Annotated in this window: 44 protein-coding genes and 2 pseudogenes (1 of these 46 running past the window's edge); 27 read left to right on the forward strand and 19 right to left on the reverse strand. The window is 67.5% G+C overall.

Features of this window, described 5'->3' with window-relative positions; genetic code table 11:
* Nucleotides 1-135, forward strand: partial view of a HupE/UreJ family protein gene (locus KUG43_RS08360; protein WP_216908004.1) — the 3' portion only. 501 nt of this gene lie to the left of the window's left edge; only the last 135 of its 636 coding nucleotides appear in the window; its start codon lies off the left edge, out of view; its stop codon occupies nucleotides 133-135.
* Between the two features lie 3 nt (nucleotides 136-138).
* On the opposite strand, the gene KUG43_RS08365 is transcribed toward KUG43_RS08360, so the two are convergent.
* Nucleotides 139-1,437: an MSMEG_0569 family flavin-dependent oxidoreductase gene (locus tag KUG43_RS08365; RefSeq protein WP_353617975.1), complete on the reverse strand. Its 1,299-nt coding sequence runs from the start codon at nucleotides 1,435-1,437 to the stop codon at nucleotides 139-141.
* Nucleotides 1,438-1,607: 170 nt separating this feature from the next.
* Here KUG43_RS08365 and KUG43_RS08370 point away from each other — a divergent pair, with 170 nt between their 5' ends.
* The 6 genes from KUG43_RS08370 to KUG43_RS08395 all read left to right on the forward strand — a co-directional run bounded on the left by KUG43_RS08370 (nucleotide 1,608) and on the right by KUG43_RS08395 (nucleotide 6,212).
* Nucleotides 1,608-2,090: an MSMEG_0572/Sll0783 family nitrogen starvation response protein gene (locus tag KUG43_RS08370; protein WP_216902352.1), complete on the forward strand. Its 483-nt coding sequence runs from the start codon at nucleotides 1,608-1,610 to the stop codon at nucleotides 2,088-2,090.
* Complete coding sequence (locus KUG43_RS08375) at nucleotides 2,091-3,110, forward strand: Nit6803 family nitrilase (protein WP_216908008.1); 1,020 nt, start codon at nucleotides 2,091-2,093, stop codon at nucleotides 3,108-3,110. It begins immediately after the preceding gene.
* Nucleotides 3,103-4,230, forward strand: a complete 1,128-nt coding sequence (locus KUG43_RS08380; protein WP_216908010.1) for an MSMEG_0568 family radical SAM protein — start codon at nucleotides 3,103-3,105, stop codon at nucleotides 4,228-4,230. The genes KUG43_RS08375 and KUG43_RS08380 overlap by 8 nt, the downstream gene beginning before the upstream one ends.
* Before the next feature lie 8 nt (nucleotides 4,231-4,238).
* On the forward strand, nucleotides 4,239-4,880 hold the full coding sequence (locus tag KUG43_RS08385; protein WP_216908012.1) for an MSMEG_0567/Sll0786 family nitrogen starvation N-acetyltransferase: 642 nt from the start codon (nucleotides 4,239-4,241) through the stop codon (nucleotides 4,878-4,880).
* Nucleotides 4,877-5,875 carry a sll0787 family AIR synthase-like protein gene (locus KUG43_RS08390; protein WP_216908014.1) on the forward strand — a complete coding sequence of 333 codons (999 nt, stop codon included), beginning with the start codon at nucleotides 4,877-4,879 and terminating at the stop codon, nucleotides 5,873-5,875. Before KUG43_RS08385 ends, KUG43_RS08390 begins: the two co-directional genes overlap by 4 nt.
* 61 nt (nucleotides 5,876-5,936) lie before the next feature.
* Entirely contained in the window at nucleotides 5,937-6,212 is a 276-nt protein-coding gene (locus KUG43_RS08395; RefSeq protein ID WP_216908016.1) for an MSMEG_0570 family nitrogen starvation response protein, read from the forward strand.
* Here KUG43_RS08395 and KUG43_RS08400 read toward each other — a convergent pair.
* Nucleotides 6,209-6,784 carry a TMEM175 family protein gene (locus KUG43_RS08400; RefSeq protein ID WP_216908018.1) on the reverse strand — a complete coding sequence of 192 codons (576 nt, stop codon included), beginning with the start codon at nucleotides 6,782-6,784 and terminating at the stop codon, nucleotides 6,209-6,211. The two genes, KUG43_RS08395 and KUG43_RS08400, sit on opposite strands and share 4 nt — an antisense overlap.
* A gap of 251 nt (nucleotides 6,785-7,035) precedes the next feature.
* Between KUG43_RS08400 and KUG43_RS08405 the strand changes: the two genes are divergently transcribed.
* The gene (locus KUG43_RS08405; RefSeq protein ID WP_286194549.1) at nucleotides 7,036-7,347 is read left to right on the forward strand and encodes a CsbD family protein; all 312 of its coding nucleotides are present in this window, start codon (nucleotides 7,036-7,038) and stop codon (nucleotides 7,345-7,347) included.
* 41 nt (nucleotides 7,348-7,388) lie between these two features.
* The gene (locus tag KUG43_RS08410; RefSeq protein WP_216908020.1) at nucleotides 7,389-7,538 is read left to right on the forward strand and encodes a lmo0937 family membrane protein; all 150 of its coding nucleotides are present in this window, start codon (nucleotides 7,389-7,391) and stop codon (nucleotides 7,536-7,538) included.
* Nucleotides 7,539-7,558: 20 nt separating this feature from the next.
* Here KUG43_RS08410 and KUG43_RS08415 read toward each other — a convergent pair whose 3' ends face one another.
* Nucleotides 7,559-8,389: a sigma-70 family RNA polymerase sigma factor gene (locus KUG43_RS08415; RefSeq protein WP_216908022.1), complete on the reverse strand. Its 831-nt coding sequence runs from the start codon at nucleotides 8,387-8,389 to the stop codon at nucleotides 7,559-7,561.
* A 168-nt stretch (nucleotides 8,390-8,557) separates the two neighbouring features.
* Here KUG43_RS08415 and KUG43_RS08420 point away from each other — a divergent pair, with 168 nt between their 5' ends.
* Together KUG43_RS08420 and KUG43_RS17325 are read left to right on the forward strand one after the other, a co-directional pair.
* Nucleotides 8,558-8,749, forward strand: coding sequence for a Thivi_2564 family membrane protein (locus KUG43_RS08420; RefSeq protein WP_216908024.1), 192 nt, complete (start codon nucleotides 8,558-8,560; stop codon nucleotides 8,747-8,749).
* 240 nt (nucleotides 8,750-8,989) lie between these two features.
* Nucleotides 8,990-9,238 (forward strand): YetF domain-containing protein, encoded by a 249-nt coding sequence (locus KUG43_RS17325; protein ID WP_216908026.1) that lies wholly within the window; start codon nucleotides 8,990-8,992, stop codon nucleotides 9,236-9,238.
* Here the strand turns inward: KUG43_RS17325 and KUG43_RS08430 are convergent.
* Entirely contained in the window at nucleotides 9,226-9,699 is a 474-nt protein-coding gene (locus KUG43_RS08430; RefSeq protein ID WP_353617976.1) for a DUF3122 domain-containing protein, read from the reverse strand. The genes KUG43_RS17325 and KUG43_RS08430 overlap by 13 nt on opposite strands.
* A gap of 191 nt (nucleotides 9,700-9,890) precedes the next feature.
* Between KUG43_RS08430 and psbA the strand changes: the two are divergent.
* From psbA to KUG43_RS08460, 6 genes and pseudogenes are all read left to right on the forward strand, one after another.
* Nucleotides 9,891-10,993 (forward strand): annotated as a pseudogene (gene psbA, locus KUG43_RS08435) (photosystem II q(b) protein).
* Nucleotides 10,994-11,102: 109 nt separating this feature from the next.
* The gene (locus tag KUG43_RS08440) at nucleotides 11,103-11,636 is read left to right on the forward strand and encodes a cytochrome b/b6 domain-containing protein (protein ID WP_216908029.1); all 534 of its coding nucleotides are present in this window, start codon (nucleotides 11,103-11,105) and stop codon (nucleotides 11,634-11,636) included.
* A gap of 230 nt (nucleotides 11,637-11,866) precedes the next feature.
* Complete coding sequence (locus KUG43_RS08445; RefSeq protein ID WP_216908031.1) at nucleotides 11,867-12,097, forward strand: AbrB/MazE/SpoVT family DNA-binding domain-containing protein; 231 nt, start codon at nucleotides 11,867-11,869, stop codon at nucleotides 12,095-12,097.
* The gene (locus tag KUG43_RS08450; RefSeq protein WP_216908033.1) at nucleotides 12,097-12,498 is read left to right on the forward strand and encodes a PIN domain-containing protein; all 402 of its coding nucleotides are present in this window, start codon (nucleotides 12,097-12,099) and stop codon (nucleotides 12,496-12,498) included. Before KUG43_RS08445 ends, KUG43_RS08450 begins: the two co-directional genes overlap by 1 nt.
* Nucleotides 12,499-12,783: 285 nt before the next feature.
* A complete protein-coding gene (locus KUG43_RS08455) occupies nucleotides 12,784-13,032 on the forward strand; it encodes a FitA-like ribbon-helix-helix domain-containing protein (protein WP_216908035.1) in 249 nt (82 codons plus the stop codon).
* Nucleotides 13,029-13,430, forward strand: coding sequence for a type II toxin-antitoxin system VapC family toxin (locus KUG43_RS08460; RefSeq protein WP_216908037.1), 402 nt, complete (start codon nucleotides 13,029-13,031; stop codon nucleotides 13,428-13,430). Before KUG43_RS08455 ends, KUG43_RS08460 begins: the two co-directional genes overlap by 4 nt.
* Nucleotides 13,431-13,448: 18 nt before the next feature.
* Here the strand turns inward: KUG43_RS08460 and KUG43_RS08465 are convergent, their stop codons facing one another.
* The 4 genes from KUG43_RS08465 to ppk2 all read right to left on the reverse strand — a co-directional run bounded on the left by KUG43_RS08465 (nucleotide 13,449) and on the right by ppk2 (nucleotide 16,156).
* Nucleotides 13,449-13,817 carry a hypothetical protein gene (locus KUG43_RS08465; RefSeq protein WP_216908039.1) on the reverse strand — a complete coding sequence of 123 codons (369 nt, stop codon included), beginning with the start codon at nucleotides 13,815-13,817 and terminating at the stop codon, nucleotides 13,449-13,451.
* Between the two features lie 39 nt (nucleotides 13,818-13,856).
* A complete protein-coding gene (locus KUG43_RS17470) occupies nucleotides 13,857-14,432 on the reverse strand; it encodes a type I restriction-modification system subunit M N-terminal domain-containing protein (protein ID WP_502988594.1) in 576 nt (191 codons plus the stop codon).
* 72 nt (nucleotides 14,433-14,504) lie between these two features.
* Nucleotides 14,505-15,263 carry a M23 family metallopeptidase gene (locus KUG43_RS08480; RefSeq protein WP_216908041.1) on the reverse strand — a complete coding sequence of 253 codons (759 nt, stop codon included), beginning with the start codon at nucleotides 15,261-15,263 and terminating at the stop codon, nucleotides 14,505-14,507.
* Nucleotides 15,264-15,334: 71 nt separating this feature from the next.
* Nucleotides 15,335-16,156 (reverse strand): polyphosphate kinase 2, encoded by an 822-nt coding sequence (gene ppk2 / locus KUG43_RS08485; protein WP_216908043.1) that lies wholly within the window; start codon nucleotides 16,154-16,156, stop codon nucleotides 15,335-15,337.
* A gap of 88 nt (nucleotides 16,157-16,244) precedes the next feature.
* On the opposite strand from ppk2, the gene KUG43_RS08490 reads away from it, so the two are divergent.
* The 6 genes and pseudogenes from KUG43_RS08490 to KUG43_RS17035 form a co-directional block, all read left to right on the forward strand.
* The gene (locus KUG43_RS08490; RefSeq protein ID WP_216908045.1) at nucleotides 16,245-16,937 is read left to right on the forward strand and encodes a DUF6629 family protein; all 693 of its coding nucleotides are present in this window, start codon (nucleotides 16,245-16,247) and stop codon (nucleotides 16,935-16,937) included.
* Between the two features lie 21 nt (nucleotides 16,938-16,958).
* Nucleotides 16,959-17,204 carry a ribbon-helix-helix domain-containing protein gene (locus KUG43_RS08495; RefSeq protein WP_216908047.1) on the forward strand — a complete coding sequence of 82 codons (246 nt, stop codon included), beginning with the start codon at nucleotides 16,959-16,961 and terminating at the stop codon, nucleotides 17,202-17,204.
* Nucleotides 17,201-17,653: a TA system VapC family ribonuclease toxin gene (locus KUG43_RS08500; protein ID WP_216908049.1), complete on the forward strand. Its 453-nt coding sequence runs from the start codon at nucleotides 17,201-17,203 to the stop codon at nucleotides 17,651-17,653. Before KUG43_RS08495 ends, KUG43_RS08500 begins: the two co-directional genes overlap by 4 nt.
* Nucleotides 17,653-18,300 (forward strand): pyridoxamine 5'-phosphate oxidase, encoded by a 648-nt coding sequence (gene pdxH / locus KUG43_RS08505; RefSeq protein ID WP_216908051.1) that lies wholly within the window; start codon nucleotides 17,653-17,655, stop codon nucleotides 18,298-18,300. The genes KUG43_RS08500 and pdxH overlap by 1 nt, the downstream gene beginning before the upstream one ends.
* An 82-nt stretch (nucleotides 18,301-18,382) precedes the next feature.
* Entirely contained in the window at nucleotides 18,383-19,504 is a 1,122-nt protein-coding gene (locus KUG43_RS08510) for a rhodanese-like domain-containing protein (protein WP_216908053.1), read from the forward strand.
* A 56-nt stretch (nucleotides 19,505-19,560) separates the two neighbouring features.
* Nucleotides 19,561-20,004 (forward strand): annotated as a pseudogene (locus tag KUG43_RS17035) (rhodanese-like domain-containing protein); the annotation flags it as partial.
* On the opposite strand, the gene KUG43_RS08515 reads toward KUG43_RS17035, so the two are convergent.
* Complete coding sequence (locus KUG43_RS08515) at nucleotides 19,945-20,724, reverse strand: methyltransferase domain-containing protein (protein ID WP_216908055.1); 780 nt, start codon at nucleotides 20,722-20,724, stop codon at nucleotides 19,945-19,947. The pseudogene KUG43_RS17035 and the gene KUG43_RS08515 overlap by 60 nt on opposite strands.
* A 31-nt stretch (nucleotides 20,725-20,755) precedes the next feature.
* Between KUG43_RS08515 and KUG43_RS08520 the strand changes: the two genes are divergently transcribed.
* Together KUG43_RS08520 and KUG43_RS17335 are read left to right on the forward strand one after the other, a co-directional pair.
* Nucleotides 20,756-21,919: an exonuclease SbcCD subunit D gene (locus KUG43_RS08520; protein WP_216908057.1), complete on the forward strand. Its 1,164-nt coding sequence runs from the start codon at nucleotides 20,756-20,758 to the stop codon at nucleotides 21,917-21,919.
* Nucleotides 21,916-24,936 (forward strand): AAA family ATPase, encoded by a 3,021-nt coding sequence (locus KUG43_RS17335; RefSeq protein ID WP_216908059.1) that lies wholly within the window; start codon nucleotides 21,916-21,918, stop codon nucleotides 24,934-24,936. Before KUG43_RS08520 ends, KUG43_RS17335 begins: the two co-directional genes overlap by 4 nt.
* 10 nt (nucleotides 24,937-24,946) lie before the next feature.
* Here KUG43_RS17335 and KUG43_RS08530 read toward each other — a convergent pair whose 3' ends face one another.
* The 10 genes from KUG43_RS08530 to KUG43_RS08575 all read right to left on the reverse strand — a co-directional run bounded on the left by KUG43_RS08530 (nucleotide 24,947) and on the right by KUG43_RS08575 (nucleotide 33,254).
* On the reverse strand, nucleotides 24,947-25,606 hold the full coding sequence (locus KUG43_RS08530; RefSeq protein ID WP_216908061.1) for a Na(+)/H(+) antiporter subunit B: 660 nt from the start codon (nucleotides 25,604-25,606) through the stop codon (nucleotides 24,947-24,949).
* A complete protein-coding gene (locus KUG43_RS08535) occupies nucleotides 25,603-26,127 on the reverse strand; it encodes a hydrogenase subunit MbhD domain-containing protein (RefSeq protein WP_216908063.1) in 525 nt (174 codons plus the stop codon). The genes KUG43_RS08530 and KUG43_RS08535 overlap by 4 nt, the downstream gene beginning before the upstream one ends.
* Nucleotides 26,124-26,423 carry a monovalent cation/H(+) antiporter subunit G gene (locus KUG43_RS08540; protein WP_216908065.1) on the reverse strand — a complete coding sequence of 100 codons (300 nt, stop codon included), beginning with the start codon at nucleotides 26,421-26,423 and terminating at the stop codon, nucleotides 26,124-26,126. The genes KUG43_RS08535 and KUG43_RS08540 overlap by 4 nt, the downstream gene beginning before the upstream one ends.
* The gene (locus KUG43_RS08545) at nucleotides 26,420-26,668 is read right to left on the reverse strand and encodes a hypothetical protein (protein WP_216908067.1); all 249 of its coding nucleotides are present in this window, start codon (nucleotides 26,666-26,668) and stop codon (nucleotides 26,420-26,422) included. Before KUG43_RS08545 ends, KUG43_RS08540 begins: the two co-directional genes overlap by 4 nt.
* Entirely contained in the window at nucleotides 26,665-27,084 is a 420-nt protein-coding gene (locus KUG43_RS08550; protein WP_216908069.1) for a Na+/H+ antiporter subunit E, read from the reverse strand. The genes KUG43_RS08545 and KUG43_RS08550 overlap by 4 nt, the downstream gene beginning before the upstream one ends.
* Nucleotides 27,081-28,559 carry a proton-conducting transporter transmembrane domain-containing protein gene (locus tag KUG43_RS08555; protein ID WP_216908071.1) on the reverse strand — a complete coding sequence of 493 codons (1,479 nt, stop codon included), beginning with the start codon at nucleotides 28,557-28,559 and terminating at the stop codon, nucleotides 27,081-27,083. Before KUG43_RS08555 ends, KUG43_RS08550 begins: the two co-directional genes overlap by 4 nt.
* On the reverse strand, nucleotides 28,559-28,945 hold the full coding sequence (locus tag KUG43_RS08560; protein WP_216908111.1) for a cation:proton antiporter subunit C: 387 nt from the start codon (nucleotides 28,943-28,945) through the stop codon (nucleotides 28,559-28,561). The genes KUG43_RS08555 and KUG43_RS08560 overlap by 1 nt, the downstream gene beginning before the upstream one ends.
* A gap of 90 nt (nucleotides 28,946-29,035) precedes the next feature.
* On the reverse strand, nucleotides 29,036-29,623 hold the full coding sequence (locus KUG43_RS08565) for a hypothetical protein (RefSeq protein WP_216908073.1): 588 nt from the start codon (nucleotides 29,621-29,623) through the stop codon (nucleotides 29,036-29,038).
* A gap of 310 nt (nucleotides 29,624-29,933) precedes the next feature.
* Nucleotides 29,934-31,112 (reverse strand): glycosyltransferase family protein, encoded by a 1,179-nt coding sequence (locus tag KUG43_RS08570; RefSeq protein ID WP_216908075.1) that lies wholly within the window; start codon nucleotides 31,110-31,112, stop codon nucleotides 29,934-29,936.
* Between the two features lie 144 nt (nucleotides 31,113-31,256).
* Nucleotides 31,257-33,254: a monovalent cation:proton antiporter family protein gene (locus tag KUG43_RS08575; RefSeq protein ID WP_216908077.1), complete on the reverse strand. Its 1,998-nt coding sequence runs from the start codon at nucleotides 33,252-33,254 to the stop codon at nucleotides 31,257-31,259.
* Nucleotides 33,255-33,341: 87 nt separating this feature from the next.
* On the opposite strand from KUG43_RS08575, the gene KUG43_RS08580 reads away from it, so the two are divergent.
* The gene (locus KUG43_RS08580) at nucleotides 33,342-35,018 is read left to right on the forward strand and encodes a mechanosensitive ion channel family protein (RefSeq protein WP_216908079.1); all 1,677 of its coding nucleotides are present in this window, start codon (nucleotides 33,342-33,344) and stop codon (nucleotides 35,016-35,018) included.
* A gap of 206 nt (nucleotides 35,019-35,224) precedes the next feature.
* A partial coding sequence (locus KUG43_RS08585; protein WP_216908089.1) for a Calx-beta domain-containing protein occupies nucleotides 35,225-45,733 on the forward strand: 10,509 nt, incomplete at its 3' end.

Below are 45,733 nucleotides of genomic sequence, written 5' to 3' on the forward strand. Positions count from 1 at the left end.
TCCCTGCTGCTGCTGGTGGCCCTCACTGCCGTGCGCCGCTGGCGCCAGAACGCTTCCAGCGGTGCGCTGAGCCTCACCGCCGGCCTGCTGATGGGCATCGGCCTGGCCTTCACCTGGTCGGCCCTGGTGGCCTGAGGCTCATGTGCCGAGCAGGGCGGTGCACTCCAGCCGCTCCTGGCTGGCGGTCCGTCGCGAGGCGCGCAGCCGGATCGCCTCCGCCAGGTACTCGGCGTCCTCGGCCACACCGCAGAAGCGGGCCGAACCCCAGGTGTGCAGCCAGGGCAAACCCAACACATAAAGACCCGGCACCTGGGTGATGCCCCGCTCGTGGGCCGGATGGCCGGCGCCATCGAACACCGGCACCTCCACCCAACGGAAGTCCGGGTGGTAGCCCGTGCACCAGATCACGGCCGCCAGCGGTTCAGCCACCAGATCGAGGGGCGCCGCTGCACCGGGTGGCGGCGTCCAGCAGGGGACGTAGGGGGGCTGCTCGGGGGCGCTGAGGCCCTGGGCGGCGATGTGGTCGTCGATGCTGCGGCAGATGCGGCTGTAGACGGCGTCGGCGCCATCGAGGTTGGCGGCCAGGTCGCCGGCGAAGCTGATGCGGTCGTGGCCGAGGTCGGCCAGCCGGCCGTGCAGCACCATCCCCTCAAGGGCGCGGCGGCGCAGGTCGATCTCGCGGCCACCGTCGCGGCCGGTGAGGTAGTGGTTGGTCTTGCCCCGCACCGCCTTCGGGTCGGCGTGCTGGTCGATCGGCATGGCGTAATAGCCCATGCGATCGAGCCAGTCGACCACGTCGCGACCGCGGTAGCGGCGCGGGGAGCGGGGGGCGCTGCCGACGCTCAGGTGCACCCGGCGGCCGGCCAGGTGCAGGTCTTCGGCGATCTGGCAGCCCGACTGGCCACTGCCCACCACCAGCACCGGTCCGGCGGGCAGCGACTCAGGGCTGGTGTACTCGCGGGCATCGATCTGCAGGATCCCCTCCGGCAGGCGGGCGGCGAGGGGATGGCGCTTCGGGAGGTGGTAACCGCCGGTGGCCAGCACCACCTGATCCGCCTCGATGTCACCCTCGTCGGTGCTCAGGCGGAAGCCGGAACCACTCGCCTGCAGACGCCGCACGGCCACGCCTTCACGCACGGGCACCTGGATGTGGTCGGCGAAGCGCTGGACATAGCGGACGATCTCCTCGCGGCCCATGAAGCCGTCAGGGTCGTCGCCGTCATAGGGGAAATCGGGCAGGCGGCATTGCCAGTTGGGGGTGACCAGGCAGAAGGACTCCCAGCGCTGGCGCGCCCAGGCGTGGCCGATGCGGTGGCGCTCCAGCACCAGGGGACGCAGCCCCCGTTTCTGCAGGCAGTGGGCCACCGACAGGCCGGCCTGCCCGCCTCCCACCACCACCACCGGGTGGCGCTGCAGCGCCTGCGTACCGCTAGCCACGGTGCCTCTCTGATCGTTGTCGGATGCCGATGCTGGCCGTGCGACGCGATACGCCCTGTAACGAGAGGCACGGATTGCCCGGCACCTGCATTCGGTGGCATCGGCGACACAGAACAAAACTTCATTCGTGGCACGGTCCCCCATGCCGATTCTTCCGACCGCACTTCCCCATGCCCCAGGTCAGCCGTCCCGCCAACCAGACGGGTGAATTCCTCGTCGATTACGAGGAGAAGGTCTTTCCCGACGTCAAGGCCGAACCGGGTGAGAAGGCCCTGGTCACCTTCCACACGGTGGCCTTCGAGGGCTCCATCGGCCTGGTCAACCTGCTGCAGGCCAGCCGTCTGATCAACAAGGGCTTCGAGACCTCGATCCTGCTCTACGGCCCGGGCGTGACCCTGGGGCTGCAGCGGGGCTTTCCCAAGCTGGGCGACGCCGCCTTCGACGGCCACCTCAACTTCGGCGCCCGCATCGAGAAGTTCATCGGCCAGGGCGGCAAGGTCTACGCCTGCCGCTTCGCCCTCCAGGCCCTCTACGGCCACGGCGAAGGCGCCCTGATCCCCGGGATCATCCCGGTCAATCCCCTCGACGTGCTCGACATCGTGCTGCTGCACCGCAAGGAAGGCGCCTTCATCCTCGACACCTGGACGCTCTGAATGCCCGCCACGATCACCGTCGCCGCCGCCCAGATCCGTCCGGTGCTCTACAGCCTGGAGGGATCGGTGGCGCGGGTGGTCGCGGCCATGGAGGAGGCCGCCGCGGCCGGGGTGCAGCTGATCGTCTTCCCCGAGACGTTCCTGCCCTACTACCCCTACTTCTCCTTCGTGGAGCCGCCGGTGCTGATGGGAAAGTCGCACCTCAAGCTCTATGAGCAGGCGGTGACGGTGCCCGGCCCGGCCCTGGGCCGCATCGCCGCCGCCGCCCGCCAGCTGGGCCTGCACGTGCTGCTGGGCATCAACGAGCGCGACGGGGGCAGCCTGTACAACGCCCAGCTTCTGATCGATTCCGCCGGCGAGCTGGTGCTGAAACGCCGCAAGCTCACGCCCACGTATCACGAGCGGATGGTGTGGGGCCAGGGGGATGGGGCCGGCCTGCAGGTGGTGCCCACCGCCCTCGGGCGCATCGGCGCCCTGGCCTGCTGGGAGCACTACAACCCCCTGGCCCGCTTCAGCCTGATGGCCCAGGGCGAGGAGATCCACTGCGCCCAGTTCCCCGGCTCGCTGGTGGGGCCCATCTTCGCCGAGCAGACCGCCGTGACCCTGCGCCACCACGCCCTCGAGGCCGGCTGCTTCGTGGTGTCCTCCACCGCCTGGCTGGAGCCGGAGGACATCGAGCGGATCACGCCCGACCCGGTGCTGCAGAAGGCCTGCCAGGGGGGCTGCCATACGGCGGTGATCAGCCCGGAGGGCCGCTACCTGGCCGGGCCGCTGCCCGATGGCGAGGGGCTGGCCATCGCCGAACTCGACCTGACCCTGATCACCAAACGCAAACGCATGATGGACAGCGTCGGCCACTACAGCCGCCCCGACCTGCTGGGGCTGCTGATCGACCGCAGCCCCGCCCGCCAGCTGCATGAGCGGCCCCCAGAGCCGGGCGTGAACGGATTCGCCGTCGCCGGCGCTGCCGATGAGCCGGCTCCGGGTCTGCCGCTGCTGGAGGAACTGCACCATGGCTGAGCACGATCGCCGCGCCCTGGGCCGGCGGCTCACCGAACTGCAGGTGCACGGGGTGGTCGACCCGGCGGTGCCCGGCAACCCCGGCCGCCGCGGCGGGGCCGGCCCGTCGGACCACCGCGCCCTCAGCATCGATGGCACCACCGTGATGGTGCCCGTCTACAACGCCGTGGCCGGCAGCTCGCCCTACCGGCTGGACACCACCGCCACAGGCGGTCTGCAGGTAAGCGGCACCACCACGGGCCTAGCAGCCGACGCCGCCGTGGCCCTGGCCGTGGAGACCCCGCCCGAGCCGCGCTTCTACGACCTGGCCACCGCCGAGGGCATCCCCTACCGCTCCATCGCCCTGCTGCACGGCCGGGACGTGCTGGCCACCACCCTCCTGCAGACCTGCATCCGCTTCCGCGACCGGAGCCAGTCGTGCCAGTTCTGCGCCATCGAGCAGTCGCTGGAGGATGGCCGCACCCTCGTGCGAAAGACGCCGGAGCAGGTGGCGGAGGTGGCCGAGGCGGCGGTGCGTCTCGATGGCGTGCGCCAGCTGGTGCTCACCACCGGCACCCCCAACAGCGACGACCGGGGCGCCAGGCTGATGGCCGAGACCGCCGCCGCCGTCAAGGCCCGGGTGGACCTGCCGATCCAGGCCCAGTGCGAGCCCCCGGACGACCCCGCCTGGTACCGGCGCATGAAGGACGCCGGCGTCGACAGCCTCGGCATGCACCTGGAGGTGGTGGAGGAGGAGGTGCGGCGGCGCATCCTGCCGGGCAAGTCGGAGCTGGGGCTGGAGCGCTACATGGAGGCCTTCGCCGCAGCCGTTGCCGTGTTCGGCCGCGGCCAGGTGTCCACCTACCTGCTGGCAGGGCTGGGGGACAGCGCCGCCTCGCTGATCGCGGTGAGCGAGCGGCTGATCGCCCTGGGCGTCTACCCCTTCGTGGTGCCCTTCGTGCCGATCGCCGGCACCCCCCTGGAGGCCCATCCCGCCCCCAGCACCGATTTCATGGTGGCGGTTTACACGGCGGTGGGCGACCGGCTGAGGGCCTCCGACCTCAGGTCCGAGGCCATGGCGGCCGGCTGCGCCAAGTGCGGCGCCTGTTCGGCCCTGTCCCTGTTCGAAGCCACCCCCTGAGCGCGGCCATGTTCTTCATCGACCCCTCCAGCCACGACATCGGCCGCAGCGCCAGCTCGGCGCCGGCCGCCTTCACCCCCTCGGTGCGGCGGGGGGTGGCGATCGAGGCCGAGGACTTCCTCCTCTCGCCCACGGCCAGCTCCCAGCGCTTCTCCTTCCATCTGCTGAGGCGCGGCACGCCCCTGGAGGAGGGCTACTGGCAGCTGCGCAGCGCCATCTTCTGCCAGGAGCAGCACCTGTTCGAGGCCACCGACCGGGATGAGAAGGATGGCCACGCCTATCCCATCGCCGCCCTCGACCACAGCGCCGGCAGCGGCAGCGGCGTGGTGGGGGTGGTGCGGATCCTCGAGGAGCGGCCACGCCTCTGGTACGGCGGCCGGCTCGGGGTGCACGGCGACCACCGCCGCCACAACCAGATCGGCAAGGGCCTGATCTGGAAGGCGGTCACCACCGCCAACGGCTGGGGCTGCGATCGCTTCCTGGCCACGGTGCAGCTCCAGAACGTGCGCTTCTTCCAGCGCCTGCACTGGACGTCGATCGACACGCTGGAGATCCGCGGCCTGCCCCACCACCTGATGGAAGCCGATCTTTCCTATTACCAGCCCGGCCTGGAGCGGCGACCGCAGCCAGTGCCCCAGGCTGTGGCGTGAGCCGCCCGGAGGCACCGGATCTGTCTCTGGCCGCCCTGGCCGGCAGGCTGCGCCAGCTCAGCGGCCTCACCGGCAAGACCGACATCCAGTCCCCGGCGGCCGCCTTCCCCCACCAGCCCTTTCCCGCCCTGGGGCCAGCCGCCGCCCTGGGCGACGATGCCGCCCTGCTGCCGCCGGTGGCCACGCCGCTGCTGCTGGCCAGTGAGGGCATCGACCCGGCCCTGGTGGCCGCCGACCCCTGGTTCGCCGGCTGGTGCGGCGTGCTGGTGAACCTCAGCGACATCGCGGCGATGGGCGGCACCCCGATCGCGGTGGTGAACAGCCTCTGGTGCCGCAACGCCGCCCGTGGGGCGGAGGTGCTGGCGGGCCTGCGCCGGGCCTCGGAGGTGTTCGGGGTGCCGGTGGTGGGGGGCCACACCAACCTGCACAGCCCCTACGACGCCCTGGCGGTGGCGGTGCTGGGCACGGCCGCTGGCCCGGTGCTCTCGGCCCGTGCGGCCCGTCCCGGCGACCACTGCCACCTGCTGATCGACCCCAACGGCGGCTTCCGCGGCACGTCTCTCTGCTGGGATGCGGCCACCGGCGCCGACCCCGCCCGGCTGCGGAGCCAGCTGGCCCTGATGGCGGAACTGGCGGCCGACGCCAGTGTCCATGCCGCCAAGGACATCAGCATGGGCGGCCTGGTGGGGACCGCCGCCATGTTCTGCGAGGCGGCCGGCTGCGGTCTGCGCCTCGATCTGGCCGCGATCCATCCCCCCGCGGGGGTGGCGCTGGAGCCCTGGCTCACCGGCTTCCCCAGCTTCGGCTTCCTGCTGGCCGCCCGGCCCGATCAGGAGGGCCGGCTGGCGCAGCGGGTCGCCAGCTGCGGCGGCCTGCAGTTGGAGCGGGTGGGCACGTTCACGGCGGAACACCGGCTGGTGCTGAACCAGGCGGGACAGCAGGAGGAGATCTGGCGCGGTGAGGCGCCGCTCACGGGCTTCGGGGCGCTGTCGTGATCGTCACCGCAGCCGGGATGGCCCCGGCGCACAATGGCCCCAATCGGTGGTGGGGGGCGCCATGCCGGAAGTGGAGCTGACGCTGGAGTGGCCGGATGGGGGCAGGAGCCGGCTCTATTCCCCTTCCACCGTCATCCTGGAGCACCTCGCCCCGGGCCAGACCGTGACGGTGGCCGAGCTGCGGGCCAAGGGCACCCTGGCGCTGCGGCAGGCCTCCGAGCGGGTGCGGGCCCGCTACGGCTTCGCCTGCACCCGGGCCGATGAAGAGGAACGGCGCCTGCTGGAGCAGGCCGCCCACTTCACGGCCCAGGAGCTGGTGAGCGTCCGGAGCGCCTAGTCGGAGAGCACCCGCTCAATGCGGCGATCGGGGATCAGCCACATCAGGGCCACCAACGCATAGATCGCCTGGGCGATGGCCGGAGAGCGCAGGCTGGCGAGCATCGCCACCAGGTAGAGCGTCAGGGAGGTGTGCCCCTTCCAGTCGCGGCCCACGGCGCGGCGCAGCAGCGAGTCGGGGCCCTGGGCGGCGATGATCTGCTCCTGCAAGACGAAGTAGGCCGTGGCCGCCATGACCATGACGGCCCCGTAAAGAGCGGCCGGCGCGACCGCCCGGTGGTTCTGACCCATCCAGCCGGTGGCGAAGGGCACCAGCGACAACCAGAACAACAGATGCAGGTTGGCCAGCAGCACCGAGCCGCTGACGCGCTGCAGGGTGTGCAGCATGTGGTGGTGGTTGTTCCAGTAGATGCCGATATAGACGAAGCTCAGCAGATAACTGAGAAAGACAGGAATCAGGGGCACCAGGGCCGCGGGCTCGGTGTTGTGGGGCACCTTGATCTCCAGCACCATGATCGTGATGACGATGGCCAGGACGCCGTCACTGAAGGCCTCCAGGCGGGTGGTGTTCATGACGGCCTGCAAGCGGATCAGGCTGCTTATGACAGAAGCGACGCAGAGTGCATCAAAAAAGAAATGAATCTCTACAGAGCCCAGACAGCCTGGTACCACTGAACCAGCGCCGGACCCTGCATCCTGCGGGCCCAGGTGGCGAAAGCAGACGTCTTCGCGGAGCCCGAAGCTCAGTAGAGAAAGGAGGCACCCCTTAGAAGGAAAACCCGATGAACATTCGCCTCCGCAGACGCCTGCTCTCGCTGGCCTCCATGGCCGCCCTGGTGATCTCCCTGATGATCCAATGGCCAGCCACGGCGATGGCCAGCCATGCACCCTCGGTGACACCCGTCGCCTTCGCCGCCATGACGGACAAAATGAGCGCCAAAGCCAAGGAAGCCGAAGGCAAGATGCAATCCGCCTATGGCGAAGTCACCGGCGATACAGGCCAACAGATCAAGGGCAAGGCCAAGCAGGTGCAAGCCTCTGCCATGAACGCCAAGGAAGCCGTGAAGGATGGCACCAGGTCCGCAGCCCGCAAGGCCGGTGACGCCTCCAACAAGCTGGCCAACAAGATCAAGTAAGCCCTGATTCGATCCATCCATCCCATTGAAAGGAGGCCCCAATGCTGGAATCACTCGCCGTCATTCTGGTGATTCTCTGGTTGCTTGGACTGGTGACGTCCTACACCTTGGGCGGCTTCATCCATGTCCTGCTGGTCATTGCCTTGATCGTCATTGTGTCCCGGCTGCTCAGTGGTCGAGGAACCGTGTGAGATCAAGGCGATTCCCGGAATTACAGGTCCTTGGTCAGGCGTTGCCGCAACTTGAGCAGCGCCTTTCGCTCCACATGCTGCACCTTGTGCTTGGACATCCCAATGCACTCCCCGATCTGGGCCAGCGAAGGAGAGCCGTCTTCGGCATAACGAAGCTGCAGCACCTTCCGTTCCGTGGGGTTCAGCAGCGTGACTTCACCATGGAGCCAGTGGTAGTCGTCATGCAGACCGGGCTCGCTGGGATCACCGATCAGATCGGTCAGCGACACCTCCCCATCGCCACTTCCGAGGGTCTGATCAAGGGAAAGAGTCTGCAGGTCGTGGGACGCCTGAAGCACGGACTCCAGCCGCTTGACGCTTTCGCCCAGTTCGGAACCGATCTCTGCCAGCGACAGGGGCTGGGCCGAGGCCATGCGAAGCGCCTGCACCTTGCGGGCCAGGGCCGCCATCTGGGGCGGCACCCGGATCAGCCCCGTCGTCTCCTGGAGATGGCGATGCACCGACTGACGGATCCACCAGGAGCCGTAGGTGGAAAACCTGCAACCCCGCTCGGGCAGGAAACGCTCCACCGCACGGATCAGGCCGAGGTTGCCGGCCTGCACCACATCCATCGGATCCAGGTGCATCAAACGGATGCGGTTGTGCTGCTGCTTGCAGAGCGACACCACCAGGCGCAGATTGCCCGTCACCATGCGCGCAAAGGCCCGCCGTCCCCGCCGCTCCTGGCCCAGACCCGGAGCCGGCTGGGAACGCCAGTCCTGCACAAGGGCACCAAGGTGCAGTTCTTCTGACGGCGTCAGCAGGGGAATGCGACCGATGGTGCGCAAGTAGTCCCCAAAGCAATCAGACATCGGACCAACAAATAGGGGGCCACGTTCATCGTGGGGCCACCTCGATAACGGGCGCGAGTGAAAGGCAGATCTGCCGCAGATGGGCTGCAACCTGCTTTTTCAGGCAGCGCATGACACAGTCTTTTATTTGCACCACCAATTCGCCTTACCTCCAGAGGAAAACTATTCATGTCCCTGATTTCACTGATCGTCACCCTGATTGTCGTCGGGGTCCTGCTATGGCTCGTCAACAACTACATCCCCATGGATGGCCAGATCAAACGCATCCTGAACATTGTCGTCGTCGTGGCGGTGGTGCTCTGGTTGCTCAATGCGGTGGGCCTGATGGATTCACTGCGCGGCATCCGCCTCGGCAGATAGCAGCCGACAGGCGCTCAGAAGCCCCATCACGGTGGGGCTTCCCGATGGGGCCTCCTACCAGCGATTGATTCCATGGCATAGCTTTCCACCCCGATCTGGGAGATTGTCTTCCGTGGGGCCGTTGTCTATCTCTTTCTGCTGGTGCTGCTGCTCTTCCTTTCGAACGCCGTCCAGAACTCCATGAATGGCGGCGACAACTGACTGATCGGCGACCTGATTTCCGCCGTCACCCTGATCGCCATGAACCATCGCGTTGGTGCGGCAATCAGTTCCAGCAAGGCCTTTGAGCGATTCCTGGAAGGTCTGCCCCAGGTGCTGGTCCACAACGGCACGATCTACGACGACGTGCTCCGCGGGTCGCAGCTGACCAGGAATGAACTGGAAGCGGCGATCCGATCGGCAGGCTGCACCGCCGTTGACCACGTGCATGGGGCCATTCTGGAAAACAATGGCTCCATCACGGTGTTGCCCCGTCCTCACCCCTCCTGAACCGGGGCCCCGGGGTCGCGCAAGGCGTGCAGCGCTTCCGTTTCCTCCGGACCGAGCACCAGCAACGCTGACGTCTCTCCCGCCAGGGGCAAGGTGAGCTCCAGGGGCAGGGCCTCACTGGGGCGGGGCAGCAGGTCGGCCATGTCGAACTGGGCCGCCCCCTCCGGCAGGGCGCCGCCATCGGGGGCCACCAGCTCCTCGCTGCGGTTGGCCAGGGTCCAGGCGCCACCCGTGCCATCGCTGATCAGCAGGGGCCGGCTGTGGTCGACGGCGATCCCCGGGGTGAGGGCGCTGAGGCGCAGGCGATCGCCGCTGCGGTAGGCGGAATCAGGCTGGGCGAAGATCCGCAGCGACCAGCGGTTGTCGTCCTGGTCGCGCAGGCTCCAGCGCTGGCCCCCATCAGCGCTGGCCAGGCCGGGCGCCAGAGTCAGCACCAGCAGCAGCCCCAGTAGCAGGGGCACCAGCCTTGAGGCCCAGGGGCGCTGGCGGGCGCCTGGAGGGGCCGTAAAAGGTTGAGCAGAAGCACGCATGGCAGGAGCCCCGGTCCCAGGGAATTCAACGTTATCGTTTTATCGTCCGGCAGTGGAAGCGGTCCATCCGCAAGGCGGTGTCGCCGCACCCTGTCGGTCTCTCCATCTTCGGATGTCCTGCCATGACCATCACCAACCTGTCGCGTTCCGGGATCCATCCCTGGGATCGCTTCAAGACCTGGGTCACCAGCACCGAGAACCGCCTCTATGTGGGCTGGTTCGGCGTGCTGATGATTCCCACCCTGCTCGCGGCCACCGTCTGCTTCTCTATCGAGAAGGCTGCGCCTACGTGATCGCCTTCATCGGCGCGCCTCCCGTCGACATCGACGGCATCCGTGAGCCCGTCTCCGGCGGCCTGCTCTACGGCAACAACATCATCACCGCCGCCGTCGTGCCCTCAAGCAATGCCATCGGCCTGCACTTCTACCCCGTCTGGGAAGCCGCCAGCCTCGACGAGTGGCTCTACAACGGCGGCCCCTACCAGCTGATCATCTTCCACTTCCTGATCGGCATCTTCTGCTGGATGGGCCGGGAGTGGGAACTCAGCTACCGCCTGGGAATGCGCCCCTGGATCGCCGTGGCCTACTCCGCCCCGGTGGCCGCCGCCACCGCCGTGCTGCTGATCTACGCCATCGGCCAGGGGTCCTTCTCCGATGCCATGCCCCTGGGCATCTCCGGCACCTTCAACTTCATGCTGGTGCTGCAGGCGGAGCACAACGTGCTCATGCACCCCTTCCACATGCTCGGGGTGGTGGGCATCTTCGGCGGCGCCCTGTTCTCCGCCATGCACGGCTCGCTCGTCACCAGCTCCCTGGTGCGGGAGACCACCGAAACCGAATCGCAGAACCGGGGCTACAAGTTCGGCCAGGAGGAGGAGACCTACAACATCGTGGCCGCCCACGGCTACTTCGGCCGGCTGATCGTCCAGTACGCCTCCTTCAACAACAGCCGCAGCCTCCACTTCCTCCTGGCGGCCTGGCCGGTGGTGGGGATCTGGTTCTCCGCCCTGGCGGTGGTGAGCTTCTCGTTCAACCTCAACGGGCTGAACTTCAACCACTCGATCCTGGATCACCAGGGCCGGGTGGTCGACACCTGGGCCGACATCCTCAACCGCGGCGGACTGGGCATCGAGGCGATGCACGAGCGCAACGTGCACAACTTCCCCCTCGATCTGGCCGCCACATCGGCCACCCCCGTGGCTCTCAGCGCTCCGTCGATCGGTTAGTGGGGCTTTGAACCCCGCCCAGCCATCGGCGCCCTGAGCCCCTGCCGGGCCCGGAGAGATCCGGGCCTTTTTGGCGTGACACGCTGGGGGGTCACCACCGGCTGAGGCGATGGCCCGCCCCCCCTACCAACCCTCCCTGCTGCGTCTGCTCCATGGCGTCACGGCGTTGCTGGTACTGGCCGCCTGGCTGAGTGGGCTGATCGTCTACAGCCGCTACGACGGCCGCTGGGGGCGGCTGCCCTTCACCCCGCCCGGCAGCTGGATCGACCTGCACGGCCAAGCGGGCTTCCTGCTGCTGCCCCTGGGCCTGGCCTTCGCCGCCTACGCCCTCAGCCTGGGCCGGGCGCGCCTGCGGCGAGCCACCAACGCCATGTCCCTGGCGGCCCTGGTGCTGGCGGTGGCCACCGGCAAGCTGATGCAGGAGGACTGGCTGCGGGACGGCCAGCTGCACCACCTGGCCTACAGCCTGCACCTGGCGGCCTGGCTGCTGATCGGCCTGGCCGTGGTCCTTCACGTGGGCGAGAGTCTGCGGCTGGGGGGAACGCCCCTGCTGGCCTCGATGGCCAGCACGACCCTGCGGCCGGGTGATTTGCCGGGCGACTGGCCGGGCCAGGTGCGGCGGTTTCTGAAGCGGAGGCGCTGAACGTCCAGCCCCGAGGACACGCCCCAGGGAAGAGTCCATGAACCATGGGGCCGATGGGGAGGCTCCAGGTGGGCTTCGCGCATGAACGACACCCGTTCGCCGCCGTCGTGAACGTCCAGCGGATCATCGGTGCTCAGGCAGAGCGTCGAGGAAGAAGCGTGGGTCGAGGCTCTGCGCCATCCTTCCACGGACATCTGAATTACGATTACTGAACAGCAGTAATTCAGGCGATGCGCAGCACCATCACCGCCCGCGGCCAGACGGTGGTTCCGGCCCCGATCCGCGAACGCTTCCAGCTGGGTCCGTCCATGCGGTTGGAATGGATCGTGGAGGGCGACGGGACCATCCGTGTGGTTCCCGTTGCCCTGGATCCGATCACCGCCTTCCGCGGCTCCGGCGCCGGAGGCGCCACCACCCGTCTGCTCGCCGATCGCCGCCACGATCGCCAGCAGGGGGCCTGATGGCCGGCCGCTGGCTGCTCGACACCTCCGCCCTGTTGGCCCTGCGCGACAACGAAACCGGCGCGGAGCGCGTCGCCGAACGGCTGCAGCGCTCCCAGGCCCGCCAGGGCAGCTGCCTGGTGTGCTTCATGAGTCGCATGGAGCTGCTCTACCGGGTGTGGAAGGACGAAGGCGAACGGACCGCCCGCCTCGCCGATGCCCAGCTGCGCTCCCTGCCCCTGGATTGGGTGGCAGCCAGTGACGCCCTGCTGGACCGGGCGGCGGCCATCAAGGCCACCCATCCCCTCTCCGTGGCCGATGCCTGGATCGCCGCCGCCGCTGAGCTGGAGGGGGCGGTGCTGGTGCACAAGGATCCTGACTTCCGCTCCCTGGCCCACCTTCCCCAGGACTGGCTGGGCTGAGGCCACCACAACGGCCTGATCCAAGCGGCTCAACTGGCAGAAAGCGGCGGATGAACAGCTCCAGGGCCATCGGCCCGCAGCGGGGCTGCCAGTTGGTGCCGCCCGCTAGCGGTCCTCGGCATCGGCGGCCTGGGCGGGGCCGTGGCGAAGCGCCACCGGAGTCTCAGGGCCGATGGAATCCGCTGGCATCCGCAACCCCTGATCGGCGCCTTCAAGTCCGTGCGACGGAGGATCAGGTGAAACCGTTTTGGTTGCAGAATGGTTGCCGCTGACCCTGCAACGGCGATGGCCAGGAGCCTCACCCTCAAAAATCTCCCCGACGACCTCTATGGCCGCCTGAAGCAAGCGGCCCAGCAGCATCGCCGCAGCCTCAACAACGAAGCGATCGTGTGCCTGGAAGCGGCCCTTCCGCCCCAGGCCGTCACGGCCGCCGAGCGACTGGAGCAGATCAGGGCCCTGCGCCACAGCCTGCCGAAGGAAGCGGCGTTCACGCCCGACCAGATCGATGCCTTCCAGCGCGAGGGCCGCCCATGATCGTGGTGGACACCAATGTGGTGGCCACTCTGTTGCTGGGTGGTCCACAGACCGAGAAGGCTGAGGCGCTGCTGCTTCACGACCCTGAATGGGCCGCTCCGTCGCTCTGGCGAAGCGAACTGCGCAACGTGCTCAGCGGTTACCTGCGACGCGGGCAGCTGGATCGCCAGCAGGTGCTGAGGCTCCAGGGCCAGGCGAAAGCGTTACTTCAGGGGCGGGAGGTGCCGGTGGATTCCGCCGACGTGTTCCGGCTGGCGGAGGCGAGCAACTGCAGCGCCTACGACTGTGAGTTCGTGGCGGCCGCCCTGGCGCTCCAGACCCGCCTGATCAGCTCCGATCGCCAACTGCTGCGGGCTTTCCCCACGCTTGCGAGCCCGTTGGAGCACGCCGTGGCCTGACACGGGCACAACAACGGTTCACAGCGGATCCCCGGGCAAAAAGCGCCGAATGAACAGCTCCAGGGCCATCGGCCCGCAGCGGGGCTGCCAGGTGGTGCCGCCCGGCAGCCGCCGCCAGCAGGCCACCTGCAGCGCCCCCCCGCCGGCCAGCAGCTGCACCCGGTAGCGGTACTCGGCATCGGCAGCCTGGGCGGGGGCGGCCAGGGGTTCGGCGCCGGGCTGGCTGGCCAGGAACGCCGCCGCGAAGGCCTCCGGCTCCGGCCGCTGGCGCAGGGCCGTGGCGAACCGCCAGGCGGCGCCGGTGGGGTAACCGTCGTGGTGGAGATAGAGGTGGCGCTCCGGAACGCCGGGGAAACCGGTGAACGAATAGACGGCGCGGGTGGCCAAGGGGCTGGGGCGGCTGCACAGGGAAGTGCCACCGGTGTCTCATCTGCTGATCCAGAGCTGGCTCACACCCACTGTGCGCAGAGCAGCTCCGCCTGGGCCAGCACGGTCTTCACCGCCTCTTCCTGCAGATCGGGGGGGTAGCCGTATTTGTTGAGGATGCGTTTGACCATCACGCGGATCCGGGCGCGGGCGCCTTCGCGCAGGGTCCAGTCGGCGGTGCTCTTCGAAGCTGCCTGCGATGTACTTGAGGAAGATCAGACCGAGCACCACGTGCTTGTACTCGGCCGCGTCCATGTTGTCGCGCAGCTTGTCGGCCGTGAGCCAGAGCTTGGCCTCGAAGCCCAGGTTGGCGGTGCCGTTGCCGGACGCCTTGGCCTTGCGGCCGTTGCTGGCCGGTGCCGCCGCCTGGGCCACCGGTTCGGCCCCCACCAGCGACACGCTGTCGCTGCGGCCCCGGCCGCGCACCACGATCCCTTTGGCCACCAGTTCCGCCTTCACCTCTTCGTAGAGGGGCTCTTCCCAGCCGGGTGCTTCGCGCAGGGCCGGGTTTTTGGCGGGGCTGCCGGCCGATCCCAGGGCTTCGAGGAAGTCGTTGAGCTGATCCGGGTCGGGCATTGAGGGATCAGGTGGGGCGGCGCTGGGGGGAGTCTGCCTGCGGTGGGGCGGTTGGGGGGGGCCGCCCAACGCTCAGGGCCGCATGTCGCCAGCGATGGCGCCACCGGCGGGAGGCGCTGGCAGCAGGGGTGTGGGATCCACCGCCACCAGCCCCTGGGGCTGGCGTTGGCGCACCTCCAGGTGCAGGTGCGGCGTGCTGGCGTTGCCGCTCTGGCCCACCTCGCCAATGGGCTGTCCGGCCCCCACGCTGTCGCCCTCAGCCACGGAGGCCTGCCGCAGATGGGCATAGAGGCTCGACCAGCCGCCGCCGTGATCGATCAGCACCGTGAGGCCGTAGCCGCTGATCTCCGCCACCCGCTGCACCCGGCCGGCCTGCACCGCCAGCACGGCGGTTCCTTCCGGCGCGATCAGATCCACTCCGGTGTGCAGGCGCCAGGCCCCACGGGCCTCCGAAAACCGCCAGCCCCAGGGGTCCTGCTCCGAGGCCACCACGGCGAGGGGATAGTGCAGCGGCGCCAGCGGCCCCGCCGCGGCCTCACCGGCCCCGGACGCCCTGGCCTGGAGGGCGAGGTCGCCCACCGGCACCTCCCTGGGCAGCAGCGCCGGACGCTCCGGCCTGGTGGCCGCCGGCGTCGGGATGGGGGCCGGGGCGACCCGCTCGGGAGAAGGCGCGGGCGGCGCTTCCGCACCCGCCCCGGTGGCCGAATCGGGGATCGGCGGCTCCGCAGGCACCCCTGGCCGATCGGTCCCCGCCGCAGCCGCGGCGCCGCCGGGGAGCAGCAGGAGCAGCAGCAACAGCGCCGGAGCCCGCCGGAAGGAGACAGGGGCCATCGAACGGGAGCGTGGCAGACGCGTTGTATCGCGTCTTCGGGGTGGAGCAAGACCGCAGGCGGGACGCCCGTTCAGTTGTCGATGAACAGGGAATGCGCCGTGCGCACGACCCGTGGATCGGGCTCAGTGACGGCGTCGTGGTCCTTGTGGTCGTAGTCCAGGGCGTGGAGGACGCTGCGGATGGCGCCGAGTCGGGCTCGTCTCTTCTCGTTCGAATTGACGATCGTCCATGGCGCCACGAGGGTGTCGGTGGCCAGCAGCATCTCGTTGCGCGCATGGGTGTAGGCGTCGTACTGCGCCACGCTGGCCTCGTCGATGGGCGAGATCTTCCACTGCTTGAGGGGATCTTCACGGCGGGCATCGAATCGCCGCTTCTGCCGGCCCTGCGACACGGTGAACCACATCTTGAAGAGCAGGATCCCACTGCTGACGAGTGACTGTTCGAAGGCAGGAACCTGGCGGAGGAACAGGGCATGTTCCTGCGGTGTGCAGAAGCCCATCACCTTCTCGACGCCGGCCCGGTTGTACCACGACCTGTCGAACATGGTGATTTCGCCGGCGGATGGCAGGTGCGGGACGTAGCGCTGGAAGTACCACTGGGACACTTCGGCATCGTTGGGCTTCGGCAGCGCCACATGGACACTGCCGCGAGGGTTCAGGTGTTCACGGAAGCGTTTGATCGATCCACCCTTTCCCGCCGCATCGCGACCTTCGAACAGGATGACGACGCGCTGTCCGACAACCTTGATAGAACGCTGCGCCTTGAGCAGTTCGATCTGGAGCAATTGGAGGTCTCGTTTGTAGTCCTTCTTGTCGATCGGTTCGTCGTAGGGGAGATCGTTCTGCATCGCCTCGATGGACTCGAAGGGCGCTGGGCGTTGCGGCTTGCTCATGGGAATGGCGCTCGTCGCTCGACTACGACCACCTTGGCCACGCCAAGCTGAACGGAACACCCCGCTGCCGGAGACGGCGTCCACGCCGATGTGTTTCTCCAGCAGCGCCAGTTTCGTGGTGGCGGCCGTGCTGTTGCCCCTGGGTGTGGGCAGCGTGCGCTACGTCCGGGATCGGCAGCGCAGCGATCTGCTGCCTCTGGCCCTCACGCCCCTGCTCTTCTCGCTGCAGCAGGCCCTGGAGGGTCTGGTGTGGCTCGGCCTCGAGCAGGGCGGCTCCGGCTGGCTCGTGCACCCCGCCGCGCTCGGCTATCTGTTCTTCGCCTATGCCTTCTGGCTGGCCTGGTTTCCCTGGTGCGTGCTGCGGCTGAACCTCCACGCGCCGCCGCCCCTGAGGCGTCGGATCCTGGTGGGGCTGCTGGTGCTGGGCCTGCTCATGGGCGGGGTGCTCTGGTTGCCGCTGGTGGTCGACGCTTCCCTGTTCCAGCCGGCCGTGGTGAATGGCTCCCTCGACTACCACACCACCTTGCTGACGGATCGCTGGATCCATCTGGGCTTCGGCAGCACGATTTATGCGGTGATCATCCTCGGACCGTTGATGCTCAGCGCCTCGGGGCGGCTGCGCTGGTTCGGTGCAGGGATCCTCGCCGCCTTCCTGATCTCGCATCTCGCCTACGGCTATGCCTTCGCCTCGGTGTGGTGCTTCTTCAGTGCGGTGTTGTCCGCCTCCCTGTACTGGATCCTCAGGGACCCGGAACCTGTGGTGCTGCCGGGCCTAAGTTGATGCTTGATGCGTTGCCATCCGATGCGCACCACCCTGCAGCTCGATGACGACGTGCTGGCGGCCGCCCGGGTGCTGGCCCGGCAGAGGCGCACCAGCCTGGGGGCCGTGATCAGCGCGCTGGCCCGCCAGGGGCTGGTGACCCCACCCCCCGGCGCAGCCAGCACCGGTCCCAGCCATCGCAACGGCTTGCCCCTGCTGCCCTGGAACACGCAGGGGGCTCCGGTGGACCTCGAGCTGGTCAACAGCCTGCGGGACGAACTGGCATGAGCGCAGCCCTGCTCGATGTGAACGTGCTGATCGCCCTGCTGGACGGGCGCCACGTGCACCACGAGCAGGCCCATGCCTGGTTCGCCGCCTCCCAGGACCTGGGCTGGGCCACCTGCCCGCTCACCCAGAACGCGGTGCTGCGGATCCTCGGCCAGCCCCGCTACCCCAACAGCCCGGGGTCGCCAGCGGTGGTGGCACGGCTGATGCAGGAGCTCATTCGCCATCCACGGCACCGCTTCTGGCCGGATGCCATCAGCCTGCTCGCCGCACCAGAGGGCGAGGCTTCGCTGGTCGACGCCACGCAGTTGCTGGAGGCGGGTCAACTCACCGATACCTATCTCCTGGCGCTGGCCGTGCACCACGGCGGCACGTTGGTGAGTTTCGATCGCCGCCTGGGCTGCGGGGCCGTGGTGGGCGGCTGCGACGCCCTGCGCCTGATCCCCACCTGATGACCGAGCCCCCCACCGACCCCGCCCAGCTGCGCCGCGACTACCGGCGCCAGGCCCTGCGGCGGGTGGATCTGGCGGAGGATCCGGTGGCGCAGTTCCGCCGCTGGTTCGATCAGGCGGTGGCCGCCGGGCTGGACGAGCCCAACGCCATGGTGCTGGGCACCAGCGACGGCCGCCGCCCCAGCGCCCGCACCGTGCTGCTCAAGGCCTTCGACGAAAGGGGCTTCGTGTTCTTCACCCACTACGAAAGCCGCAAGGCCACCGAGATCGCCGCCCATCCCGAGGTGAGCCTGCTGTTCCCCTGGTACGGGCTGGAGCGGCAGGTGATGGTGCTGGGCCGGGCCGAGCGCATCGGCGCCGCCGAATCACTGGCCTACTTCCTCTCGCGCCCCGTCGGCAGCCGGCTGGGGGCCTGGGTGTCGCAGCAGAGCGCCGTGATCGGCTCCCGCTCGATCCTGGAGATGCAGTGGCAGGCGATGCAACGCCGCTTCGCCGATGGCCAGGTGCCGCTGCCGCCGGCCTGGGGCGGCCTGCGGGTGGTGCCGTGCGAGTTCGAGTTCTGGCAGGGCCGCACCAACCGCCTGCACGATCGCTTCCGCTACCGGCCCGCCGGGGGGAGCTGGACCATCGAGCGGCTGGCGCCCTGAGGACGCGAAGACCGCCATGACCTGGGATGTGCCGCTTCAGCTTTATGCGGCTATGCTCATAGCAGTTGATGGTTGATCGCCCATGACTGTCGCGCCCGCGCCCTCCCTGTCCCTCGCCGCCGCCGCCGGGGGTGAGCCGCTGCTGTTCCGCCAGCTGTTCGACGCCGACACCGGCACCTTCACCTATCTGCTGGCGGAGGTGGCCAGCCGCAGGGCCCTGCTGATCGATTCGGTCTTCGAGCAGCACGACCGCGACCTGGCACTGATCCGGGAGCTGGGTCTCGAGCTGGTGGCCGCGATCGACACCCACGCCCATGCCGACCACGTGACGGGCAGCTGGCTGATGCACGAGGCCACCGGCTGCGCCATCGGCCTGGCGGCCTGCATCGGCGCCGAGAACGTCACCCGTCCCCTGAAGCACGGCGACCGCGTCCTGTTCGGCGGCCGCCATGTGGAGGTGCGCGCCACCCCCGGCCACACCGACGGCTGCCTCACCTTCGTGCTCGACGACCACACGATGGCCTTCACCGGTGACGCCCTGCTGGTGCGCGGCTGCGGCCGCTGCGACTTCCAGCAGGGCAACGCCCACACCCTCTGGAGCTCGATCACCGGCCAGATCCTCACCCTCCCCGACCACTGCCTGCTCTATCCCGGCCACGACTACACCGGCCGCAGCGTCACCTCCGTCACCGAGGAGAAGGCCTTCAACGCCCGCCTCGGCGGCAACGCCACCGAGCGGGACTTCGTCGGCCACATGGAGAACATGCGGCTGCCCCACCCCCACCGGATCGCCCAGGCCCTGCCCGGCAACATGCGCTCCGGCAAGCCCCGCGAGGCCAGCACCCCGCCGGCCTGGGCGCCCATGGCCCGCAGCTACGCCGGACTGCCCGAACTCAGCCCCGCCTGGGTGGCCGCCCATCGCGGCGATGTCACCGTGCTGGATGTGCGCTCCGCCGAGGAGTTCGACGGGCCTGACGGGCACGTGGCCGGCAGCCTGCTGGTCCCCCTGCCGGAGCTGGAGAGCCGCTCCGGCGAGATCCCCACCGATCGCCCCCTGGTGGTAGTCTGCCACTCGGGCAGCCGCTCCGCCCTGGCCACCCAGCAGTTGCTCAAGGCGGGCCGGGCGCAGGTGGCCAACCTCCACGGCGGCCTGAGCCGCTGGGCCGCCGAGGGTTTCCCGCTCGAGGGCGTCGTGCAGGCCTGAAGCGTTTGCCACTGATTCCCATCCCACTCCCTCCTCCCTTCCTGACCACCACGACCATGAACAGCACAACCGTCACCACCCCCAGCCGCCTGGGCGCCCACGACCTCGCCGACCGGCTGGCGGCCCGAGAGGTCACCGTGATCGATGTGCGCGAGCCGATGGAGTTCGCCACCGGCCACATCGCCGGCAGCCTCAACGTGCCCCTCTCCCGCCTGGCCCAGGCCGATCTGCCCCGCGGTCCGCTGGTGCTGGTCTGCCAAAGCGGCAACCGCAGCGGCAAGGGTCTCGCCCAGCTGCTCCAGCAGGGCCATCCCCACCCCGTCACCGACCTGCTCGGTGGTCTGCCCACCTGGGAGCAGGCCGGCTTCCCGGTGCGCAAGCTCCAGGGGGCGCCGCTGCCGCTGATGCGCCAGGTGCAGATCGTCGCCGGCAGCCTGGTGCTACTGGGGGTGATCCTCTCCCAGGCCGTGGCTCCCGGCTGGATCTGGCTGAGCGGCTTCGTGGGCGCCGGGCTCACCTTCGCGGGCGTCTCCGGCTTCTGTGGCATGGCCCGCCTGCTGGCCGCCATGCCCTGGAACCGGGTGTAGCGGCCGACGCCACAGGCCCAGCCATTCGTCCGGGCGCTGGTCCACCGAACCGGTGGCCGGCTCCCAGAGCTCGGCCACCAGACCCGCTTGGGCCAGCTGGGCGGCCACAGCCTGCGGGTCACTGCCCCAGGGCGGACCGCCCGGCTTGCGGTGGCACCAGAACAGCCCCAGCAGCCAGCCGCCCGGCGCCAGCAGCCGACGGACGGTGGCGATGTAGTCGTCGCGGCGGCCCGGATCGATGGCGCAGAAGCAGGTGTGCTCCACGACCCCGCTGAGGCTTCCGGGCGCCAGCCCCGCCGCCGCCAGGGCCTGCTGGTCGAACAGGTCGGCCTGCAGCCAGCGCAGACCGGCCCGCTCCGGGCCATGGAGGCCGCGGGATTCAGCCAGGGCCTCGCCGCTGAAATCCAGGCCGATGGCGGCAAATCCGAGCTCCTCGAGCAGGGCGGCCTCATGGCCGCGGCCGCAGCCCGGCACCAGCACCTGGCCCGGGGGCCGGGGGGCCAGCGGATGGCTGCGCAGGAACCGCTCCAGCGGCGGAGCCGGCCGGCCCAGTTCCCAGCCGTCCGTGCCCTGCCGGTAGCGCTGGTCCCAGTGGCCTGGCTCAGCGGTGGAGGTCGGCGTGGAGGGGTTCATGGCTCCAGCATGGCCCCCCTAGCCTGTCGCGATGCGCCTGCTGCACACCTCCGACTGGCACCTGGGCCGCAGTTTTCACGGCGCCTCGCTGCTGGAGGAGCAGGCGGCGGCGATCGAGCGGATCGCCGAACTGGCCCGGGAGCATGCCGTTGATGCGGTGCTGATCGCCGGCGACCTCTACGACCGGGCCATCCCGCCGGCCGAAGCGGTGGAGCTGTTCAACCACGCCCTGGCCCGGCTCAGCGCCGGCGGCACCGCCGTGGTGGCCATCGCCGGCAACCACGATTCCCATGTGCGGGTGTCGGTGTACGACCCGCTGCTCTCGGCCTTCGGGGTGACGGTGCGGGGCGATGTGGGCCGGGCCAGCGAGCCGGTGCTGGTGACGCCCCGGGCCGGGGGCACGCCGGTGGCGATCTATCCCCTGCCCTACCTGGAGCCGGCGGTGGTCGGGCCGGCCCTGGCCGGGGCGCCGGTGCGCCTGCGCCACGAGGAGGTGACGCGCCTGGCCATTGAGCGGATCCACGCCGACCGCCGCGAACGGCCGCCCCACCGTTCGGTCCTGGTGGCCCACACCTTCGTGGCCGGCGGCGAAACCTCGGAATCGGAGCGGGAGCTCACCATCGGCAACGTCGACCGGGTGAGCGTGGCGGCCTTCGCGGGCTTCGATTACGTGGCCCTGGGCCACCTGCACGCCTCCCAGCAGCTGGATGGCCCCCGGGTGGCCTATTCGGGCACCCCGCTGGCCTATTCCTTCTCCGAGGAGCGACACGTCAAGTCGGTGCGGATCGTGGAGCTGGCCGCCGACGGGACGCCCTCCGTGGCGGTGGTGCCCCTGGGGGTGGGCCGGCGCCTGTGCACCCTGCGGGGGCCCATCGACGAGCTCTGCTCAGACCCTGCCCACGCCGCCGCCAGCGAGGCGCGGGTGCGGGCGATCCTCACCGACGACACCCTGCCTCTGCAGGCCATGGCCCGGCTGCGGGAACGCTTTCCCCACATCGCCGAACTCCGCCACGAACCCCCCGAGGTGGCCCGCGCCGGCGACGCCGAGCGCCACCGCCAGGTGCGCCAGGCCCGTTCGCCGCTGGAGCTGGCCAGCGCCTTCTTCACCGACCAGCAGGGCCAGCCGCCCGGCGAGCCGGAGGCCGAGCTGCTGCGGGCGGCCCTGGCGGCGGCGGAACGGGGAGGGGAGCGGTGAAGCCGCACCGGCTCACGATCGAGGCCTTCGGGCCCTACGCCGATCCGGTGGCGGTCGACTTCGACGCCCTGGCCGCCGAAGGACTGTTCCTGATCCACGGCACCACCGGCGCCGGCAAGACCTTCCTGCTCGATGCCCTCTGCTTCGCCCTCTACGGCGAGGTGTCGGGCGACCGCAGCGTCAAGGGGCTGCGCTCCGACCACGCCCCCCCCGGCGCCGTGCCCCGGGTGACCCTGGAGTTCTCCTGTGGCGCCGCCCGCTACCGGGTGGAGCGCACGCCCGCCCACACCGCCCCCAAGGCCCGCGGCCAGGGCACCACCGAGAAACCGCCCCAGGCGGTCCTGTTCCGGCTGGACGCCGAGCAGCCGGAGCAGGCCGTGGCGGCAAAGGCCACCGAGGTGACCCGCGAGGTGGAACACCTGGTGGGGCTCAATGCCGCCCAGTTCCGCCAGGTGATCCTGCTGCCCCAGGGGCGCTTCGCCGAGGTGCTGCGGGCGAAGGCCGAGGAGCGCGAAGCCCTGCTCAAGACGCTCTTCGACACGGTGATCTACGAACGGGCCGGTTGGTGGCTGGAGGACCGGGCCCGGGAGGCGCGCCAGCTGGCGCTGGAGCAGGCCCGGGAGCAGGAGGTGCTGCGGCGTCGGGCGGCCGATGCCTGGGGCCCCCACGCCCCCGAACCGCCGGAGGGGGCCGAACCGGCCGCGCCGCCCACCGACCAGGGCGGCCTGGAGGCGCTGATGGCGGCGATCGGCGCGGTGGTGCAGGACACCGAGGCCGCCTTGCGGGAGGCCTCCGCCAGCCTGCAGGCGGCCCAGACGACCCAGGCGGCCCTGGCGGCGCAGGCGGATCGCTGGGACCGGCGTGCCGCCGCCGCCGCCCGGCTGGGGGATCTGGAGGCCAAAACGGAGACGGTGGAGGCGTACCGCCAGAAGCTCGCCCTGGCGGAGCGGGCCGAACGCCTGCGTTCCAGCCTGGGGGCCGAGCAGGAGGCCCGCCGCGCCCTCGCCCTGGTGGAGCGGGACCTGGGGCAGCAGCTGGGGGCGGCGGTACGGGCCCGCGATGGGGCCAGGGCCCTGCCGGTCTCCGTGCGACGGCTCGACCTGACGACCTTGCCGTCCGCCGAAGATCTCGCTGCAGCCGGTGCCGACCTGGCCGCCCGCGGGGCGGAGGTGCGAGAGCTGGCCCGCAAGGCCGAGGAAGCCGCCCAGGCCGGGGGGGCCGCAGCCGCCGCCGGCCAGCGGGCCGCCGAGGCCGAAGCGGGGCGGGCCACCGCCGTCGCCCAGCAGGAGCGGCTGGCGGCGGAGCAGGAGCGGGAGCTGGTGCTGCTCTCCCAGGCCCGCAGCGCCCGCGACCAGCTCGAGGGCCTGCAGCGGGCCGCCCGGGAGGCCGAAGGCCGTGCCGTGGCCGCCGAAGCCATCGCCCCGGCCCGGGAGCGGCAGCACGCGGCCGAGGCCGCCAGGAACGGCGCCGATCGCGACGTCAACACAGCGGCCGCCGACCTCAACGAGCTTCGGCGGCGCCAGCTCGAGGGCATGGCCGCCCGGCTCGCCGGGGGTCTGGCCGCCGGAGCCCCCTGCCCGGTCTGCGGCTCCACGGCGCACCCGGCGCCGGCCCGGCCCTCGGCCGACGCGGTCGATGACGGTGCGATCACCACCGCCGAACGCACCCTGGAAGCGGCCACCCAGGCGGCACAGGCGGCCGCGGTGGCCCTGGCCAACGCCCAGACCGCCCTCGGCGTGGTGCTGGAGAAGGCGGGAGACGGCGCCGATCCGCTCGCCGCCCGCCAGGCCGCCGGCACCGCCGCAGCGGCCCAGCTGGCGGCCCAGGTCCTGGCCGACGGTCTGCCGGCCCTGGAGCAGCGAACGGCGGATCGGGAGCAGGAACGCCAGCAGCTCGCCAAGGCCATCGAGGCGGCCACCACGACCATCGCCCTGGAGAGCCGGGCCGCCGCCGAGGCCAGCCAGCGGCAGCGGGGCCTGGCGGAGCAGGTGGCGCGGGAGCTGGGGGAGGGGCTGGAGCCGGGCGTGGTGCTGCGGGGCTTCGGGACCCTGGAGGCCGCCCTCCAGGCCCTGGTGGCCGGGGCCGGCGCCCACACCCGTGCCAGCAGCGCGCTGGAGCAGGCGGCCCGGCGGCTGGGCCAGGAGCTGGCCGCCTCGCCGTTCGCCACGGCAGCCGACGCCGCCGCTGCTCTGCAGGAGGAGAGCTGGCGCCTGAAACTGGTCGAGCGGATCGCCGCCTACGAGGCGGCGGTGATCGAGCAGCGCAACCTCCTGGCGGCCCCCGATCTGGCGGACCTGCCGGAGACCCGGCCCGACACCGCCGTCGCCGCTGAGGCCGTGACCCGCGCCGATGCGGCCCGCACCCGGGCCGTGGAGCGCCACAGCGAAGCCCGCGGCGCCCAGCGGGAGATCACCCGCCTCGCCGCCGAACACCGTGATGGGGCCGAGGCCCTGGCGGCGAATCAGGGGCGGGCCGAGCGGCTCAGTGCCGTGGCCAACCGCTGCCAGGGCAAGGCGGCCCCCTACATCTCCCTGCAGCGCTGGGTGCTCTCGGCCTACCTCGCCGACATCTGCGGCTACGCCAACCAGCGGCTCACCCTGATGACCTCCGGCCGCTACCAGCTGCGACTCACCGACGAGGGCGGCCATGGCGGCCGAAACGCCGGCCTGGGCCTGCGGGTGCTGGATGCCTACACCGGCGAGGAGCGGGAGGTGAGCAGCCTCTCGGGCGGCGAAACCTTCCAGGCCTCCCTGGCCCTGGCCCTGGGGGTGGCCGACACGGTGCAGGCCCACGCCGGCGGCGTCCCCCTGGAGGCCCTGTTCATCGACGAGGGCTTCGGCAGCCTCGATCCCGACAACCTGCAGCTGGCCATGGACGAACTCGACCGACTGCGGGAGGGGGGCCGCATGATCGGCCTGATCAGCCACGTGGGCGCCCTGCGGGAACGCATCCGCGGCGGCATCGAGGTGATCGCCGGCGATCGCGGCTCCAGCCTGCGGGTGGGGGTCACGGCCTGACGCGACCTGCCTAGAGCAACCCCCGATGGCGCACGAACAGCTGCACCATCGCCCAGGAGCCCAGGGTCACCTTGACGGCCACCAGCACATTGAGCAGGGGGATCCAGCCCCCCGAGGCCAGGGTGCCGAAGGTTCCGGCGGGCAGGGGGACCCCCCCGAGGGCAAAGGCGGAAAGAACCACGAAGGCGATCACGGCGGCCTTCTCCCACAGGTCGGCGCGCCAGCGGCGGTAAAGGCGGTCGGAGAGCCGGGCCGAGCCGCTGATCAGCACCAGACCGATGGCGGTGCCGCCGGCCACGCCCGCCGCGAACCCGCCCCCCGGGGACAGGTGGCCGCGCAGGGCCAGCTCCACCCCGATCAGGGTGGCCATGGTGGCCCCCAGCTGGCAGAGCACCACCGACGGGGCATCCTCGATGGCACGGATGCTCGTCTTGGTGGGCTCCCCGGCCAGCAGGAAGCGCACCCCGATGGAGGCCAGGGTGAACACCACCACCTCGGCGATGGTGTCGTACAGACGGGTGTGCAGGATCACCCCTGACACCAGATTGGGCACATCGGTCATGGCGGCGAGGGACGCGATCAGCGGACCGATGGGGGGCGCCGGCGGCAGGGTCGCGTCCAGCGGGGCCAGGCAGAGGGCGGTGGCGGCCAGCAGGTAGAGCCAGGTCATGGAAGCTCCCGCAGCAGCAGTTCACCGCCGCCCTGCCGCCAGCGGCGAAAGCCCTCCAGGGCCCGCAGACGCGCCACCAGCCGGGGGTTGGCCAGCTCCAGCCGCAGGCCCGGACCCAGGCACCCGTGGCTCGCGGCGGCCTCGCCGGTCTGCTCCGGTACCGGTGGCAGCAGCCGCAGCCGCAGCGACAGGGGCTGCAGCCATTCGCGCAACCGCTCCAGACAGGCCTCGCTGGGGGGGTCGTCGGCCGGATACGACAACCGCAGCGCCATCGAAGACCGCAGCGCCACCGCATAGAGGGTGGTGGACAGCAGGGTGCCCACCAACGCCTCGGTGATCGCCACGTCCGGGGCCCCCAGCAGGGCGTAGAGCAGGGTGGACACCGACCCCAGGATCCCCCGCAGCACCAGGGTCTGATAAGGATTCGACTGGCTCACCAGCAGCACGGCAGTGAGGGGCAACAAAGCGGTGATCGGCAGCAGCAGGTCCAGCTCCCCCGCCAGAGAAAAGGTGCCGCTCATGGCTTCGGCTCCCGGCGGGAGTCCAGCCAGCAGTTGGCCAGCACGTAGCCGAAGATCGTGTTCCACAGGATCAGGGCCACCAGGGCCAGCACCAGCAGGGGCCACTGGCCAGGGATCCGCAGCAGCAGGCCCAGCAACATCAGCGTCGAGCCGAGGGTGTCGGCCACCGACAGGGCGTGCAGCTTGCTGAGGTAGGTGCGGCTTTCGAGGAGGGGCCAGGTGCCCCAGAACCAGAACAGCAGTCCCGCTCCCAGCAGCAGCAGGCTGGCGTGATCGGCAAAGGAAGCGAGGGTCATCGCTCCGTCCCCCGCAGCAGGTTGGCCAGCAGCAGCAGACCGGCATTGCCGGCGCACAGAACGATGACGCCGGCCAGGCCCAGCATCCGGTCGCCCCGCACCGCCGACACCACCAGGGTGATCAGCGCCACCTTGGTGGCGACGCTGGCGAACGCCGCCAGGCGGTGCCAGACGTCGCTGGGCCGGCAGGCCACGGCGATCGGGATCAGCAGGGCCAGCACCATCCCCCAGAGCAGCACCGTCATGGGGTCTGGCCTCCATGGCGGGGGCCAGGCTTCATGGCATGGATGCGGTACCGGCGGCCGCCATCCTCCAGGCCGAGCACGATCGTGAAGGGGGTGAGGGTGATGCGGAACACGTCCAGGAACACCAGCAGGGGGATGCTCCCTTCGGTGGCGGACTCGCTGATCTCAGCCTCCACCGGCTCGGGGCCAAAGATGAGCCGCAGGGCCTCCAGGTAGGCCTGGGGAACGGCCAGCAGGCTGCGCCCCAGGGCCCGCAGCAGGGCGCGCAGGGGCAGGGGCCGGGAGTGGGCGCGGGGCAGCAGCAGGGCCACCACCAGCCCGATCAGCAGGTTGAGGCGGCTCAGGTCGGCGGTCAGCAGGCACCAGACCGCCAGGCGGAAGCTGGTGGTCAGCAACAGGGGGAGAAGGCGTCTCATCGCACCCACACCAGCAGTCCGGCCCCCACCACACCGATGCCGCCGATCAGATCGGGGAAGCCCTCCAGGTCGGGCAGCCGGAACCAGGGGCTGCGCCGCAGGGGCTGCAGCAACCGGTGCAGCCCCATCCCAGCCGCCAGCACCAACACCGCCTTGGCGGCCTCCGCTGCCAGGGCGGGACCCCAGCTGCGGCTGGCCTCGCCGGCACCCAGCAGCACGAGCGCCGCCAGCAGCAGCACCACCCCAGGCGACCAGGCCGGATCGGCTTGCACGCTGGCTGAAGGCGGCAGCGCCGCTGGCTGCAAGGGCGCGCACCAGAGACGGGCGAACACCGCCGCCGTGCCCACGCTCAACAGGCTGGGCAGCAGACCCGACGGCCCCGGCAGGGCGCGATCAAGGCCCGTCTTGGCGAAGAAACCGAGCAGCGGCGGCACCCCCACGATCGACAGAGAGGCGATCCACAGGGGGACCAGCACGCCGGCGGCCAGGGGCCGGCCTGTCCAACCGGCCAGGTCGCGGCCGGGAAAGCGCCGGGCCAGCAGGAACAGGGCGGCCTTGGCCAGACCATGGCCGAGGGCGTACAGCCCTCCGGCGACGGGTGCCAGCACCACCAGGCCCATCTGGGAGAGGGTGCTCCAGGCCAGCAGCCGTTTGGCATCCGCCTCCACCAGGGCGAACAGCAGACCCAGGACGGCGCTGGCCACACCGATCACCGGCAGCACCTCCGCCAGGGTGGGCACGACGCTGCTCAGCCGCAGCAGGGGGACGATTCCGGCGACGACGACCACCCCGGAGAGCAGCGCCGAGACCTCCGCCGGCGCCTCGGCGTGGGTGCGGGGCAGCCAAAGCCCGGAGAGGAACAGACCGGCCTTGGTGAGCAGACCCACCAGCAACAGGGCCAGGGCGGCGGCTCCAGCCGCACCGACGGCCGCCAGCTGGAAACTGCCCTGCTCCAGATACACCACGGCGGCGCCGACCAGATAAAAGGTCATCACCGTGTTGCTGATCAGCAAGTAACGCAACGCCAGCCAGAGGGAGCGCTCCGATCGGGTGATCAGGATCAGCAGGAAGGCACTGATCCCCACCACCTCCAGGGTCACGTAGAGGCTGATCAGATCCACCGCCACGAAGGCCGAGGCCAGGCCCCCGTGCAACACCATCAGCAGCAGCAGGAACGGGCCCGGCATCGGCCGGCGCCAGCCGTCGAGCACCACAGCACCAGACACCAGGGCATTGAGAAGCAGGAAGGGCGCTGCCAGGGCGTCGGGCTGCAGCGCCACGCCGTAGGGCCCCAGTAGGTGGAGGCTGGCCGGCAGGGCACCGGCCTGGATCGCTGCGGCCACGGCGGCGGTGGCCAGGCAACAGGCCAGGGCCAGCCAGCGGGCCAGGGGGGGCAGCAGGGCGGCCAGGAAGGCCGCCATGAACGGCAGCAGCAGCCAGCCGATCAGCAGGCTTTCACCGGAGAGGGGCGCCATCAGCGCCGACCCCCCGCTTCCCCGCTCCCCATCTCAAAGCTGCCCAGATCCAGGCTGGGATCCACGCGGGACAGGCGGGTGATCACCACCAGCAGCAGGGCCTGGATGGAAAGGCCGATCACGATCGCCGTGAGAATCACGGCCTGGGGGATCGGGTCAGCCAGGGGAACGCTGGTCGTCGCCGTCTCAGCGGCTGCAGGGGCCAACAGGATCGGGCTCTGCAGCCCGGTGCGCGCCGCCACGAGCACGAACAGGGCCACCACGCCCGACCCCATCACGTCCATGGCCATGACCTTGAGAAACAGGTTGCGGCGCAGCAGCAGCCCCACAAAACCCACCAGCACCGCCACCAGAATCAGGAGCGCGAGCAGCCGGAACGCATCCATCGGACACAGCAACCCGGAGGACGGCCGGATCACGGAGCGGGATGGTAGCCGTTGCGTCCAGAGGCCGACGGGCCTGGATCACCGCCAGCGTCAGGTGGTGGTGTGGAACTGATCCGCCAGCAGGCGGCGCTGATATTCCACCGACAGGGCCTCCAGGTGGGAGCGGGCCTGCTCCTGCAGTCCTGGATCCAGCTGGTCGAGCACCAGACCCCGGGGCACCCCCATCCGCATCACCAGCGCCAGGGCGTCGAAGATGCGCACCTGGTCACCCTGCCAGCCCTGGTACTCGGCGGCGAGCGCCATCAGGGACTCCCCCGACGCCTGGCCTTCGATCACCCGGGGCCGCAACTCCTGAACCTGGGCCAGCCGGGCGGAGCTGATCAGGGCATGGGCGGCGCCCAGGGCCGCCAGGGAATCGGCAGCTTCCCGTTTGAGCACGGTCATGTCCCGGCCCAGCACGGCGGCCTCCACCGACAGGGGTTCCCGCACCCCGGGACAAAGGGCGGCGACCCGATCAACCGGTGGAGCCGGTGGAGCGGGCGGGCGAACCGGCGCCGGCGCCAGGGGCGGGCTGCTGACGGCCAACGGGGGCGGCGGTGGCTCCTGCCACAGGGCCGCGGCCGCCGCCCGCAGGCGCCGTGCCAGCCATTGCCTGAGGTTGGTTGCGAGGCGTGCCATGGACGTGGGCAGATGAGTGGTTTCAATCTGCCCCTAGCGCGCCGGCGGGGATGACGGCAAACTCACCCGCCTGGTGACGGATAGCCGGCCAGCTGCCTCGACTCTTCTGCCGCGCTGACGGGCGTGCAAACGGCAGCCGATCGAAGCGAGGGAGGAGACGTTCCACAGCCACCGCCTCGATACGGAGATTCCGAGATGGTTCGGGGTGGCGAGCCAGTCTGAACAGGCCCGCCTGCCCCGCGGCCCCCAGGTGCTCAGCAACCGCGTGCGCCACGACCGTCAGGCCGAACCCTGAGGCGGTGGCCGTGGCTCAGGAAGACGTCGGCACGGCCGTCGGGGTTCTTCTGAGCGCCGTGACGATCAACAGAAGCCGCAACAGGCTGACGGTCGTCACGGCGATTTCCAGCGGGATTCTGCTGCCCCCGTTCCAGGCGATGTCAAAGGAGACGGGGAAATAGAAGTACGTCACAAAACACAGCCCATACACCACAAACAGGATCCGCTGCCGCTCCGAAAACGAGGCGATGGCCAGGATCCAGAGGCAGAACTGGGGCGAGTAGAAGACGGTGCTCACGGTGAATCCCACAACCGCGACGAGGCAGGCATCGATCAGGCGATCGAACGATCTGGGCCTCAGACAGGCCGCCCCGATCGAGAAGCCAATGGTCAAAAGGGCCGGCAGGCCAGGAAACCAGCGAACCAGAAAGCGGAGAGACATCCCATCCCAAAGGCTTTCCCCATTGAAGGAACGCTTGGCGTGGAACAGATAGGACGTCAGCAGACCATCGATGCCTGAAAACAGCAGGGTTGCGAGTGACATCGTGGTATGGGGCACCAGGCACACCACGGAGAAGATCAGGGCCTTTCTGATTCCAGCGAGGTGGAACACGTACACGGCCATGCAGGGAACGAGGAACAACGCAAAACCCTTCAGGGCGATGGCCACACCGAGCCAGCCCGCCGATCGCAGCAGACGCTGGCGCCGCATCGCCGCGATCGCCAGCAGAAGCGTGAAGGCCGGGTAGATGTCGAAGCGAAGTGCCGCAAAGTAGATGACAGCCGGCAACAGCCAGACCAGGGGAACACCGTCCCTTGATTCCCGGATCGCCAAGCGAAGGCAACCAACAAGCACCGCCATGCCGCACAGGATCCAGATCAAGGTGAAGCCCCACTCCTGGCGATCCGGCGCCATCACAAGACTGGCCAGAAAACGGACGGAGCCGAAGATCAGGTTGGCCGCCAGGGGGTATTCGGAGGGGACATCGCGATAGAGCGTCCCGCCACCCACGGCCCAGGCGGACGAGCGGAAATACACGCCGATGTCATGGGTGTCAAACAGGAACCTGACCGGCCCATTCATGGAGCCAGGCCATGGCTGGGGAGAAAGCCAGAACACCTGCACGGCGATGCCCAGGCCGATCAGGCCATAGGAGAGCCAGAGTCCGATCCGCCAACGACCTACGAGATCCTGCGCAGGGGCTGTCTTCATGGTGGAGATGGGCATTGTGCGCTGGGCAAGGCCGGCGGTCTTGGTCTGTAGCCCAACCATGGCCACCGCCAGGTCCGCGATGAGCCATCGCCGCAGCCTCGCCAATGTTCAAGCGCCAAGGTGGCCGCCCCGGGGGGGAGGGGGTCAACTCACCACGTGCGGATCCCAGCCCTCCGGTCCGATCACGAACAGGATGTCCCCCGCCTGCAACGGCGTGGCGCCGCGGGGATCGGCAATCGTCTCGCCATCCGCCCGTGTCACCGCCAGCACGGTGACGCCATGCTCCGACCGCAGGCCGCAGGAGGCGATGGTGGTGCCCACCAGGGGCGCCTCGGGCTGCAGGCGCAGGGTGTGGGTGGCCAGATGGGGCAATGCCGCTTTCAAGTCCTCCACTGAGGTAGCGGAGGCCGCCAGGGTGCGGGCCATGTCGCGCCAATGGCCACGCACATCGCTGATCAGCCGCTGGATGTCCTCGCGGGGCACCAGCATCCGCGCCATCACCCGCGAGAACACCTCGATCGACACCTCCAGCTCGTCGGCGATCACCTCATCGGCCCCCAGGGCCATCAGCGGCTCCACCTCCCGGAGGTAACGGCTGCGCACCAGGATGTAGGCCTCCGGGGCCACCCGCCTTCCGATCTCCACGATGCGGCCGGCGGCCCCGGGATCGTCGATGACAACCACGATCGCGCGTGCCCCCTCGGCATGGACCAGCTCCAGAATCGGGGCGTGGGTGGCATCGCCGTAGCGGATCGGCTCACCCTCCTCAAGGGCCTGGGCCACGATGGCGCCGTTCAGCTCCACCACCGCGTAGGGCACCGAGCAACGGCGGGCGCAACGGGCCACATTGCGCCCGGTGACGCCGAAACCGATGATCAGCACATGGCCGCTGCAGGGCAGCGCCTCCTGCAGCCCCCGCGTCGCCGAAGGGCCCACTGCCTGGGACTGGAGATGGATCAGGCGGGTACGGCACAGCCGGTCGGCCAGGGGGGACGACACCGCCACCAACACAGGTGTGGCCATCATGCTGAGCACCGCCACATCAAGCAGCAGCTGGAACACCTCCGGCGTCAGCAGCCCCACCGCCACCGCCGCCTTGGTGGCCACCAGGGAGAACTCACCCACCTGGCCCAGGGGCAGGCCGGTCAGCACCGCACTGCGCAACGGCAACCCGGTGACCAGGGCGGCCGCCGCCGCGATCAGGGGCTTGATCAGGAGCACGCCCAGGGTGAGCAGGGCGATGCGAGCCGGATGGGCCAGCAGGAACGGGATGTCGAGCAGCAACCCCACCGACACGAAGAACAAGCTCATCAGCACGTCCCGGAACGGCAGCATCACCGCCACCGCCTGGTGGGAATACCGCGATTCCGACAGGATGAAACCGGCCAGGAACGCGCCGAGGGCCAGGGACAGGCCCAGCGACTGGGTGATCAGGGCGATGCCCACACAGAGCATGAAGACCCCCAGCAGAAAGGCCTCTGAACTGCGTGTGCGGATGATCCTCTCCAGCACCCAGGGCACGATCCAGCGGTAGGCCACCACCGCCAGGGCCGCCACCACCAGCACCTTGAGAGCCAGTCCCGAGAGCGCCGGCAGCAAGGAACCCTCACCAAGACCGGCCAGCAGCGGGGCGGTGAGCATCACCGGCACCACGGCGATGTCCTGGTAGATGAGGGTCGAGAGGATGGCGCGGCCATGGGGGGTCTCGATCTCAGCGCGCTCCTGCAGCAGGCGCAGCACCACGGCCGTGCTGGAGAGCGCCACCACGCAGCCGAGATAGCCGGCCTGGGGAAGGTTCATCCCCATCGGCAGCAACGCCAGGGCGACCACGGCGGCGGTGCCGAAGAACTGCAGTGAGCCCCCGAGAATGAATTCCCGCCGCAGTCGGGTCACGTCGGCCACGGAGATCTCCAGGCCCACCACGAACAGCAGCAGCACCACCCCGACTTCCGCCAGCAGTTCGATGTCGTGGGGACCCCGCACCAGGGCGAGGGCATCGGGCCCCGCCAGCACGCCGGCCAGAAGCAGACCGATCGAGGTGGGGATCCGCAGCCGGTGGCACAGGATTGCCGCCAGCACGGAAAGCCCGAAGATGACGACCAGATCGAGCAGCAGGACCTGCACGGTGCCGATGGTCGTCACGGGAGTTGATGGTATGCGTGACGAGCCCTGCCGCCGTTATGCCGGACCGACGTGAACAGCCAGAAAGCCAATGCCGTTGCTGCAGCGATGGCCAGACAACGGCCGCGCTGGCGGCGAGCCGCCCTGACCCTGACCCTGACCCTGACCCTGACCATCGGCCTGGCGGCGCTCCAGCCCCAACCCCTGGCTGCGGCAACAGCCGCCGCGGAGGCTCCCGCCACGGCGGACCCGGTCAACACCGGCAGCTTTCGCCTCGGCACGGTGCGGATCCTGGGGGTGCCGGCGATCACGGTGGCCTCGCCAGCGCTGGACGCCGGCGGCGACAGCGGCCCGGAGGCCAGCGAGCGGGCCCGGGTGATCGAGGGCAACCTGAGCCAGCTGTACGAGCCCCGCAATCCCTGCACCGCAGGGGAGCGGGTCGGTGAGGCGCTGCTGGATCGCCTCAGCCTCAAGGGGACGAAGGCCACCTGTGACCCCAACCATCTCGGCCTGCAGGGGGCACCGGAGGCCCTGCGCGTGGTGCTGCTGCGCCAGCCAGGCGGAAGCCGGCAGCTGGTGGCCCAGGTGCCCGGCCGCTCGAGCCCCTTCCCCCTGCTCACGGTCACCGAGCAGGACGCCGCGTTCAACGGCCTGCCGGCCGATGTGCTGGCCGAACAGTGGCGCGGCCTGCTGGAACGCCGCCTGCGCAGCGCCCGCGGCGTGTTCGGGAAGGAGCAGATCAACGGGCGCCTGCAGATCGCCCTGCTGTCCCTGGCCGGCCTGGCCCTGCTGATGGCCCTGGCGGTGGCGTTGTGGCGCTTCAGCCAGCGCGCGCTGCCCCGCCTGCAACGGCGCCGCGCCGAGCGACCGGGGCGCTTCGACCCCCTGCTGCTCCAGCTCACCCAGGCCGTCAGCCGGCTCCTGACGGCGCTGGTGATCCTGCTGGGGGTGGCGATGGGCGCGGTACTGCTGCTGGCCTGGCCCGGCCAGATCCCGGCCGCCATCGATGTGTTGCTGCAGCCGCTGGTGGTGCTGCTGAAAGCGCTGCTGCTGCTGGTCGTGGCCATGGTGCTGCGGGGCCTGGTGGGGCTGCTGCTGAGCCAGTGGGCCAGCCATCTGGCCGTGAGCGCCGAGCACCGCGCCCGCCGCCGGCAGCGCTACCTGAGCCTGCTGCGGGTGCTGCGCCGGCTGGTGAACCTGGCCTGCCTGCTGCTGTTCGCGCTCTGGACGGTGCTCGGGATTCCCGTGTTGCGGGACCTCTCCAGCAATGCCGTCCTGGCCAGTGGGGCCGTGCTCGGCGCCCTGGCGCTGGTGTTCCAGGGGTTGCTGCGGGATTTCGTCGCCGGGCTGGTGCTGCTGCTCGACGACCGCTACGCCATCGGCGATGTGGTCGAAATCGGGGGCCGCTCCGGTGAGGTGGTGGATGTGGGGGTGCTGAGCACCGAGCTGCGCTGCGCCGATCAGCGGGTGGTGGTGGTGCCCAACAGCCACTGCGAGCAGGTGGTGAACCACACCAAGCTGCGCTCGGGGGCGGAAGTGACGCTGCTGCTGCCGCGCAGCATCAGCGATCTAGCCGGCGCCCTGGGCCTGATCGGCGAGGAACTGGCCGCCTTCGGCAGCGATCCGCATTGGGCCCCGAAGCTGCTGGAACCCCCGCGCCTGCTGGGCATCGAGGCGATGACGGAGCACGACCTCCAGGTGAAGGCCCTGCTGATCACCGAGGCGGGCCAGCAGGGCCCGGCCCGGCGGGAGCTGCTGGGACGCCTGGTGCAGCGGCTGCAGTAAGCGTCATTGGCCGCACATAGCGGATCTGGGCGCTCGCAGGGCCAGCATGGACACAAAGGGATTCAGACAAGATCAGACGGGGCAACAGGGCTGGAGTGGGGCCCACGATGCCGCGTGCGAATAACGCGGATTGAATGAACTTTCAAGAAGCTGGCCCAACCACCACGATTCGCGTACAGAGTTAATCAAATTTTCTGGTATTCCACGTGGCGCTTTCAGCCTCGAGCCTCGTGGCCGGGATCCAGTCCCTCATCACGGATCTCGCCAGACAGGCCACCGGGGTGGACTTCGGCGAGGTGCCCCTCGTCGGCACTGTCGTCTCGCCCGTACAGGACCTGATCTTCGCCGATCTGCAGACCACCCTGACAAGCGCGCTGGATGGGGTGGGCGACAGTGCCGCCGCTCTCGCAGCGGCCTTGGATGCGATCGACGACGTGACCGCCTCCGTGAATGCTGAAGGCGGCATCGACATCACGATTGTCGATCGCTCCAGCACGGGCCTGAGCCCCAAGCCCTTCGATATCGGCGGAGCCGTCGGACCTGTGGGCCTGCAGCTGGGCGGAACCCTGGCCGTTGCCTTCGTCACCGATCTGAACATCGCCCTGCAGGTGGATGCGACCACGGGACAACTCTCCATCCGAAACAGTGGACAGCCAGAACTGAAGGTGGGCCTCGAAGCCTCCCTCTCGCTGGATGCCGGCGCCTCCCTGGGCATCATCGACATCACGGTCAGGGACCGAGACACGAACACGCCGGAGCTGTCCTTCGCCGCCTCGATCGATCTGCCCTCCGGGGATGCCGGTGCACTGGCTCAACCGATCAGCTTCGGCATTACAGGGCGAGCCGGACTGGATCTGGACATCCAGACCAGTGAGGTGGCAGGAGTTTTACCATCCGTGACAACAAATCTCATCCTGGAGTACGTCATCGGCAACCAGTCTCCGACGGTTGCCTTCAACGACATCACCATCAATCTCAGCGAGTTCTTTGGAATCTTTAAAGAAACTTTTGAAACAGTCAATACCATTCTGGAAACCCAGCCGCTTGGAAAACTGCTGGACCTGACCACCGGTCCCGTGCCGGTCGTGAACGATCTTGCCAACAAGACAGGCGCGACAGGTTTTCTGGATGTACTGCCAACCACATTCAAGGATGGTGTCGTCAGCCTGGTGGATCTGGCGAAGTTCAAAGACAGCGTCCTGAATGCGGATGGGATCGCCCCCAATCTGCAGGATGCCTCTGCCTTCTTTGAAGGCCTCTCGACGATCAATTTCATCCGTACGCTGACTGGCCAGGCAGCAGGGGGAAGCATTAATCTGGGCAACATCATCCTGTCCAACAACCCAGCCGGCCCAGAGTTCGCCTTCACAAGCCTCGTCGGAGCGGATGGCCTGGAAGAGTTGGACAGCTTCATTCGGGACTCCGGAATCCTTGGTGATGTGGCGGGCGCCATCAAAGAAAAGCTCACTGAAAGCTTCAGCGAAAACAGTGGTCTGTTCATTCCACTGCTGGAAGATCCAAGCAAGATCATCGACCTTCTGTTCAAGAACAACGAACCGCTCATCCTGGCTGAGTTCAGGCTTCCACCGCTCGATATACATGAGCAGGAGGAAGTCTTCATTGCAATTCCCGGCCTGCCGATCGGTCTTTTGCTCAAGGCCAGCATTGACATCGAAGCCGGCCTTGCCGTTGGCTACGATACGGGTGGAGTGAGCGAAGGAGACTTTGCCAAAGGCTTGTACCTTTCGACCGCCGAAAGGGAAGGAACCATTACAGGTTACAGACCCATCTTCAGCCTGGGTACCGACACCAGCGCCGGTGGCGCCCTACGAGCTGGCCCGCTCAAAGCATCAATCACCGGTGGCATCGACGCCAACGTCGTTGGATACTTGGATGTCGATGAAACCGGTAAACTTCGCCTTGCCAATTTCCTGAACGGGGATGGCTGTTTTTTCGAAGTCCTTTCCGGTCGATATGGTACCAACTTGCGTGCTGAAATTGAAGTCGGCTTCGACCCCTTCTCCTTCACACAGCGGATTCCCCTGGCGAATGCAACGCTCGCCGACTTCTCCTCCTTCTTCTGTACCCCCACCGACGGTATTGCAAGCCCACCCCTGAAAGGGCTGGCCACCATCGGCGCCGCACCCTTTGGCAGCCTGGATCTGGTGCTGAATACCGGCGACCGGGCCTCGCAGCGGGAGTTCATCGTCGAAGATCGGCCCAGGGTGGCAGGCGAGGATATCGCCGAGGACTACGACATCCGCCTGGCCTTCGATGCCAACGGGAACGTGATCCATGGTGCCCTCGACATCTTCGGGATGGGGGTCAGCCAGCGGTTTGGCTCGTCGGAGACTCCGCTCGCCCTGATCGTCGGCAATCTGGGCGATGAAGACGACAGCCTGCTGATCCGCTCGGATGTGGCAAACACATCGAACGTGAAAGGCGGGGCAGGGGCCGATTACATGGCCGGCGGCCGCGGCAACGACAGCTTCGAAGGTGAAGCCGGCAACGACATCCTGATCGGCAACGACGGCGACGATTGGCTCAGCGGCGGTGCAGACAATGACGATCTTTACGGTGGCGTCGGCGCCGACCGCCTCGACGGTGGCGCCGATAAAGACAAGGTCAGCTACGAGGACGCCAATCGGAGCCTGCTGTCCGGTGTTACCTTCTTTGAGGAGAACGGCAAACTGATCGGCTTCGGTGGTGAAGCCGAAGGGGATGTGCTGGACAGCATCGAGTACATCGTCGGCACCGCCTACAGCGACTACCTAATCTCCAGCACAGGCGGCGATCCGATCAGCACCCTCGAAGGCCGCGATGGTGACGACATTCTGGAAGGGGCCGCCAACAAGAACGACTTTCTGCTGGGCGGCCGCGGTGCCGATGTCCTGCTCGGCAAAGGCGGCCAGGACGGCACCAGCTATGTGACGTCCTTTGGCGGCATCCACATCGACCTGCAACGCCGCATCAGCTTCGGCGGCGATGCCCAGGGCGACACCCTGGTGAGCATCGAGCGGGTTCAGGGTTCCGCCTATGCCGATGTGATCTTCGGCGACGGGGCTGCCAATGTCATCGATGGCTACTTCGATGACGATCGCCTGGCCGGCGGCGCTGGGCTCGACACGGTTTTCGGCGGCCTGGGGAACGATACGGTCTTCGCTCTGGGCGATGGCGACCGGTTGGATGGCGGCGGCTCTCTCAATGCTCCCGGCGTCGATCTGCTCACCTATCGCGTCCTGGGAGGTACGGGCGTCGTTGTCGATCTGAGGACGGGCGATGGCGGCGGCAACGACGTCATCGCCATGGCCCTCCGTGACGGCAGCCCCAACCCGGTGGTGGGATACAGCACCTTCGAAAATCTGGAAGGCACCGAGCAGGCCGACAGCCTGGGTGGGGATGATGCCGACAACAGCATCACTGGCCTCGGCGGCGCCGATACGCTCAAGGGGAATGACGGCAACGACACCCTGATCGGCGGCAGCGGTGCCGACCGTCACGAAGGTGGTGATGGCCTTGATCTGGCCGACTATCGAGGCGCAACCGGCCCCATTACGGCCAACCTGGCCACAGGCCTCGGCACCGGCAACGAGGCCCAGGGCGATACCTACGTCGCGATCGAGAACCTGCGCGGCTCCGACTTCTCGGACACGCTCGTTGGCGACAGCGAGGATAACGTGCTCGATCCGAGCCTGGGGTCGACAAACGTCTCCGAAATAGCCATCGGTGGCGGTGGCAACGACACGCTGATCATCGATTACTACAGGGGCGACATCGGCTCTGGCCTGGTCGGTGGATACGCGCTGGGATCGGTCAGTTCCGGCTCGTTCTCCCGTCAGGCCCTGAACAGCCTCGACTTGATCGACAGCGTCACCTTCTCCACGATCGAGACGCTGCGCATCGCAGGCACGTCCAAAGCGGACCTCCTTTTCGGCGGCGCCGGCAACGACGTGATCGCCACCGGCAGTGGCAACGACACAATCGTGGCCGGCATGGGGAACGATGTCATCGTCGCCGGAAGTGGTGACGACACGGTCAGCTACGGCACGAACGAGTTTCGCGCACTTCGCTCTGACGCAGGCAGCAACTACTTCCATCTGGTTGGCGGGCGAGGTGTCGACACCCTCCATGTTTCGCTGGGCGGTGTCGCTGAAGATGTCCTCCTAGCCGGTATTGACACCGCCGGAGAGAACAGCGGAGCGAACCTGACGCTGACAAGCGGATCGGCCATCGAGGAATTCGAGATCCTCGGCGACATCGTCACCGGATCGGGAGACGACCTGCTGGTGCAGCTGGGGGAACACGACAACAGCTTCAGCACCGGTGACGGCAGTGATGTGATCCTGCCCGGATTGGGTCTTGACGTTGTGGATGGCGGCAGGGAGACGACAGGACTGTTTGTGCCCGATACCGATGGCCAGGCAGATTCAACAATCATCGACACCGCTGCGTTCTATGGGGCGCCGGGCGATGTGCTGGTGCTCGATTACTCCTCGCTGACCGGCAGCCTCGGCGTGACAAGCTCGAGTGCAAGCATCAGTTCGGGGATCACGATTGCGCCTTCAATCGGCAATGTGCAGGGCACCAGCCTTCCACTGCTGACGAATGCTGGCCACTACGCCGAAGGAACCAGCAATAACGTGAGCTTCACCGGGATCGAACGACTGTATGTCACCGGCACGGGCGCCAATGATGTACTTGTGGGCACCGGGATCGTCCTGAGGTCGCTCCAATCGGAAGGATTTCAGACCCTGAAGGGCGACGACATCCTGCGCGGCGGCGGCGGCAATGACCTGCTGCGTGGATACACAGGCGACGACCTGCTCGAGGGCGGCGACGGCAACGACATCCTCTTCGGCACCAGTTCATCCAGTTCGTTTGACTCGGCCGAGGTCGACACGCTGGTCGGTGGCCTGGGGGCGGACTGGTTCGTGCTCGGCACGGAGGACGCTCGTTACTACTTCAGCCTTGAGGGGCCATCACCCAGCCATGCCCTGATCAGGGACTTCTCGATCGCCGAGGGCGACACCCTTCACCTCGACGGCAGCAGCAGCAACTATCGGAGCGAGCAAACCGCCAATGGCTCCTCTCTTCTTTTCCGCATTGTTGCAGGTAGTGGCGAGGACCTGGCAGCCAGGTTCGAAGGGGTGGCCAACATTGACCTTGGGGCCAGCTATGTGAAGTACAACACGGCCCTGTTCATCCCAGAGCCGGGCGCGAGCATCCCTGCCCTGGCAGCGTTTGCCGAACGATTCGATGCAGTGGAAGCCCTCGCTTCAGCCGGCGGATTCAGCGTCACCGAAACAGCGGACACCGCCACGCTCCTGGGCGCCCTCGGGGCCACCTCCGGCCTGTCCGGCATCCGCCTGAGCATCGAAGGATCGGGAGAGGCGAGCGGTGTGTTTGAGGGCGATCCCTTCGGCCTCGGTTCGGGCCTCGTCCTTTCCACCGGACGCGTCGAAGACCTGGTGGGGCCCAACACGAACACGCCGACCGCGTTGGGCGATCAGCTGAACGATGTGGAATTCGTTTCGATCGGGGTGTCGGCCAACGGATCCCAGATCTTCAGGGCTGATCTTTCTGGTCTCGGCATCGATCTGCGCTCCCTCACCATCAGTGACAGCGGTAGCCGCCAGGGCGGCGCCAGCGGCGCTCTCAGCGGGTTCGACCTGGATGCCATCGTGCTCAGCACCAAAAGGCTTGATGCCGTCAACAGCAATACGGACCTCAACCTCGACTCCAGCCTGTCCAAGCTGGACGTCTTCGACTTCACTGCAGATGCTCTCAGTTTCCAGTCAGGATCACAACGAACCACTAGTGCTAATTCACCGAATCTGACCGGATCGGTAAATGGTCTTGTGCAACAACGACTCGTGCGTCTTGATCGCTTCGAGACGCCCGGGACGGCCTCAATCAATGAGATTCCCTTAACCCTGGGCGACGGCGGCCGCATCAGCTTCAATCTTACCCAGCCCGTCAACACGGACGGCCCACTTTATCTCTATATCGGAGAGAGCGGTGGCTTTGGTGAAACGGCTGGCGCAGAGCTAAACCTCTCTTCTTCTCCAATCGCAGGGGATCGTGCGATGAGTACCGATCTGGGCTCGCCTGGACTCGTCGGAGATCAGACCAAACTGACCTATGCCTTCACCCCCGACGCCGGCCTCAACAAGATCCAGTTCCAGTTCGTTGTCTTTTCAGAAGCGCTGCCTGAACTGACCAACGCAGCCCTCGCCGACATCTTCCGGATCCGGGTCAACGGCATAGATGTCGCCAGCCTGTCGGACGGGGCCTCGCTGACGCTCGACAATCTGCTCCCCCAGGCCTACGGACCTGCCCATCCCGATTTGATCCTGAACCCGCTGGGCGGGCAGACCCAAGCGGATGGCCATACACGGGTCCTCACCCTGAAGGCGCCGGTGAAATCCGGGGTGGAGAACCTGCTGGAGGTGGAAGTCATCGATACCGGCGATGCCTTCCTCGACTCCGGCATCCTGATCAAAGGCGGGTCGCTTGTGGCCACGACGGGTACGGACTTTCCGGATGTTCCACTTGAGCTTCCTGCGATTGAGCCCGTCACACCCGAGGGAACCAATGCACTCAGCATTGAACTCGTCAGCGCCGCATTCGGTCAGCCAGCAACCACAGGTATTAGGGACAGCTTCGGAATGGGCCCCACTTCCGTCTCGGCCGACGGCACAAAAGTTGCGTTCGTAAGCTCTGCCGGAAACCTCATCGACCCTCCAGCCTCCATTACTTCAGAAGTCTTTGTTAGAGACCTCATCACAGACACAACGACAAGAATTTCTTTTGGAGGAGTCGGACCGCTTGTCCAAAGAAGCTACGGATCAATATCAGCGGACGGAACCAAGGTGGCCTATATAGACGGCAGGTCTGCGATCACTGATGTACTTGTACACAACCTTACAACTGGCACTACAGCTACAACTTCTATCGGATTAAGTGGGGAGCAGGCCAATGGCTTCAGCTATTTTCCAGCCATCTCAGCCGATGGGAACAAGGTTGCCTTTTTCAGCAGCGCTTCCAATCTTGTTGCTGGTGACAATAACAATAGACTCGACATCTTTGTTCGGGACTTAGCAAGTGAATCCACAACGATAATCCCACACGGCAGTTTTGATCCAGGATCAGTTGCGGACAACCAACTTTCAATATCAGCAGATGGGACAAAGATTGCCTACAGCCTGAAGCTTCCAGGAGACGTTGGTCCGGATATTTATGTCTTCGATATGATGTCCCGATCAACAACACTTGTTTCGGCTGCACCTAACGGCACAGCCACGGGTGCTTATGGCATTAGTTACTCACCGGTCATATCTGCCGATGGCACCAAAGTGGCTTTTTGGAGTGCCACGCCTAATCTCGTAGCAAACGATAGGAATGACCAATATGACGTCTTTGTCCGCGATCTACTCACAAACACTACCACCATAGTCTCCGTAGGCATAGACGGAGAACTCGGCAACCGGATGAGCAGCAGCCCATCAATCTCAGCAGATGGGCGCAGTGTCGCATTCTATAGCGAAGCTTCAAATCTTATCGCAGGCGATTCCAATGGCGTTGGAGACGTTTTTGTTCGGGACCTTGCCACGAAAACGACGACGCGTGTTTCGGTCACCGGAGATGGCTTGGAAGCCAATCGTAGTAGTGGCGTCCCTTCCATCTCAGGGGACGGAAAGACCATTCACTTCTTCACCTTCGCCAACAATCTCGGCTTTCTCGACAACAATTTTGGTGGCGATGTCTTTGTTGCACGCCTTGCAGATTTAGTAGATCCAGAAGATTTACCAAGTCTTTCAATCTCAGCCCTCAGCTCTCGAGAACCAGAGGGCGATACAGGTGTTGCCGAATACACATTCGCCGTAACTCGCACGGGCAATACAATTAGTCCTGCCAGTGCAGAGTATCGTATAAGCGGGAATGTCGACGCCGCCGACTTCGGAGGTGCATTACCCTTTGGTGTCATCTCTTTTGCTGCAAGCGAAACATCAAAAACGCTCATTCTCAATGTCTCAGGGGATACAGATTCAGAAGCCCTAGAGATATTCAGAGTCACGCTATCGAATCCGATCGGCGCCACGATTGATACCAGTGTCGCGGCCGGAGTCATTCTTAATGACGATGATCTGCCACCCGTCGCCGGGAGCATATCGATCAACGATGTCACGATCACCGAAGGCGATGTCGGCACCAAGATCGCCACCTTCACCGTCACCCGCACAGCCGGCTTCGCAGCCTTTGACGTGACTGTCGCGACGGCAGACGGCTCTGCAAAGGCCGCAATAGATTACATTGCGTTGACGCCGGCACTGCTCAGCTTCGCTGCTGACGAGACGAGCAAGTCCATCAGCATCGCCATCCTGGGCGACGCTGCCTTCGAGCCCAGCGAGACCTTCTTCGTCAACCTGCTCAACCCGACCAACGGCGCCACGATCACCGACGCCCAGGCCCTCGGCACGATCACCAATGACGACGGGGCTGGCACCATCTCGATCGGGGACGTGACCGTGAGCGAAGGCGATGCCGGCACCACCCTGGCCAACTTCACCATCACCCGTGCCGGCGGGAACGCTCCTTTCGACGTCACCTACCGGACGTTGGGCGGAACGGCTACCCCCGGATCCGACTACATCGCCATCACCGATGGCACACTCAGCTTCGCGGCCGGCGATACCACCAAAACGATCTCTGTCAGCGTCAATGGCGACACCCTCGTGGAAGCCAGTGAAACATTCAGCGTCTTCCTCACCGGTGCCAGCGATGCCGCCGTACTGGGCAACAACACCGGCACCGCGACGATCACGAATGACGATGCCTCAGGCACGGTATCGATCGAAAGTCTTGCCGTAGTCGAAGGCGATTTAGGATTCCGTTCGGCCGAGCTCCACCTGACCAGAACGGGAGGCTCAGCCCCCATCGAAGTCACCTACACCGTGACGCCTGGAACGGCAGAACTCGGCTCCGATTATCAAGTCATCCTCCCTAACTCTGTCCAGTTCGCAGCGGGTGAGATGACGAAAAGGATTCCCATCTCGATCATCGGGGATACCACGGTCGAAGCAGACGAAACGTTCAATGTCAGCATCACCGGCGCCAGCAACAGTGCCGCCATTGGCAACAGTTTCGGCACCGTCACGATCACCAACGACGACGGTGCACCACTCCCCAGCATCACTCTGGAGCTCACGCCTACCAGCGTCACGGAAACCGGCGCCGCCAATCTCCTCTACACCTTCCGCCGATCCGGCGACACCACCAGCTCCCTCACCGTCAACTACGCGATCGGCGGCACCGCCACCAACGGCATCGATTACGGCCTGATCGCCGCCAGCATCACATTTGCCGCCGGCTCCGCCACCGCCACCGTCACCGTGGATCCCAGCGCCGATGGGAGCCTTGAGACGGATGAAACCGTCGCCCTCACCCTGGTGACAGGTGCGGCTTACACGATCGGCACCACAGCCGCCGTGACCGGCATCATCCTCAACGACATCAGCAACACGGGTACCGCCAGCTTCACGATCTCCGGCCCCCCCGCCGTCGGCAACACGTTGATCGCGAGCACCAGCTCAGCCGATCCCGATGGGGACGGGATTTTCACCTACAGCTGGCAATCCTCGAGTGATGGCAACGACTGGAGCCCAGTCGGCACCAATAGCTCCAGCTACACCATTGCGGCAGCCGATCAAGGGAAGCAACTGCGGTTGGTGGTGAGCTACACCGATGGGCGGGGTTTCGCCGAAAGCGTCACCACCGATGCCGGTACAGTGCTGCCGATATCCGAACTCGCCATCACCGCGGCCTCCGCCAACAAGTACGAGGGAAGCAGCGGCGCCACCGTCTTTAGCTTCACGGCGACCCGCACCGGTGACACCGCAACTTTCAGTACTGCCAACTGGGCAGTCACCGGCAGCGGCTCCAATCCCGCCAGCGCCGGTGATTTCATCGCCGGTGTGCTGCCAAGCGGCATGGTGACATTCGCGGCAGGAGACATCTCCAGAACCATTGTTGTCGACATCGCAGGAGACGTTGACATCGAACCGGATGAGGGATTCACCATTACCCTTTCAAACCCCACAGGCTCCAGCCTTGATTCCGCTAGTTCAGCCGCCAGTGGCACTATCCGCAACGATGAGATTCGTATTGCCACCGGTCAACAGATTCAGATCATTGCCACTGATTCTCTTGTGGATTCTGCATTTCTGGGGTTCGCCAATCTCATTGGCGATGCTGGCATCACTCTGAGTGAAAATGCCATTGACTTCATCCTGGATACAATCCCAGGTCAACCTCAGGCGATGCTAGGCCTTGACCTTTCCATTCTGACAGGGGGACAACAACCGGCCAACCCAGGTCAACAGAACTGGGCTTATTTCTCCATCAATCCATTGACCAGGGAGATCTCTCCTCTCACTTACAACCCGCTGCAACGCGGTGGTGCACGTTTCTACGACTTGGATGAGGATGGCCATGCTGACTTCCTCCATCTCAGCCTGACCGATGGCGGTTATGGAGACAAGGACGGGGTGGCCAATGGCGTGATCGTTGATCCATCCACAGCTGGGTCGGTTGAGCTGATGCCCATCTTCAGCTCCGCTGATCCACTCACCCTCACGGTGGCCGACCCCAGCAAGACCGCAGCGGCCGCCAGCCTTGTGCTGCGGGCGACCCTGACGGGCCGTCCCGCCAGCTCC

The organism is Synechococcus sp. CCY 0621, from assembly GCF_019038465.1.
Taxonomy (GTDB): Bacteria; Cyanobacteriota; Cyanobacteriia; order PCC-6307; family Cyanobiaceae; genus Cyanobium.

Excerpts from the sequence above, each read along its gene's own strand:
- KUG43_RS08370 (WP_216902352.1), top strand. The coding sequence starts at position 1,608 with ATGCCCCAGGTCAGCCGTCCCGCCAACCAGACGGGTGAATTCCTCGTC.
- KUG43_RS08375 (WP_216908008.1), top strand. The coding sequence starts at position 2,091 with ATGCCCGCCACGATCACCGTCGCCGCCGCCCAGATCCGTCCGGTGCTC.
- KUG43_RS08380 (WP_216908010.1), top strand. The coding sequence starts at position 3,103 with ATGGCTGAGCACGATCGCCGCGCCCTGGGCCGGCGGCTCACCGAACTG.
- KUG43_RS08385 (WP_216908012.1), top strand. The coding sequence starts at position 4,239 with ATGTTCTTCATCGACCCCTCCAGCCACGACATCGGCCGCAGCGCCAGC.
- KUG43_RS08395 (WP_216908016.1), top strand. The coding sequence starts at position 5,937 with ATGCCGGAAGTGGAGCTGACGCTGGAGTGGCCGGATGGGGGCAGGAGC.
- KUG43_RS08400 (WP_216908018.1), bottom strand. The coding sequence starts at position 6,784 with ATGAACACCACCCGCCTGGAGGCCTTCAGTGACGGCGTCCTGGCCATC.
- KUG43_RS08405 (WP_286194549.1), top strand. The coding sequence starts at position 7,036 with ATGGCCGCCCTGGTGATCTCCCTGATGATCCAATGGCCAGCCACGGCG.
- KUG43_RS08410 (WP_216908020.1), top strand. The coding sequence starts at position 7,389 with ATGCTGGAATCACTCGCCGTCATTCTGGTGATTCTCTGGTTGCTTGGA.
- KUG43_RS08415 (WP_216908022.1), bottom strand. The coding sequence starts at position 8,389 with ATGTCTGATTGCTTTGGGGACTACTTGCGCACCATCGGTCGCATTCCC.
- KUG43_RS08420 (WP_216908024.1), top strand. The coding sequence starts at position 8,558 with ATGTCCCTGATTTCACTGATCGTCACCCTGATTGTCGTCGGGGTCCTG.
- KUG43_RS17325 (WP_216908026.1), top strand. The coding sequence starts at position 8,990 with ATGAACCATCGCGTTGGTGCGGCAATCAGTTCCAGCAAGGCCTTTGAG.
- KUG43_RS08440 (WP_216908029.1), top strand. The coding sequence starts at position 11,103 with ATGGCCCGCCCCCCCTACCAACCCTCCCTGCTGCGTCTGCTCCATGGC.
- KUG43_RS08445 (WP_216908031.1), top strand. The coding sequence starts at position 11,867 with ATGCGCAGCACCATCACCGCCCGCGGCCAGACGGTGGTTCCGGCCCCG.
- KUG43_RS08450 (WP_216908033.1), top strand. The coding sequence starts at position 12,097 with ATGGCCGGCCGCTGGCTGCTCGACACCTCCGCCCTGTTGGCCCTGCGC.
- KUG43_RS08455 (WP_216908035.1), top strand. The coding sequence starts at position 12,784 with ATGGCCAGGAGCCTCACCCTCAAAAATCTCCCCGACGACCTCTATGGC.
- KUG43_RS08460 (WP_216908037.1), top strand. The coding sequence starts at position 13,029 with ATGATCGTGGTGGACACCAATGTGGTGGCCACTCTGTTGCTGGGTGGT.
- KUG43_RS17470 (WP_502988594.1), bottom strand. The coding sequence starts at position 14,432 with ATGCCCGACCCGGATCAGCTCAACGACTTCCTCGAAGCCCTGGGATCG.
- KUG43_RS08480 (WP_216908041.1), bottom strand. The coding sequence starts at position 15,263 with ATGGCCCCTGTCTCCTTCCGGCGGGCTCCGGCGCTGTTGCTGCTGCTC.
- ppk2 (WP_216908043.1), bottom strand. The coding sequence starts at position 16,156 with ATGAGCAAGCCGCAACGCCCAGCGCCCTTCGAGTCCATCGAGGCGATG.
- KUG43_RS08490 (WP_216908045.1), top strand. The coding sequence starts at position 16,245 with ATGTGTTTCTCCAGCAGCGCCAGTTTCGTGGTGGCGGCCGTGCTGTTG.
- KUG43_RS08495 (WP_216908047.1), top strand. The coding sequence starts at position 16,959 with ATGCGCACCACCCTGCAGCTCGATGACGACGTGCTGGCGGCCGCCCGG.
- KUG43_RS08500 (WP_216908049.1), top strand. The coding sequence starts at position 17,201 with ATGAGCGCAGCCCTGCTCGATGTGAACGTGCTGATCGCCCTGCTGGAC.
- pdxH (WP_216908051.1), top strand. The coding sequence starts at position 17,653 with ATGACCGAGCCCCCCACCGACCCCGCCCAGCTGCGCCGCGACTACCGG.
- KUG43_RS08510 (WP_216908053.1), top strand. The coding sequence starts at position 18,383 with ATGACTGTCGCGCCCGCGCCCTCCCTGTCCCTCGCCGCCGCCGCCGGG.
- KUG43_RS08515 (WP_216908055.1), bottom strand. The coding sequence starts at position 20,724 with ATGAACCCCTCCACGCCGACCTCCACCGCTGAGCCAGGCCACTGGGAC.
- KUG43_RS08520 (WP_216908057.1), top strand. The coding sequence starts at position 20,756 with ATGCGCCTGCTGCACACCTCCGACTGGCACCTGGGCCGCAGTTTTCAC.
- KUG43_RS08530 (WP_216908061.1), bottom strand. The coding sequence starts at position 25,606 with ATGACCTGGCTCTACCTGCTGGCCGCCACCGCCCTCTGCCTGGCCCCG.
- KUG43_RS08535 (WP_216908063.1), bottom strand. The coding sequence starts at position 26,127 with ATGAGCGGCACCTTTTCTCTGGCGGGGGAGCTGGACCTGCTGCTGCCG.
- KUG43_RS08540 (WP_216908065.1), bottom strand. The coding sequence starts at position 26,423 with ATGACCCTCGCTTCCTTTGCCGATCACGCCAGCCTGCTGCTGCTGGGA.
- KUG43_RS08545 (WP_216908067.1), bottom strand. The coding sequence starts at position 26,668 with ATGACGGTGCTGCTCTGGGGGATGGTGCTGGCCCTGCTGATCCCGATC.
- KUG43_RS08550 (WP_216908069.1), bottom strand. The coding sequence starts at position 27,084 with ATGAGACGCCTTCTCCCCCTGTTGCTGACCACCAGCTTCCGCCTGGCG.
- KUG43_RS08555 (WP_216908071.1), bottom strand. The coding sequence starts at position 28,559 with ATGGCGCCCCTCTCCGGTGAAAGCCTGCTGATCGGCTGGCTGCTGCTG.
- KUG43_RS08560 (WP_216908111.1), bottom strand. The coding sequence starts at position 28,945 with ATGGATGCGTTCCGGCTGCTCGCGCTCCTGATTCTGGTGGCGGTGCTG.
- KUG43_RS08565 (WP_216908073.1), bottom strand. The coding sequence starts at position 29,623 with ATGGCACGCCTCGCAACCAACCTCAGGCAATGGCTGGCACGGCGCCTG.
- KUG43_RS08570 (WP_216908075.1), bottom strand. The coding sequence starts at position 31,112 with ATGAAGACAGCCCCTGCGCAGGATCTCGTAGGTCGTTGGCGGATCGGA.
- KUG43_RS08580 (WP_216908079.1), top strand. The coding sequence starts at position 33,342 with ATGGCCAGACAACGGCCGCGCTGGCGGCGAGCCGCCCTGACCCTGACC.